55 protein-coding genes and 1 pseudogene (2 of these 56 cut by a window edge) are annotated in these 57,393 nt (G+C 63.5%); 38 read left to right on the forward strand and 18 right to left on the reverse strand.

The annotated features are described in order from the left end of the window. Positions 1-86, reverse strand: partial view of an enoyl-CoA hydratase gene (locus BVC93_RS32280; RefSeq protein WP_083741778.1) — the start only. It extends 688 nt beyond the left edge of the window; only the first 86 of its 774 coding nucleotides appear in the window; the start codon lies at positions 84-86; its stop codon lies beyond the left edge, outside the window. A 286-nt stretch (positions 87-372) separates the two neighbouring features. Here BVC93_RS32280 and BVC93_RS32285 point away from each other — a divergent pair, with 286 nt between their 5' ends. Next, a complete protein-coding gene (locus BVC93_RS32285) occupies positions 373-1,959 on the forward strand; it encodes a PucR family transcriptional regulator (RefSeq protein WP_039584188.1) in 1,587 nt (528 codons plus the stop codon). On the opposite strand, the gene BVC93_RS32290 is transcribed toward BVC93_RS32285, so the two are convergent. Continuing rightward, on the reverse strand, positions 1,956-2,750 hold the full coding sequence (locus tag BVC93_RS32290; RefSeq protein WP_039584200.1) for an enoyl-CoA hydratase: 795 nt from the start codon (positions 2,748-2,750) through the stop codon (positions 1,956-1,958). The two genes, BVC93_RS32285 and BVC93_RS32290, sit on opposite strands and share 4 nt — an antisense overlap. A 612-nt stretch (positions 2,751-3,362) precedes the next feature. Between BVC93_RS32290 and BVC93_RS32295 the strand changes: the two genes are divergently transcribed. The 3 genes and pseudogenes from BVC93_RS32295 to BVC93_RS32300 all read left to right on the forward strand — a co-directional run bounded on the left by BVC93_RS32295 (position 3,363) and on the right by BVC93_RS32300 (position 5,444). After that, entirely contained in the window at positions 3,363-4,196 is an 834-nt protein-coding gene (locus tag BVC93_RS32295; protein WP_083741828.1) for a mycofactocin-coupled SDR family oxidoreductase, read from the forward strand. 183 nt (positions 4,197-4,379) lie between these two features. Continuing rightward, positions 4,380-4,559, forward strand: a pseudogene (locus BVC93_RS34885) (LacI family DNA-binding transcriptional regulator); the annotation flags it as partial. Positions 4,560-4,619: 60 nt separating this feature from the next. Next, a complete protein-coding gene (locus BVC93_RS32300) occupies positions 4,620-5,444 on the forward strand; it encodes a substrate-binding domain-containing protein (protein WP_235366993.1) in 825 nt (274 codons plus the stop codon). Positions 5,445-5,515: 71 nt separating this feature from the next. On the opposite strand, the gene BVC93_RS32305 is transcribed toward BVC93_RS32300, so the two are convergent. The 3 genes from BVC93_RS32305 to BVC93_RS32315 are packed head-to-tail and all read right to left on the reverse strand — an operon-like array spanning position 5,516 to position 9,303. Beyond that, positions 5,516-6,526 (reverse strand): ABC transporter permease, encoded by a 1,011-nt coding sequence (locus tag BVC93_RS32305; RefSeq protein WP_083741780.1) that lies wholly within the window; start codon positions 6,524-6,526, stop codon positions 5,516-5,518. A gap of 9 nt (positions 6,527-6,535) precedes the next feature. Beyond that, entirely contained in the window at positions 6,536-8,104 is a 1,569-nt protein-coding gene (locus tag BVC93_RS32310) for a sugar ABC transporter ATP-binding protein (protein ID WP_083741781.1), read from the reverse strand. After that, positions 8,101-9,303, reverse strand: coding sequence for a sugar ABC transporter substrate-binding protein (locus tag BVC93_RS32315; RefSeq protein ID WP_192860461.1), 1,203 nt, complete (start codon positions 9,301-9,303; stop codon positions 8,101-8,103). The genes BVC93_RS32310 and BVC93_RS32315 overlap by 4 nt, the downstream gene beginning before the upstream one ends. Positions 9,304-9,613: 310 nt before the next feature. Here BVC93_RS32315 and BVC93_RS32320 point away from each other — a divergent pair, with 310 nt between their 5' ends. The 3 genes from BVC93_RS32320 to BVC93_RS32330 all read left to right on the forward strand — a co-directional run bounded on the left by BVC93_RS32320 (position 9,614) and on the right by BVC93_RS32330 (position 12,921). Continuing rightward, entirely contained in the window at positions 9,614-11,227 is a 1,614-nt protein-coding gene (locus tag BVC93_RS32320) for an aldehyde dehydrogenase family protein (RefSeq protein WP_157517375.1), read from the forward strand. Between the two features lie 150 nt (positions 11,228-11,377). Further along, positions 11,378-12,652 (forward strand): Glu/Leu/Phe/Val family dehydrogenase, encoded by a 1,275-nt coding sequence (locus tag BVC93_RS32325; protein WP_083741783.1) that lies wholly within the window; start codon positions 11,378-11,380, stop codon positions 12,650-12,652. 29 nt (positions 12,653-12,681) lie between these two features. Further along, positions 12,682-12,921, forward strand: a complete 240-nt coding sequence (locus BVC93_RS32330) for a hypothetical protein (RefSeq protein WP_039584183.1) — start codon at positions 12,682-12,684, stop codon at positions 12,919-12,921. An 88-nt stretch (positions 12,922-13,009) separates the two neighbouring features. Here the strand turns inward: BVC93_RS32330 and BVC93_RS32335 are convergent, their stop codons facing one another. Beyond that, entirely contained in the window at positions 13,010-14,008 is a 999-nt protein-coding gene (locus tag BVC93_RS32335; protein ID WP_039584182.1) for an oxidoreductase, read from the reverse strand. 155 nt (positions 14,009-14,163) lie between these two features. Here BVC93_RS32335 and BVC93_RS32340 point away from each other — a divergent pair, with 155 nt between their 5' ends. The 5 genes from BVC93_RS32340 (at position 14,164) to mmsB (ending at position 20,866) form a co-directional block, all read left to right on the forward strand. Then, a complete protein-coding gene (locus BVC93_RS32340) occupies positions 14,164-15,324 on the forward strand; it encodes an iron-containing alcohol dehydrogenase (RefSeq protein ID WP_039584181.1) in 1,161 nt (386 codons plus the stop codon). A 125-nt stretch (positions 15,325-15,449) separates the two neighbouring features. Beyond that, a complete protein-coding gene (locus BVC93_RS32345) occupies positions 15,450-16,970 on the forward strand; it encodes a CoA-acylating methylmalonate-semialdehyde dehydrogenase (protein WP_039584180.1) in 1,521 nt (506 codons plus the stop codon). Positions 16,971-17,113: 143 nt separating this feature from the next. Beyond that, on the forward strand, positions 17,114-17,248 hold the full coding sequence (locus BVC93_RS34525) for a hypothetical protein (RefSeq protein ID WP_257788998.1): 135 nt from the start codon (positions 17,114-17,116) through the stop codon (positions 17,246-17,248). A 1,003-nt stretch (positions 17,249-18,251) separates the two neighbouring features. Then, a complete protein-coding gene (locus BVC93_RS32355) occupies positions 18,252-19,298 on the forward strand; it encodes an enoyl-CoA hydratase/isomerase family protein (protein WP_236950564.1) in 1,047 nt (348 codons plus the stop codon). Positions 19,299-19,996: 698 nt separating this feature from the next. Then, the gene (gene mmsB / locus BVC93_RS32360) at positions 19,997-20,866 is read left to right on the forward strand and encodes a 3-hydroxyisobutyrate dehydrogenase (RefSeq protein WP_039584177.1); all 870 of its coding nucleotides are present in this window, start codon (positions 19,997-19,999) and stop codon (positions 20,864-20,866) included. A 108-nt stretch (positions 20,867-20,974) separates the two neighbouring features. Here mmsB and BVC93_RS33425 read toward each other — a convergent pair whose 3' ends face one another. Continuing rightward, the gene (locus BVC93_RS33425; RefSeq protein ID WP_152640913.1) at positions 20,975-21,196 is read right to left on the reverse strand and encodes a hypothetical protein; all 222 of its coding nucleotides are present in this window, start codon (positions 21,194-21,196) and stop codon (positions 20,975-20,977) included. A 25-nt stretch (positions 21,197-21,221) separates the two neighbouring features. Here BVC93_RS33425 and tatA point away from each other — a divergent pair, with 25 nt between their 5' ends. The 4 genes from tatA (at position 21,222) to BVC93_RS32385 (ending at position 24,124) form a co-directional block, all read left to right on the forward strand. Then, on the forward strand, positions 21,222-21,434 hold the full coding sequence (gene tatA / locus BVC93_RS32365; protein WP_052227191.1) for a Sec-independent protein translocase subunit TatA: 213 nt from the start codon (positions 21,222-21,224) through the stop codon (positions 21,432-21,434). Between the two features lie 377 nt (positions 21,435-21,811). Next, a complete protein-coding gene (locus BVC93_RS32375) occupies positions 21,812-22,480 on the forward strand; it encodes a hypothetical protein (protein ID WP_152640912.1) in 669 nt (222 codons plus the stop codon). Further along, a complete protein-coding gene (locus tag BVC93_RS32380) occupies positions 22,425-22,718 on the forward strand; it encodes a hypothetical protein (RefSeq protein ID WP_039584171.1) in 294 nt (97 codons plus the stop codon). Before BVC93_RS32375 ends, BVC93_RS32380 begins: the two co-directional genes overlap by 56 nt. Positions 22,719-23,419: 701 nt before the next feature. Beyond that, positions 23,420-24,124, forward strand: a complete 705-nt coding sequence (locus tag BVC93_RS32385) for a hypothetical protein (protein WP_083741787.1) — start codon at positions 23,420-23,422, stop codon at positions 24,122-24,124. Positions 24,125-24,202: 78 nt separating this feature from the next. On the opposite strand, the gene BVC93_RS32390 is transcribed toward BVC93_RS32385, so the two are convergent. Further along, the gene (locus BVC93_RS32390) at positions 24,203-24,505 is read right to left on the reverse strand and encodes a hypothetical protein (protein WP_236950565.1); all 303 of its coding nucleotides are present in this window, start codon (positions 24,503-24,505) and stop codon (positions 24,203-24,205) included. Between BVC93_RS32390 and BVC93_RS34385 the strand changes: the two genes are divergently transcribed. Continuing rightward, entirely contained in the window at positions 24,504-24,929 is a 426-nt protein-coding gene (locus BVC93_RS34385) for a hypothetical protein (protein ID WP_236950566.1), read from the forward strand. The two genes, BVC93_RS32390 and BVC93_RS34385, sit on opposite strands and share 2 nt — an antisense overlap. A gap of 31 nt (positions 24,930-24,960) precedes the next feature. Here BVC93_RS34385 and BVC93_RS32400 read toward each other — a convergent pair whose 3' ends face one another. Beyond that, the gene (locus BVC93_RS32400; protein WP_048424157.1) at positions 24,961-25,917 is read right to left on the reverse strand and encodes a DUF4226 domain-containing protein; all 957 of its coding nucleotides are present in this window, start codon (positions 25,915-25,917) and stop codon (positions 24,961-24,963) included. A 145-nt stretch (positions 25,918-26,062) separates the two neighbouring features. On the opposite strand from BVC93_RS32400, the gene vapB reads away from it, so the two are divergent. The 5 genes from vapB to BVC93_RS34395 all read left to right on the forward strand — a co-directional run bounded on the left by vapB (position 26,063) and on the right by BVC93_RS34395 (position 28,292). Next, on the forward strand, positions 26,063-26,290 hold the full coding sequence (gene vapB / locus BVC93_RS32405) for a type II toxin-antitoxin system VapB family antitoxin (RefSeq protein ID WP_013470249.1): 228 nt from the start codon (positions 26,063-26,065) through the stop codon (positions 26,288-26,290). Further along, the gene (locus BVC93_RS32410; RefSeq protein ID WP_041789295.1) at positions 26,281-26,691 is read left to right on the forward strand and encodes a PIN domain-containing protein; all 411 of its coding nucleotides are present in this window, start codon (positions 26,281-26,283) and stop codon (positions 26,689-26,691) included. Before vapB ends, BVC93_RS32410 begins: the two co-directional genes overlap by 10 nt. 46 nt (positions 26,692-26,737) lie before the next feature. After that, a complete protein-coding gene (locus BVC93_RS34450; RefSeq protein WP_250638137.1) occupies positions 26,738-27,280 on the forward strand; it encodes a serine/threonine-protein kinase in 543 nt (180 codons plus the stop codon). Next, a complete protein-coding gene (locus BVC93_RS34455) occupies positions 27,277-27,660 on the forward strand; it encodes a protein kinase domain-containing protein (RefSeq protein WP_250638138.1) in 384 nt (127 codons plus the stop codon). The genes BVC93_RS34450 and BVC93_RS34455 overlap by 4 nt, the downstream gene beginning before the upstream one ends. A gap of 107 nt (positions 27,661-27,767) precedes the next feature. After that, the gene (locus tag BVC93_RS34395; protein WP_236950567.1) at positions 27,768-28,292 is read left to right on the forward strand and encodes a hypothetical protein; all 525 of its coding nucleotides are present in this window, start codon (positions 27,768-27,770) and stop codon (positions 28,290-28,292) included. On the opposite strand, the gene ligD is transcribed toward BVC93_RS34395, so the two are convergent. The 4 genes from ligD to BVC93_RS32435 form a co-directional block, all read right to left on the reverse strand. Beyond that, entirely contained in the window at positions 28,293-29,279 is a 987-nt protein-coding gene (ligD, locus tag BVC93_RS32420; RefSeq protein WP_157517376.1) for a non-homologous end-joining DNA ligase, read from the reverse strand. Between the two features lie 78 nt (positions 29,280-29,357). Beyond that, the gene (locus tag BVC93_RS32425) at positions 29,358-31,235 is read right to left on the reverse strand and encodes a hypothetical protein (RefSeq protein WP_142360637.1); all 1,878 of its coding nucleotides are present in this window, start codon (positions 31,233-31,235) and stop codon (positions 29,358-29,360) included. An 84-nt stretch (positions 31,236-31,319) separates the two neighbouring features. Next, complete coding sequence (locus tag BVC93_RS32430; protein ID WP_083741790.1) at positions 31,320-32,276, reverse strand: hypothetical protein; 957 nt, start codon at positions 32,274-32,276, stop codon at positions 31,320-31,322. Between the two features lie 15 nt (positions 32,277-32,291). Continuing rightward, positions 32,292-32,738, reverse strand: a complete 447-nt coding sequence (locus BVC93_RS32435; protein WP_083741791.1) for a hypothetical protein — start codon at positions 32,736-32,738, stop codon at positions 32,292-32,294. Positions 32,739-33,096: 358 nt separating this feature from the next. Here BVC93_RS32435 and BVC93_RS32440 point away from each other — a divergent pair, with 358 nt between their 5' ends. The 4 genes from BVC93_RS32440 to BVC93_RS34400 all read left to right on the forward strand — a co-directional run bounded on the left by BVC93_RS32440 (position 33,097) and on the right by BVC93_RS34400 (position 36,866). After that, positions 33,097-33,747: a hypothetical protein gene (locus BVC93_RS32440; RefSeq protein ID WP_083741792.1), complete on the forward strand. Its 651-nt coding sequence runs from the start codon at positions 33,097-33,099 to the stop codon at positions 33,745-33,747. Positions 33,748-33,873: 126 nt separating this feature from the next. Next, positions 33,874-34,950: a tyrosine-type recombinase/integrase gene (locus BVC93_RS32445; protein ID WP_083741793.1), complete on the forward strand. Its 1,077-nt coding sequence runs from the start codon at positions 33,874-33,876 to the stop codon at positions 34,948-34,950. Continuing rightward, complete coding sequence (locus tag BVC93_RS32450; RefSeq protein ID WP_083741794.1) at positions 34,950-35,279, forward strand: helix-turn-helix domain-containing protein; 330 nt, start codon at positions 34,950-34,952, stop codon at positions 35,277-35,279. The genes BVC93_RS32445 and BVC93_RS32450 overlap by 1 nt, the downstream gene beginning before the upstream one ends. Positions 35,280-35,459: 180 nt before the next feature. Beyond that, a complete protein-coding gene (locus tag BVC93_RS34400) occupies positions 35,460-36,866 on the forward strand; it encodes a hypothetical protein (RefSeq protein WP_236950568.1) in 1,407 nt (468 codons plus the stop codon). Positions 36,867-37,136: 270 nt separating this feature from the next. On the opposite strand, the gene BVC93_RS32465 is transcribed toward BVC93_RS34400, so the two are convergent. The 3 genes from BVC93_RS32465 to BVC93_RS32475 are packed head-to-tail and all read right to left on the reverse strand — an operon-like array spanning position 37,137 to position 40,806. Beyond that, positions 37,137-39,047 carry an aldehyde ferredoxin oxidoreductase family protein gene (locus tag BVC93_RS32465; protein WP_192860462.1) on the reverse strand — a complete coding sequence of 637 codons (1,911 nt, stop codon included), beginning with the start codon at positions 39,045-39,047 and terminating at the stop codon, positions 37,137-37,139. Beyond that, positions 39,044-39,901 (reverse strand): amidohydrolase family protein, encoded by an 858-nt coding sequence (locus tag BVC93_RS32470; protein ID WP_192860463.1) that lies wholly within the window; start codon positions 39,899-39,901, stop codon positions 39,044-39,046. Before BVC93_RS32470 ends, BVC93_RS32465 begins: the two co-directional genes overlap by 4 nt. Further along, entirely contained in the window at positions 39,898-40,806 is a 909-nt protein-coding gene (locus tag BVC93_RS32475; RefSeq protein WP_083741797.1) for a fumarylacetoacetate hydrolase family protein, read from the reverse strand. The genes BVC93_RS32470 and BVC93_RS32475 overlap by 4 nt, the downstream gene beginning before the upstream one ends. A gap of 285 nt (positions 40,807-41,091) precedes the next feature. On the opposite strand from BVC93_RS32475, the gene BVC93_RS32480 reads away from it, so the two are divergent. From BVC93_RS32480 to BVC93_RS32535, 12 genes are all read left to right on the forward strand, one after another. After that, positions 41,092-42,396 (forward strand): L-fuconate dehydratase, encoded by a 1,305-nt coding sequence (locus BVC93_RS32480; protein WP_236950569.1) that lies wholly within the window; start codon positions 41,092-41,094, stop codon positions 42,394-42,396. Beyond that, the gene (locus BVC93_RS32485) at positions 42,393-43,934 is read left to right on the forward strand and encodes a sugar ABC transporter ATP-binding protein (RefSeq protein WP_083741798.1); all 1,542 of its coding nucleotides are present in this window, start codon (positions 42,393-42,395) and stop codon (positions 43,932-43,934) included. The genes BVC93_RS32480 and BVC93_RS32485 overlap by 4 nt, the downstream gene beginning before the upstream one ends. After that, positions 43,931-44,956 carry an ABC transporter permease gene (locus tag BVC93_RS32490; RefSeq protein WP_083741799.1) on the forward strand — a complete coding sequence of 342 codons (1,026 nt, stop codon included), beginning with the start codon at positions 43,931-43,933 and terminating at the stop codon, positions 44,954-44,956. The genes BVC93_RS32485 and BVC93_RS32490 overlap by 4 nt, the downstream gene beginning before the upstream one ends. Positions 44,957-45,038: 82 nt before the next feature. Further along, positions 45,039-46,025: an ABC transporter substrate-binding protein gene (locus tag BVC93_RS32495; RefSeq protein ID WP_192860464.1), complete on the forward strand. Its 987-nt coding sequence runs from the start codon at positions 45,039-45,041 to the stop codon at positions 46,023-46,025. 21 nt (positions 46,026-46,046) lie between these two features. Further along, positions 46,047-46,784: a FadR/GntR family transcriptional regulator gene (locus tag BVC93_RS32500; protein WP_157517377.1), complete on the forward strand. Its 738-nt coding sequence runs from the start codon at positions 46,047-46,049 to the stop codon at positions 46,782-46,784. Then, positions 46,781-47,602: a phytanoyl-CoA dioxygenase family protein gene (locus BVC93_RS32505; protein ID WP_083741802.1), complete on the forward strand. Its 822-nt coding sequence runs from the start codon at positions 46,781-46,783 to the stop codon at positions 47,600-47,602. The genes BVC93_RS32500 and BVC93_RS32505 overlap by 4 nt, the downstream gene beginning before the upstream one ends. 9 nt (positions 47,603-47,611) lie before the next feature. After that, entirely contained in the window at positions 47,612-48,619 is a 1,008-nt protein-coding gene (locus tag BVC93_RS32510) for an aldo/keto reductase (protein WP_083741803.1), read from the forward strand. Beyond that, positions 48,616-50,115, forward strand: a complete 1,500-nt coding sequence (locus tag BVC93_RS32515) for an aldehyde dehydrogenase family protein (RefSeq protein ID WP_083741804.1) — start codon at positions 48,616-48,618, stop codon at positions 50,113-50,115. The genes BVC93_RS32510 and BVC93_RS32515 overlap by 4 nt, the downstream gene beginning before the upstream one ends. Before the next feature lie 2 nt (positions 50,116-50,117). Next, positions 50,118-50,975: a fumarylacetoacetate hydrolase family protein gene (locus BVC93_RS32520; protein WP_083741805.1), complete on the forward strand. Its 858-nt coding sequence runs from the start codon at positions 50,118-50,120 to the stop codon at positions 50,973-50,975. Continuing rightward, positions 50,972-51,739, forward strand: a complete 768-nt coding sequence (locus BVC93_RS32525) for an SDR family NAD(P)-dependent oxidoreductase (protein WP_083741806.1) — start codon at positions 50,972-50,974, stop codon at positions 51,737-51,739. Before BVC93_RS32520 ends, BVC93_RS32525 begins: the two co-directional genes overlap by 4 nt. Positions 51,740-52,535: 796 nt before the next feature. Beyond that, complete coding sequence (locus tag BVC93_RS32530; protein WP_083741833.1) at positions 52,536-53,561, forward strand: tyrosine-type recombinase/integrase; 1,026 nt, start codon at positions 52,536-52,538, stop codon at positions 53,559-53,561. 98 nt (positions 53,562-53,659) lie between these two features. Continuing rightward, positions 53,660-55,777 carry a tyrosine-type recombinase/integrase gene (locus BVC93_RS32535; protein ID WP_236950570.1) on the forward strand — a complete coding sequence of 706 codons (2,118 nt, stop codon included), beginning with the start codon at positions 53,660-53,662 and terminating at the stop codon, positions 55,775-55,777. Positions 55,778-56,157: 380 nt separating this feature from the next. Here the strand turns inward: BVC93_RS32535 and BVC93_RS32540 are convergent, their stop codons facing one another. Continuing rightward, positions 56,158-56,673 (reverse strand): gamma carbonic anhydrase family protein, encoded by a 516-nt coding sequence (locus BVC93_RS32540; protein ID WP_083741807.1) that lies wholly within the window; start codon positions 56,671-56,673, stop codon positions 56,158-56,160. Between the two features lie 155 nt (positions 56,674-56,828). Continuing rightward, a protein-coding gene (locus BVC93_RS32545; RefSeq protein WP_083741808.1) for an FAD-binding oxidoreductase crosses the window boundary here: on the reverse strand, positions 56,829-57,393 show its final stretch. It continues 1,058 nt past the right edge of the window; the window shows 565 of its 1,623 coding nt (coding positions 1,059-1,623); its start codon lies beyond the right edge, outside the window; the stop codon is at positions 56,829-56,831.

The following is a 57,393-nucleotide window of genomic DNA, read 5'->3' on the forward strand; positions in this document are numbered from 1 at the left end:
TTGAGGGCGTTGAGCGCCTTGGGCCGGTTCAGCGTGATGGTGGCGACGCGCTCGTCACGCTCAACGAGGATGGTCTCGAAGGTCATGGTATTTCCTATTCAGAATTGGCTGTCCAATTGGGTGTTCAGGTGTCGTTACTTCGGGTGGTGGATGAGTCTTCAGTCGGCAGACCGGTAGCACCAGCGGCGATTTGTCGGAATCGATCAGCTATTCGGTCACAATGTCCGGAGCTACTGCCGAGAAGCTCGTCCCACATGGATGTCGTGGCCAGGACATGCCAGAGTCCGGCGCCGACCAACGATTGCCCTGTTCCGCAGGCTGTGAGTCGCATGGTCGATAATAGTGTCTACGCGTGAATGAGAGGAGATTGCGGTGCTGCCGACTGTTCGGGAAGTACTGGCAATGCCGCTTCTGACAGCCTCTGACCCCGAGGTCATCGCAGGCTCCGCGGGACTGGACCGTGAGGTCCGCTGGGTGCATCCGGCGGAAGTGGCCGACATCGCACACTTGTTGCGTGGCGGAGAGATCGTCATCATCACCGGGATCGTGCTGTCCGAGGATGTCGATGCGATGCGCACCTACGTCCTATCCCTGGCGGACGCCGGCGTAGTGGCACTTTTTGTCGAACTCGGCCGACGTTGGGCGCAGGTTCCGCATGCACTGACGCAAGCATGCCAGTCTTCGGATTTGGTTCTGGTCGCGCTGCACAAGGTCGTGCGGTTCGCTGCAGTCGTGGAAGAGGTGGCCGCCCGCGTTTTCGAGTCGCAGATGGAGGATTTGAGGGCCAGCGAACACATTCACGAGACATTCACCCGCCTGGACGTCGATGCGGCAGGCCCAGAGGAAATCTTGGCCGCAGTCACGCAAATCGCCGGGATGCCAATTGTTCTGGAATCGGCGCACCATCAAGTGATCGGGTACAACTCAGCTGGACGCGACGCAAAAGACATTCTCGCTGACTGGCCTCGCCGCTCTCGCGGAGTCGGATTGGCCGGGCGTACGGGCTACGACCGACCGTCTGGGTGGCTGACCACTGTGGTCGGTTCCCGCGGCGATGATTGGGGTCGCCTTGTGATGATCACCGACAGCGTGCCAAGCCGACGCGATCACGTGCTCGTCGAGCGTGCCGCGGCGGCGCTCTCGTTGCATCAGATGAGGTCGAGAGCTCGTGATAGCGTCGAGAGGAACACTCACACAGGCTTGATCGCGGAACTGCGGGCGGTGCGGATCACGCCAGAACTTATAGTTCGGTGTGAGGCTGCCAATTTCCCGGTGCGGGACCGAAGCTTTTTTGCTGTCGCAGTTCATCAGAAACTCGGCAGCGATGTCGGTAAGAGCTGGTCCCTGACCGATCTCGCCTCGACGTTGGCGAAGTCGGCGAGAACAATGCAGATGGCAATGCTGGTGGGTGTCGAGACTGACCATGTGATCGGTGTGATCAGCATTCCACAGACACTTTCTGTTAACTCTGTCTTGGCCACTCTGGCGCGTGAGGTCAGACAGTCACTGCATGTCACGATTTCGCGGGGAGAAGTGGTGCACCGTCTCGAGGACACCTTCCGCACCCTGATCGACGCCAAGAACATCCTGGCCGCCAGTGATCCTGATGACCCGCGGCCTTGGATAACGCTCGCCGATGTGCACTTACGGGGCTTGATCCACCTGTTGCGGGATGACGAACGCCTACGCCTTTTTGCTCGCCGGGAACTTGGCCCGCTGATTGCCTACGACGCTGCGAGAGGCACCAATCTGCTCAGGCTGCTCACGGGCTTTCTCGAGACACCTGGAAGCAAAGCCGCTGCCGCGAAGTCGCTTCTTCTGTCTCGCCCGGTGCTATATGAGCGGCTCGCCAAGATCGAGAGCATTCTCGATGTGGATCTTGAAGATCCCCACATCAGAACTTCTCTGCACGTCGCTGTGATGGTGACGTCGCTGTTCGGCAACGCAGAGTTGGACTAGTGCCCGGCCCAGGTGTGGTCCTTCTTCGTGAGAAAGCCGCGTACGCCGTTGGAGAAATCGGCGGATCCGTAAACGCGCGAGAGGACGTCTTCGTCGTCGATCGACTCTGCGGTCGACTGCAATCGGCGAATGAGTTCCTTTGTGGCCCACATGGTGAGGGGAGCGTGACGGAGTATGCGCTGCACTACGGCAGCTGCGGCGTGGGAGACATCCTCGTGCACTTCTGAGACGAATCCACATGATCTCATCTCGTCTGCGCTGAAATGACGCGCATTCAAGATCATGTCAGTTGTGCGGCTGCGTCCAAAATGTCGAAGTGCAAGGTCCAGCACTTCCGCCGACAACGTGTTGCCGAGAGTTCGGGCAATAGGGACACCGAACTGTGCGGCCGGGCTGGCGATTCGGATATCGCTCGTCATCGCGATCGCCAAACCGGCTCCGAGGCAATAGCCGTCAATGGCTGCCACCACCGGTACATCGACATTGATGAGCCGTCGGATGACGCCTGACACTCGTCGCTCAAAAGCTACCGGTCCGGCCGAGTCGGTGAATCCGCTGAATGTCGAAATGTCCGTACCTGATACGAATGATCTGCCACCAGCGCTGCGTAACAACAAGACTCGGACGTCATCTTCGTCAGCGCGGTCGCACGCACGCAGCAGGCCGTCGTACATGAGCGGGGTCATGGCGTTGTGGTGGGTAGGACGATTGAAAGTGACGGTGAGGACCGGGCCGTTGCTTTCGATGAGCAGGTCCTCGGCGTGCGGTTCGCTACCTGTCAGGCTGGGCATCTGTTCCATTCTTCCTGTGTCCATACGATGAGGCTCGGGCCGGGCTGGGTAGGCGCCGACCGGAAGTGCGGGACAGTCGATTGGCCGGCGTTGACCAACCAGCGCATTCAGGGCCCCGAGCGACCCGAGATCCCCGCAAACGCTTCAGCCGGAGCCGGTGACGGCGCAGACCGGCATCTGAACGTTATCGGCTGTGCTGCAGGTGATTCTACAGAGATACCAATACGACATGTGAAGGCGATGGGGGGATCGTCGATCTATCAGTACCGCGTTCGCTCCGTATCCGTGCCGGCTCTACGCCGGCTTGCCTGCGCAGCGCCGCTGGCGCCGCACGAGATGAATATGACGTCGCCCTCCGTGGAGCGAAAGGATGCCTGCGGGGTTAGGTTGACATCCAGAATCCGTCGACGTTGCAGTGCTGCGTATCGGCCCAGCGGGTTGAATAGTGTTGAATAATATGTGCAACGAATTCACCAGTTTTCAAGGGCCGGAGGGGTAGCGAAAATCACGGCCGGGTGACTACAGTTGAGTCGAACACATTCAGCTGGCGGCACAATCAATAGAGATTAACCGTAATTTTCTGTGCTGCAACCAATTTCCCGAGGAGTGGCCATGGCAGGAAGAGTCGAAGGCAAGGTTGCTTTCATCACCGGTGCGGCGCGCGGACAGGGCCGAGCGCACGCCGAGCGCCTCGCTGAAGAAGGCGCAAACATCATAGCTGTCGACATCTGCCAGGATGTGCCCACCATCGGCTACCCGATGGCGACGTCCGAAGAACTGGCCGAGACCGCGAAACTGGTTGAGAAGCAGGGCCAAAAGGCGGTCACCATCGAGGCGGATGTGCGTGATCTGGAGGCGCTCAAGCAGGCGGTGGCGACGGGTGTTTCCCAGCTTGGCCGGCTTGACACTGTTGTCTGCAACGCGGGAATTCTCGGGCTCGTCGACGGGTGGAACATTCCGCCCGAGGCTTGGAAGGACACCATCGACGTCTGCTTGACGGGTGTCTATCACACCTGTCTGGCCACGATTCCGCAGCTGCTCGAGCAGGGTGAAGGCGGGTCTATCATGATGACGGGCTCGTTGGCGGCCAGCAAGGGCCTGCGCAATCTCGGCCACTACGACGCGGCAAAACACGGCGTGGTCGGACTGATGCGCGCGATGGCAAATGAGCTCGCAGAGCACATGATCCGTGTCAACGTCATCAACCCGCACGCGGTTGACACCATGATGGTCCACAACCTCGACACATACAAGGGGTTTGCGCCCCACATCGAGACCCCAACCCGCGAAGACGCCTCGGTGGCATTCAGAACTCTGAATGCCATGCCGGTCGACTTCATCGCCCCTCGGGAGATCTCACAGGCGGTTCTGTGGCTCGCGTCGGATGAGTCTCGATTTGTCACAGGTCAGACACTGGGGGTTGACGTCGGCGCCGTCATCAAGTGAGCAAGCCGAGCTTGCGACAGCCTTGAGCCCCCCCGGTGAGGGCAAGCTGCCCCTGGCGCTAAGCGCCAGGGGCGCTTTGCATTCAACCGGGTGCCTGACGTTGGTGGGTACACGGCATATGCTTTCCCGGGAAAGTAGGATCCGCGGGAGCATGCCCCGTGGTTTACAGAACTGAGGTCACCGATGACCGATTCACATGCAGTCCGTCCCAGCCCTGGACCGGACCGTGCCGCTGTCACAGGTTGGGACGTAGCGCGTCTTGCGGGCGTGTCCCAGCCGACTGTGTCTCGAGCGTTGCGCGGCTACGCATTCGTGTCCAATGAGACACGCCAGCGCGTTCTCGATGCAGCCCGAGAGCTCGGTTACATTCCCAATGCACAGAACAAACCGCCTGTGTCCATGCGAGCTGAGCAGATTGCAATCGTGTCCACCGATTGGGATAGTCCTTTTTATCCGCATTTGGTGGCACCGATGCAAAGCGAATTTAACGCAGTGGGCTACAGCACCGTTTTGTTCACTGAGAAAGTGGATGACACTCTGCTGTTACGCCGTTTGGTGGACAAACAGATCGGCGGCGTGATCATCACCAGTAGCTCCCTGGAGTCGACCATTCCGCGCGAACTGACCCGGCAGGGGTTTCCCGTGGTCCTGGTGCATCGGTCGCTGGACGAAGTCGAAGCAGACTCCTGCACCATGGACAACTACTACGGCGGAAGATTGGCCGCGACCGCACTGCTCGAAGCCGGTCACCGACATGTCGGCCTAATCTGCGGTCCGAAGAACACCAATACGGGACGTGATCGGGAAGCAGGTTTCTTGGCGGCGTTTTCCGGCTGTGGGGTTCCGATTGCGAACGAAGCAATACGACATGGCTCGTACAGTTATGACACTGGATACGAAGAAGCCGGACGTCTCCTGAAGAATTTGCCGGAGACCACTGCCATCTTCTGTGGCAATGACGTCATCGCACTCGGAGCTCACAGTCGAGCCACCGCCATGGGGCTGCAGGTCCCCGACGACCTGAGTCTCATCGGGTTCGACGACTCTCCTGTCGCGAGTTGGGGAGGATTCGACCTGACCACCATCAACTGCGATGTCGCGGTGATGGCAGAGCGTGGTGTAGCCATGTTGTTGGAACGGATTGCCGACCCCAAGCGGCCGCACCAGCGCGTCATCGTCCAGCCTCGGCTGGTCAATCGGCGGACGGTGGCGCCCCCGCGGCCCATCGACCGCGCCCTGATCACGTGACAGTCGCCGCATGACAGAACGGCCACTGTCTCGTTGTCGTCGAGACAGTGGCCGTTCTGTGTGCCTGGACGCTACTTGACCAGATCCAGTTTTTTGCGGTCGAGCGTCACCGCCACCGCGATCACCACGACCAGACCCTGAACGACTGTCTGTAGGAATGGGTGAACAGCTCCGATGACCATGCCGTTGGACAGTGTGGTGATGATCAGGACGCCCGTGACGGTGCGCAGTGGACCGCCCACCCCGCCTGACAACGGTGTACCTCCCATAACAACGGCGGCAATGGCGAGCAGCAGGAACGCATCGCCGAGGTCTGGAGTAGACGAGCGAACTCGGAACACTTGGAGTAGCCCAGCGGCGCCGGCCAGGAAACCGGTCAAGAGGAACGCGTAGACCTTCGTTCGGTCGACGGGCACGCCCGACAGGCGACTGGTCAACTCGTTGCCGCCGATGGCGTACATGTAGCGGCCAAGCCGAGTGCGACTCGCGATCAAGGTGGTCAACACCAGGGCGACCACCGCCCACAGCGACACCTTGGGGATTCCGAAGATGCTGCCGGTGAACCACTGGCTCAGGTCGCTGACCGCAACCGGCACCGGGCGTCCATCGGTGACGAACTTGGCAATGCCGACGAAGGTGAACGACGTGCCCAATGTGACCAGGAACGACGGGAGCTTTGCATAAGAGACCAGGAGACCGTTGGCCAGGCCGCAGATCAACCCGATGAAGGGGCAGAGCAGAAAAACCCAGGCTCCGTACTGCTGCGCGAGGGTGGCGCAAACAGAGGCGCTGAGTGTGACGATGGCCCCGATGGACAGGTCGATGCTTCCCATCAAGATCGGGAAGGTCGCCGCGATCGCCAGCACCAGGAGCACCGAGGACTGGCTCAGGATGTTGAGGCCGTTGTTCTTGGTGAGGAAGGTCGAGTTCATCAACGTGAACACGACGACAAGAACGATCAGAGCGCCGAACGGTGCTGCCGTGTTCCAGTGCTCACGCAGAAATCCCATGGCATCAGGGCGTGGAGGGTTCTGCGACGACGGTTGGTGGGTGCGTTCAGCTTGCTGCGTGTTGTTTGACATTTCTCTCTCTCAGACCATCGCCGAAACAAGGTCGAACTCAGTCGGTTTCGATGACACGGGTGCGGCCTGACGGCGAGTGATCTCGCCGTCCTTCATGATCACGATCTCGTTGGACATGCCGATTAACTCCAGAAGGTCGTCGCTGATGAGAAGAATCGCGACATCGTTGGCGGCAAGCTCGCGGATGATGGCGTAGATGTCCTCCTTGGCGCCTGCGTCCACACCTCGGGTCGGGTTGTCAAGAATCAGCAGGTCGAGCGGCCTGGCCAGCCATCTGGCGAGAATGCACTTTTGCTGGTTTCCGCCCGAGAGTCGGGTGATCTGCTGGTTGATGCTGTCGGTCTTGATGCTCAGCTGACGCACGAAGCGGTGGGCGTCCTTGGTCTCCCTGGCGAGGTCCAGAAGCGAGCCGCCGCCGCCGGTTGTGATACGGGAGAACGAGATGTTCTTCGACACCGAGAAGTTGTCGATGATCCCTTCACGCTTGCGTTCCGGGGGGATGTATCCGATGCTGCGCTGTTGGCGTTGACGAAGATTCAGCCGTCCGATGTCGCTGCCCTTGAACGCCACCGAACCTTCGTCGAGGAGGAGATCACCGGCGACGGCTCGGCCGACCTCGGTCTTCCCGGAACCGAGAACGCCTCCCAGACCGATGATCTCGCCCTTGCGAATCGACAGATCGACCTTGTTGAAGGACCCCGTGACGCTGGCGCCCGTCAGCTGCAGAAGCGGCGAGTCGTCGTCGGTGCCGACGGCATCGACGATGATTCGCTGCCGATCCTCGTGGTAGAAATCGCGGTCTCGCTCGCGTCCCACCATCAGGAAGTGCAACTCGTCCTCGTTCGTGGCGTCTGCCGCCCGATCAGCTACCAGCACACCGTCTTTCATCACCAGAATCCGCTCGCTCCAGCTGATGAGTTCGGAAAGACGGTGACTGACGAACACGATCGACGCGTCGCTCCGCACCCGGTGCAGGATCTGTTCCAGAAAGTCGATCTCCTCTTGGGCCAATCCCGCCGTGGGCTCATCGAGCAGGAGCACCGGGTGAGGCTGTTGAAGGAGCTCGGCCAGGGCGAACGCCTTGAGGACCTCGAGCACCTGGCGAACCGCGAATGGATAGTCGCCCGCCAGTTTCCGTGCGTCGATCCACCCGTGGTCGAACCGGTCCAGCAGCTCACGCGCCATCCGCAGCATCCGCTTCTTGTCGAGAAGGCCTGCCTTGCGTAGGTGACGTTCGTGCGAGAGGTAGAGGTTCTCATACACCGTCAGGTTCGGAGCCAAGGCCAGTTCCTGGAAGATCCGAAACACGCCCTGCTTCGTGGCTTCGTGGTAGTTCGACGGCGAATATGCCTCGCCGTCGAGCAACACCGACCCGTGGTCAGCGGTCGTGACACCGCTGAGGATGTTCAGCAAGGTGGACTTACCTGCGCCGTTCTCACCGATCAACCCGACGAACTCCCCGCGGGCGACGGTGAACGAGATGTCACGTAGGACAGTCACCGGGCCGAATGACTTGCCTACGTGTTCGAGACTCAGCCGCGGAGTTGTTGCGGGGGAGATGTTCTCGGTGATCGTCATAGGACGTCAGCACCTCCGTTGTTCTTGCAGAGCTTGCGGATGTCCTTCCACGGATCGATCTTGAACGCGGTCTTGTACATCTCTTCGATCCGCTGGAACTCACCGGAGTCCGTCGCAGTGGCGTAGTCCGGTGGCAATTGGTAGCCGGCCGGCTTCGGGTAGTTGGCCCAGTACGCGTTGGGGTCGATGGGCCGCAACGAATTCTGGGGGTCCCAGTCGTCGGGATGCAGCACACGGGACCACTTCTCGTAATCGAACGGGAACCGTTCGGCTTTGTACATCAGGTCCTGGTACGCTGCGGCGGCTTCGGGCGTGTCGACCACGAACCCGCCGAAGTACATCATCCGCTCCGGCACCGTCAGCTGGAAGCCGTTCATCGCGTCGAAGACCTTGACCATGCAGTAGGCGCCGAGCCAACTGCCGTGCGGCGCAGCAGAAGCCAATGCCGTCCCACCGCGCTGCATGGCGTCCAGGAACTCGTTGATGACGTCGATTCCCACGACGGGAACCTGCATGTTCCGCGACTCCAGTGCATTGACAACAGCAATCGCAGAGTCGTCGTTCGAGCACATGATGCCAGCGACATCGGGGTGTGCCGTCAGTAGGCTTTCGATCACCGGCTGTGTCACCGAACGACTGAAACCGCCCTCTTCCCGGGCGACCATCTGAACATTCGGATAGGCGGCCAGTGCCTCGTCGACACCGACATTCCGGCGGTCAGAAGCGCTGTTTCCGCGCTGTCCCTCGATGTGGATGAATTTGCCCTTACCGCCCATCTCTTTGAACAAGATTTCGCATACGGCGCGGGCCAGAGCCTCGTCGTTTCCGGCCTGGTACGACACGAAATAGTCACCGATGTCCAACGGGGTGCTCCACGGTGCGTTCGACCACGCCGTGGATGTGGGAATCCCGGCCTGCTGGGTGATGCCGATGACCTCCGGCGTCGAAGCGGCAACGGCGGGTGCGTTCACCACACCGGCAATCTGACGGGTCACCGCTGCCTCGAAGATGCCACGCAGAGCATCAACGGATGAGTTGTCGACCTGGCGATCCCTCTCGAGGTTGTAGACCGCGCACATCTCGCGGGACGCCCGATCCCACCCCTGGAAGTAGTCGTTGTCCAGGGTGTAGAAGCTATCCAGAACAGTTCGCCGCTCGAACCGCGGGTCGTTCGGATCGGTGATCTCGACCGCCGGCACCTGTGACTCCGCGCCGGTGTTCGATGCAGTGCCGCAGGCAGCCAGGAGGGGAGCCGCGACAGGAAGTGTCAGACCTATCTGGACCATTCTCTTGAGCACTTCGCGTCGATTTGCATCACGCTCGAAATATGAGGGGTTCACATTCGCTCCGTCGTTGTGGGAGTTCTCGGGCACTCACGGAATGGTGAGTTTCCTGGTTGCCAGAATCTTGATGATCGTGAGTTTGGTCTCTGCCAGCCTCGCCAGGATTGACAAATAGTGAAACGCGCCACAACATCCTGTCAAGGCCGGCCGCGTACTGAGCCGCAACTTGCATAAGATTCGCATACGATGCAATGCAATTCATGAAAATATTCGAATTCGCTCGCAATGTGTCAATTCCGATTATTCGGTGGTTACAGTGACGTGGGTAACCCGCTTTGCGCAGAGACTAGGAGTCCAGAGCATGACCAGTCCGACATCCGCTGCCGATGCCTTCCTTGGACAGGACCCTGTTCCGTTCTATGTGGACGGACAGTGGACAACTGGTAAGCACGGCAACACGATTGAGGTGCTGAGGCCTTCGACCGGCAAGCTGCTGGCGACAATCTCCTCTGGCGATGCCGACGATATCGACAACGCCGTCCGAGCGGCGCGCCAGGCTTTTCCGAGCTGGGCCGCGCGTTCGACCCGCGATCGCGTCGTTTTGTTGCACCGTTGGGCCGATGCCATCGAAAAACACCAAGACACGTTGGCCACCATCGAATCTCGTGACATCGGCAAGCCGCTGGCGGAGGCTCTGGAGTTCGACGTGCTGTTCTCCGCGGAAGGCATCCGATACTTCGCAGACGTCGCCGACCACGTTGATCCACGAGAGTTGGTGGCAGTGCGCGGAATAGAGGCAGAGCAGCGCTTCCTACCCCGAGGCGTGTGCGGCTTCATCATTCCGTGGAATGCCCCGGGAAGCCTGATGGTCTGGGGGACTGCCCCGGCACTGGCAGGCGGAAACACCGTCGTCGTGAAGGCTCCGGAGCTGGCGCCGATGAGTTGCCTGTTCCTGTGCAAGCTGGCGGAGGAAGTCGGCATCCCAGCTGGGGTGATCAACGTCGTCCCTGGCTTCGGAGAGACTGCCGGTGCGGCCCTTGCCGGCCATCCTGACATCGACTACATCTCGTTCACAGGTTCGCCCCGCACGGGCATGCAGGTCGCCATTGCCGCAGCGGGCAACTTCGTGCCGAGCAAGATGGAGCTGGGCGGCAAGGGCGCGGCGATCGTGATGCCCGACGTCGACGTTGCAGCCACCGCAGAAAAGCTGTCCTTGGCAGTCGTGCGCAATGCTGGCCAGACCTGTTGCACAGCAACGCGATGGCTGGTCCAGGAGTCGATCTACGACGAGTTCGTCGACGCGGCCATTAACAAGCTCACCTCAGTGCACATGGGAGCCGACGACGATCCGAACACCGTCCTGGGCGCGCTGATCAGCAATGGTCAGCGCAAGCGTGTCGAGCACTATCTGCAGCGTGGCCAGGACACAGGTGCCACTGCCCTGCTCGACGGCGGCCCGACCGCGGTGCAGGGCCTGGAGGGTGGCTTCTTCGTCAGCCCTGTCTTGCTGACCGGTGACACCACCAACGTGTGCGCCCAGGAGGAGATCTTCGGCCCGGTTGCCTATGTGATGCCCTTCAAGAACGACGACGACGCCATCGCCATCGCCAACGACTCTCGGTACGGGCTGGCGAACAGCGTCTGGAGCCAGGATCTTCCGCACGCACGTGCGGTCGCCGCGCAACTTCACGCCGGCAATAGCTGGATCAACGCCCACAATGTGTTCGCTTACGGCCTACCGTACGGTGGGATCGGGATGAGCGGTTGGGGTGGTGGCGTCAACAGCGTGAAGACTTATCTGGACTACCTGCGGCCCTTGACCATTGCCCGTCCTCTGTGAGCTGGTAGCCCTCCGGCGCCTGTGACTTCCTGCGCTGGAGGGCGTCCTTCCACCCGTGGCGTCTGCCTCTAGCCCTCGAGTCGCCACAATCGTTCGAGATCGCGTACCGCTACGTCACCGACTCACCCAAGGCAACAGGAGACCATCTCAATGAGCACCCTGGCTCATATCGAAGCACCGCCGAGCCCCAATCCGTTGGAAGACGCTCGGGCTCAACTGGCCGAAGCGGTGGAAATCCTGGGCTACGACGCTGGTTTCGGGCAGAAGATGGCGGCACCCGGGCGCGAGGTCACAGTGAGTCTCCCTCTGAGGCGTGATGACGGCAGCATGGAAAATCTCATCGGGTATCGCGTTCAGCACGACGTCTCTCGCGGAGCGGTCAGTGGTGGTTTGCGCTTCAGCCCCCATGTGGACCTCGATGAACTTCGTGCGCTGGCTATGTGGATGACCTGGAGATGCGCCCTTGCCGATCTGCCTTGCGGAGGTGCCAGCGGGGGAATACGTATTGACCCGAGCCGGTACTCGCGGGCCGAGCTGGAGCGTGTGACTCGGCGCTATACCACGGAAGTCACCTCCTTGATGGGAGCGGAAGAGGATACCGTTCTTCCAGACCTGGGGACGGACGACCGGACCATCGCATGGATCACGGACACGCTATCGGACCAGGCTGGACGTTCCGACGTCAGCGTCGCGGCGGGAAGACTGCCGGGACTCGATGGGTCACGCGGACGCGAGATCGCCACTTCACGCGGAATCGTGCAACTTGCACTGGCCGCTCTGCATGAGGTCGACATCGTCGGGACGAAGGCCACTGCTGTTGTCGAGGGATACGGCAAGATTGGACGGAATGTCGTCAAGTTGTTGACGAATTCGGGCGTTCGGGTCGTCGGTGTCAGCGATGCGCACGGAGCTGTGGAATCTGAAAATGGTTTGGATGTGGCTGCTTTGGAGTCCCACTTCGACGAGTGCGGAACAGTCGCGGGGTTCTCAGGCGGAGACACATGCCGCCGTGAAGACATTCTCGAGCTCGACGTCGATCTACTGGTGCCCGCGGCCGTCGAAGGAACCATCAATGCGCAGAACGCACATCTGGTTCAGTCTTCGGTGGTGGTCGAAGCAGCTAACGGGCCTACGTCCATGTCGGCCGACCAGATTCTCTGCAAACGAGGAATTCTGGTGGTTCCGAGTATTCTCGCAAGCGCCGGCGGGGACATCGCCTCGCATTTGGAACGAGTTCCGGCGCAACAGGTCTGCAGCCGTGGCGCCGTCGATGGCGAGGCACGCCGGGAGGAGCGAATGCTCCTGGCCTGGCGGCGAGAACGGGATCAAGCACGCGAGCGCGGTGTTTCGTTACGTACCGCATCGATGGTGACGGCCGTGGGGCGTGTTGCCGAATCGGACCAGACTCGCGGGCTGCTTCCATAAAATGTTCAAGGGATGAGGAAGGCAACGGCATGGATCAAAGTGAGCGTGAGATCCTTGAGTTCGTGATCCTGTGGGCTCCTTTCGGGGGACCGGATGACGAAGAGGTCTTTGTCCGGTTTGGAATTTCGGTACCCCAGCTCTATGAGCGTTTCGATTCGACCGTCCGGCGCCTGTCAGCCGGCACCAGCGTCGCGCTCTCGCCGAAGTTGAAGATGTTGGCAACCCGCGCGATACATCTTCACCGTCAGGCATGGCCGACGGCAATCTAGGCCTTGTTCTGTCGGAATCAGATTGTGGCCCATATGAAATGCGCGCCGTCCACTTCCGCGGACGGCGCGCATTTCGCGTCGAAGTGGTTCAGCCTGCGAGTTTGACCAAAGTCCGGCCCTGGTTCTCCCCGGCGAGAATGCGGTCCAAAGCCGTCGGAAGCTCGTCGAGTGAGACCTCCGACGACCCCAACCGATCGAGCCCGACGGGCCGTAGATCGGTGGCCAGCCGGTTCCAGATTGCCGTGCGGGTAACCAGATTGCATTGCACCGAGTCCACACCCAGTAGGGCCACACCCCGCAGAATGAACGGGAACACCGTGGTCGGCAGTGCGACACCGCCGGTGTTACCCGAGGCGGCCACCGCGGCACCGTATCGCAACGCACTCAGTGTGTTGGCCAGCGTGTCGCCTCCGACGCAGTCGACCGCGCCGGCCCAGCGTTCCTTCTGCAGAGGCTTGGAGTTTCCGCTCGCTTCTTCACGGCCGATGATCTCGGCGGCGCCGAGCTCGGTCAGCCACTCTTTGGCCGACTCTTTGCCGGTCGCCGCGACAACTTCGTAGCCTCTGGCGGCGAGGATTCCGACGGCCACGCTTCCGACGCCACCGGTGGCGCCGGTCACCAACACCGGACCCGCTTCCGGTGCCAAACCATGGTCTTCGAGCTTGGCCACACTCAATGCAGCCGTGAAACCCGCAGTGCCGAGGGACATCACGTCGCGATCGGAGAGGCCGGCTGGCAGCGGGACAATCCATTCGGCAGGCACTCGTGCCATCTCACTGAATCCGCCGTGGTGCTTCACGCCGAGATCGTAACCGTGAACCAGTACTTGATCGCCGGCCCGGTAGTCGGGTGAAGCAGACTCCACCACGGTGCCGGCAAGGTCGATGCCGGGGATGATCTTGGGCAACCGGGCCACGTTCCCCTTGTGGATACTGGCGAGGCCGTCTTTGTAATTCACGCCCGACCAATCCACGCGGATGGTCACGTCGCCCTCACCGAGCTGATCGACGGCAAGTTCGGTGATCATTCGTTCGGCGCTGTCTTCGTGGTGGTTGACCACAAAAGCTCGGAAAGTGCTGCTCGGCATCTGTTTTGACCCTTTCTGTTGGTCTTCGGTGTGCTGGACTCCCAGTGTCCGCACACAGCGGCGCGAGGACAACCGACAGATCGTCGGTGCACTGGCGATTATGCAGACGATCTGCACCTTTTGATGAACGTGATGGAACATGGACGATTAATTCCATGAGCTACACCATCGCGGTACCACAGCTGATGCGTATCGGCGCCGGTACGTTGAGCTCGGCCGCAGATGTGGCCTCCAGGTTGGGTATTCGCCGGCCCATCGTGATATCGGACACGTTTCTGGCTCAGAGCGGCAGCGTCGACCGGTTGGTCGACATTCTTGCTCGAAGTGGCTTGAGTGTCGCGGCGTTCACCGAGACGGTCCCAGACCCGACGACGAAATCGCTTCAGCCTGCGCTAGATTGCCTGAATCGGCATGAGGCCGACGCAGTGATCGGTTTCGGTGGTGGTAGCCCGATCGACACTGCCAAGGCTCTGGCGGTGTTGGCCGTATCCGACGAACCGATGCGCAGCTTCAAGGCTCCGCGTGACTACGGCGGCCCGGCACTGCCCATCATGGCGATCCCGACCACCGCCGGAAGTGGTTCCGAAGCGACCAAGTTCACGGTCATCACCGACAGTGAAACCGATGAGAAGATGCTCTGCATCGGCAATTCATTCCTGCCGACGGCTGCGATCGTCGATTACGAACTGACACAGACGATGCCGAAGAGGCTCAGCGCTGACACCGGAATCGATGCGTTGACCCACGCGGTCGAGGCGTACGTGAGCATCAAGGCCAACCCGTTCGCGGACGCCTTGTGCCTGACGGCGATGCAGGGTGTGGCCAAGAACCTCCGCCGGGTCTACGCCGACGGGCAGGACAGTGAGGCCCGAGAGGGGATGATGCTGGCTGCCACCCAGGCCGGTATCGCCTTCTCGAACGCCAGCGTGGCTCTGATCCACGGGATGAGTCGGCCCATCGGTGCACATTTTCGTGTTGCACATGGTCTTTCGAATGCGATGTTGTTCCCTGAAGTGACCCGATTCTCGGTTGACGCGGCGGTGGGCCGGTATGCTGACTGCGGTCGGATCATGGGACTGGCGGGCTCGGGCGACAGCGACAACGTGGCCGCCGGCAAGTTCGTTGACGGTATCGCCGAGCTGTGCCTGGATCTGCACGTCCCGACCCCGGCACAGTACGGTATCGCGCGGGCGGAGTGGGATCGGTTGGTGCCCACCATGGCAGAACAGGCGCTGGCCTCCGGTTCGCCGTCGAACAATCCGTTGGTCCCAGATGTCGAACAGATAGTGGAACTCTATTCATCGGTCTATTCGTAGGCACTGATGCTCGAACATACGGGCAGAAGGCGAACAGGGTTCATCAGGATCGACGGAGCATCTGAGCATCTCGCTCAGTTCGAACAAGAGAATTCGGAACAGATGGTCAACGGAAAGGACAACACATGACCACGCAAATTCCCCATTTCATCGATGGCAAGCGCGCCACCCTGAAGTCGAGTCGCACCGCGGATGTGATGAACCCCAGCACCGGTGAGGTGCAGGCGCAGGTGCTGCTCGCAACGGCGGAGGATGTCAACACCGCTGTCGCTTCTGCTGTTGCTGCCCAGAAGGATTGGGTGGCCTGGAACCCTCAGCGCCGAGCTCGTGTGATGATGAAGTTCATCGAGTTGGTCAACGCCAACGCCAACGAGCTCGCCGAGATCCTGTCTCTCGAGCACGGTAAGACCATCGCCGATTCGTTGGGTGACATCCAGCGTGGCGTCGAGGTGATCGAATTCTCCATCGGTATCCCGCACTTGATGAAGGGCGAGTACACCGAGGGTGCAGGGCCGGGCATCGACGTGTACTCGTTGCGGCAGCCGCTCGGCGTGGTCGCGGGTATCTCGCCGTTCAACTTCCCGGCCATGATCCCCCTGCAGCAGGTGGGCCCGGCACTGGCCACCGGGAACGCGGTGATCCTGAAGCCGTCCGAACGTGATCCCTCGGTCCCGGTGCGTCTGGCCGAACTCTTCATCGAAGCCGGTCTTCCGGCCGGCCTGTTCCAGGTTGTGCAGGGCGACAAGGAAGCCGTTGACGCCATCCTGGCGCATCCGGACATCCAGGCCATCGGCTTCGTCGGCAGCAGCGACATCGCGCAGTACATCTATACAGAGTCGGCCAAGAGCGGGAAGCGCTCGCAGTGCTTCGGTGGCGCCAAGAACCACATGATCGTGCTGCCCGACGCTGACCTGGAGCAGGCTGTCGACGCGCTGATCGGTGCCGGTTACGGATCCGCGGGCGAGCGCTGCATGGCCATCAGCGTTGCGGTCGCGGTCGGGGACGAGACCGCTGATCGACTGCGCGCCAGGCTCGTCGAGCGCGTGAACCAGCTCAGGGTCGGTCACAGCCTCGATCCGAAGGCCGACTACGGACCGCTGGTCAGCAAGGCCGCGCTGGACCGCGTACATGACTACATCGCCAAGGGTGCCGAAGCCGGTGCCGATCTGGTGGTCGATGGTCGCGAACGTTCCACCGACGATCTGACCTTCGACGGTAGCGAGCTCGAGGGCGGCTACTTCATCGGCCCCACCCTGTTCGATCGCGTGACCGCGGACATGCCGATCTACACCGACGAGATCTTCGGTCCCGTCCTGTGCATCGTGCGTGCGAAGGACTACGAAGAGGCTCTGCGTCTGCCCACCGAGCACGAGTACGGCAACGGCGTTGCTGTGTTCACCCGCGACGGTGACGCGGCCCGTGACTTCGTGGCACGGGTTCAGGTGGGCATGGTGGGGGTCAACGTGCCGATCCCGGTGCCGGTGGCCTACCACACCTTCGGTGGTTGGAAGCGCTCGGTGTTCGGCGATCTGAACGCCAACGGCCCAGCCGTGATCCAGTTCTACACCAAGGTCAAGACCGTGACCTCGCGGTGGCCCTCGGGCATCAAGGACGGCGCCGAGTTCGTCATCCCGACGATGAACTAGACAGCTCTGCAGCAGATCACCGCCGCGGGCTCCGGCCGGCGGCGGTGATCTGTGTGTTCAGGTCTTCCGCGAGCGCTCGATGGTGCGCACCGCGGCCTGCGGCCTGTCACGCCGCACAGTCGAGAGCGAGACTTCTCCAGATCATGAGCAAACGCCTTATGACCGCGATGTTCCTGGCGATCATGACGATCAGCGTCGCCTCTGCCGCAGTCCTCCTCGGGCTCATCGGAGCGGTCGTCTGGCTCGCCACGTGGCGTCCTGCGGTGCGCCGGCTGTGACGAACGATCCTGCGGCTCGGGATCAGAGTGCGGAGATCATGGCCGCGGCTCGGCCGCAGATCAGCGGAAACCACAGGTTGGCCGGGTCCGGCGGCGGGTGGCCTTCGGCGGGACGATCCTGGGCCTGACCATGATTCAGGGCGGACAGTATCTGCCCGGGTCGATCACCATGCTGATCGGTGTCACAGTCCTGATCGGCTCTGTGCTGCGGCAGGTTTCGACGGTGCGGCGTGCACCGCATCTGGCTGTACGGGTACTCCGGATCTGGCCGTTTGCGGGTCGGCGAGGTTGCCCCGGGTGCACGGCGGTATAGGCGAGGACATCAGCCGTGACGCCCGAAGACTCCGGCCTGCAGGCGAGCGCAAGGACCGAACTGAAGACGATAGTCAGTCCGGCTGGGTACTGAAACGCGCCGGACGCCAGCGCCGCTTACGCCACCTGCCGGCAGTTCGGCGGAGCGGTCGGGACGGCCACGATCGGTGGGTGCACGCCACGTGTGCGGCATCGCCGGAACTTCTGGTCAGGAAACGATGAAGAAATGTACGGCTAATCAGCGGGTTTAATCGTTTTTGAGCCTCGGACAAGTCGGATTGACCTCTGCGATGGCCACGACGGCTCCGGCACGGCGAAGCGCGCTTGTTCGTGAAGCGCTCCGGACAAACTGTCGGGGAGACCGGATGTTTCCGACGTTTCGTGGCCCGGAAGGCCGCCGACGTGCAGATACGCTGAACCGGTGAGCCCACCGACTAGCGGCTGCCGATCCCGTGGTCGACGGACAGCCAGAGCCGACGATTGACCCAGGCTTCCTCCGGTCCGTAGCTCGGCCGCATTCGCCACTTCGATACCGCCCGGGTCGAGGGTGCGCGGTAGCCGAGCGAATTCCGCAGTGAAACATCGAATATCCACCGTGCATGAGCGAAAATCGCGGCGCTTTCGTCTGTGCGGTGTAGGTCAGGAATCTGGAGACACGATGAACGGGGAGCCTGTCGTAGCGGGGCACGAGATGTCCGGACAATCTGATGGAATCGTCTTCACCCGCAACGGGTCGGTGGGACGCATCACGCTGGACCGGCCGAAATCGTTGAACGCATTGACGCTGGATATTGTTCATGCCCTCCATGCATGTCTCGACGAGTGGCAGAGGGCCGCCGGTACGGTACTGGTCTTCGACAGCTCCAGTGACAAGGCCTTCTGCGCCGGTGGGGACGTCCGCAGGATCCGACAGAATGCATTGGCAGGACGTCATGCCGACAACGTCGAATTCTTCACCGCAGAATATGAGCTCAATCTTCGACTCGCGGAACTCGATACGCCGCTGGTCTCGGTGATCGATGGAATCTGCTTCGGCGGTGGTCTGGGATTGTCGGTGCACGGTGCGTTCCGGGTGCTGACCGAACGCGCAACACTGGCGATGCCGGAAACCGGCATCGGCTTTCTCCCGGACGTCGGAGCCAGCTACTTCCTGTCGAGGTTACCCGGCGCCGTGGGAACCTATCTCGGACTCACCGGCTACCGACTCGATGCCGCCGACGCGCTGTACGTCGGGCTCGGAACGCATCGGGTCGCTGATGCCGGCATGGTCATTTCTGCCCTCGAGCGGCGGACAGGTTCGGTCGATCATGCTCTCCGGGCCTTGTCGCCGGGAACCGCCCCCGCGCCGCCCGGTCGTCTCGCATCTCATCGGGACGACATCGACTGGTGTTTCGGAGCGAACACCGTGACAGAGATACGCACCCGTCTGGGCGCGCTGTCGACGCAGTGGGCAGAAGACTCTCTGGCAGCTCTGGACGCGGCCTCCCCGCAGAGCCTCGAAGTCACGATGAGCACCCTGGCCATGGGAAAGCAGATGGGGCTACGGAACTGTCTTTCTATGGAACTCGACATTGCGACGCGCATTGTGCGCACGCGCGACTTCTGCGAGGGAGTGCGGGCTCGGTTGGTCGATAAGGACGGCCGTCCCGTCTGGGTTTCTCTGCCGAACGACGATTTCGCCGACGTGAAGCAAGGGCTTTGGGCCGGTCCACCGGTCGACAGGCCCCGTGTGCGGTAGGTCGGCGTCGTCGCACATCTCCGGACAGGTTCGCGATCGCGCGGCAAACCCGAGGACTGTGCGGAGAGCATGCCGCGCCCGCAGTTTCGTTGCTCGATGTGTGCATCCTGCGGCGCGCCGCGAGACGGCACACGCCGGGACTGACCGCGTACAGGAGGTGATCGCAAGTCGCTTTCGGGTTCGGTCGCATTTCCCATTCCGCCCGCCGCACGTCCATCGCCGCTGAATGTAATTCGACGTTTTTGTTTGCGGTTCGCTGTTGATGCTCTGTGCACTCTTCTTGATCTCGCCCGCAGCACCCGCAAATTCTTGTATGGTGAAGTGGCGTGGAGTTCGGATCGAGCGACTTCATCCAGCCGCCCCCGGTGAGACGCACTGGCGTGAGTCATTCACCGCTGGAGCAGATATGGACGCCGTGAAGGCGCTGGCTCCTCGTGATCCATTTGCGGGTGACCGAGCCATGAAGTGCAGGCCACGAATTGAATATTCTGCATAGTTTGAGCGTTATGCGAATTCTGGGGATGTCTAAGATCGTCGTTCAAAAGCGGATAAAGTGCAGTCGTTCACAATTAACGTAGATCGGGCGACATGCCACATTCCGGCTGGCCTCGCCAGCGTGGCCGAGAGGCCGACGAGGCGCAGTTCGATCACTGGCTTCGCAGATGAACCCTGATCAGAAGTGATGAAAGGCGTTGTAAATGACGACAATTGCATTCCTCGGGCTCGGCAACATGGGTGGACCGATGGCGGCCAACTTGCTGGCCGCAGGGTTCGCGGTTCGCGGCTTCGACCTGGTTCCGGCGTTGAGAGCCGCGGCAGAATGCAAGGGCGCGACTGTCTTTGAAAAGGGTACCGACGCTGTTGCCGACGCAGACGTGGTGATCACATCGTTGCCCAACGGTGCCGTGGTCAAGGCCTGCTACGCGGAGATTCTCCCCGCGGCGAAGCCGGGCGCACTGTTCATCGACACTTCGACGATCTCGGTCGCGGACGCGCGCGAAATCCACGACAGTGCGTCGAAAGCTGGTTTTCAACAGATCGATGCTCCGGTGTCGGGTGGCGTCAACGGCGCCACTGCGGGAACGTTGGCGTTCATGGCCGGAGGGGAGACCGACGCCGTTGAACGAGCTCGATCGGTGCTGGATCCGATGGCGGGCAAGATCATCCACACGGGCGAGTCAGGCACCGGACAGGCTGCCAAGCTGTGCAACAATATGATGCTGGCCGTGCAACAGATCGCGGTCGGCGAGGCATTCGTCCTCGCTGAGAAACTGGGACTCTCAGCTCAGTCCTTGTATGACGTGGTGACGGGAGCGACCAGCAATTGTTGGTCCGTGAGTATTAACTGCCCGGTGCCGGGGCCGGTGCCAACCTCGCCCGCCAACAACGACTTCAAACCGGGATTCGCGACTGCACTGATGCACAAGGATCTGGGCTTGGCGATGGACGCCGTGTCCTTGGCCGGCACCAAGGCGCCACTGGGTACTTTGGCGGCCGAAATCTACGCACGATTCAATGCGCAGCACTCCGACAAGGACTTCAGTGCAGTGATCGACGTGATGCGCTGAGTAACCGACTGTCCGATATGGGCGGAACGGTGAAAGGCGAGGCGACAACTGGCGCGCTGTCGGTGTAGTGAATGATGTCGAACCCACTGAATTGCCGCGGTTACGGCGCTATTTGATGGGATCGTCATCTGTGCGGTTCTGAACCTCAGCGAGTAGCTGATGGTCGCTCCGGTACGCCACGATCCCGGCGAGGGTGGTGTCGCAGCGGATCTGGCGAGCCGGTTCACGGTCGGCGACGACGGTATCGGTCTCAAGCTCAACGTGTTGATTCATGTTGTTAATATTCAAAATTCGTGATTCTGCATTCGTGTGGTGGGCCGGGGTGGTCACACGAGCTCGTCTGAAGGAGATCAAAATGGGCGCACTGAGTCCATGGCACTGGGCAATTCTGGCTGTCGTCGTGATCCTGCTGTTCGGCGCGAAGCGCTTGCCGGACTCGGCCCGTGCGTTGGGGAAGTCGTTGCGCATCTTCCGGAGCGAGGTCAAGGAGATGCAGAGTGATGCCAGTCCGCTACCAGATCCGCGGCTGTCAGCGACGACGGCCCCACCGCCTGCAAGCACGTACTAGTGTCTCGAGTCGGACACCCGGGCCGGCGAAACCGGACTTCTTTGGAACGGTCACAACGTGCTGCTGTCCGGGGCAAACGGTCCGGAGTGATCAAAGTTGCGCTCGACATCTGGCTCCGAACCGTCGCACGAGGGTGTACCAGAATCTTCTCGTAACAGCCGCGATGCGTGCTCGCATCAACTCAGTCACGTATGTGAATGGGATTTCATGGCTCAGTCATCTTTTGCAAGGCTCTGTGTGAGCTCAGCGCGGTGCGCGAAAGGCGTAGCCCTGCGTGCAGGTGGTGGACCCGGTGTTTCGAGTGCACGGCGATCTCGTCGCCGGCGGCGACGGTGTACGCGCCGGCCTGGCTTGGCGCGGGCAGGCTGGCGATCGGGATGAGCGCCACCGTGAGGGCGTTCAGTGTTGCTGCTCGGGTGGGCCGCATCGCGGGTCCCTCTCTTTCTGGTGGGGGCGGTGACCGATGGCGTACGGCGCTGTTCGCCAGCGACGGCATCGAAGGCGTGGCGGCCGTGCTCACCGGCGCCAGTCACTTCGCAATTCTCAACCCGGCCACTGCGGTCCGGTCAGCGCTACTGCGACTGCCCGGTGCTCGTGGCGACGAGCTGGCCGCGATCGCCACCGTGCCGTCCTACGATCAGCTTGGCCTGGCCGTGCCCGCCGAACTCGGTCTGCACTCGCTGGGCGACCTCGCGGAGGCGAAACCGCCGTTGCGGGTGTCCCTGCGCGGGAGCCGTCCCACCCACAGCGTGCACCTGGTGCTCGATGACGTGCTGGCGTCAGTCGGGATCTCCCTCGACGACATCCGGTCTTGGGGCGGTCAGGTGAGTTATGACGACGGGCTGCCGCACAAGTCTGTGCGTACGCAGCTCCTACGCAACGGCGCCATCGACGCAATCTTCGATGAAGGCGTTTACAACTGGGTCGAACCGGCCAACAACGCCGGGCTGCGCTTCCTGAGCCTGTCCGAGGACGACATGTCACGGTTGGATGCGGCAGGCTACCGGTCCGGCACTCTGCGGAAGGACCCGCTACCCGACGCTTGACGCCGATGTCGACACGGTCGACTTCAGCGGATTTCTGGTTTTCACCCGCGCCGACGCCGATCACGCCGTGGTGGCGAAGTTCTGCGAGGCGCTGGTCGCCGCACGGGAGCGCACCGGTTGGCAGGGCGGACCGACCCTGCCGCTGGAAGACATGGTCACCGACACCATCGACGCACCGATACCCATTCCGTTCCACCCGGCCGCGGAGGCCACCTGGCGCAGACACGGGCTTCTCTAACTGCAGCATTCAACCCTTACGGTTATCACGACGTATTCGCTTCATCGGCCGCCCGCGTCCTTGTCCGCGCATCGACGTCTCTAAGCGGGTGTTCAGCGCCGTCGACGGCGGGGCCACCCCGACCAACTTGCGGACACGAGCGGGACTGCTGAGAACCTGACCGCTGCCGGCGGTTGGCGATGGTGATGAACGGCGCCGCGAGTGCAACCCAACCGGCTTCGCCCGTGAGAACGCCCTTGTTACTAGGTGAGGGACTAGCGGCGGTTATCAACGCCTCAAAACTATCGGCACGCAACACATTCGGCCTTAACCTGACATAATCTCGTTTATCGGCGAAATGCGTTGTGACACAACAATATTCACGGCTGCGTTCTTAAGCAGCTGCCAGAGTTGCCAACAGGGTGCGTGAGCCGGACAAGCAGTGTCGGGGGTTGGCCCGGTAGCGTCACGGCGGTGATCACCTCGGTCGATAGCGTGCGTCAAGAGCGCGCCGGCCGCGGAATGGGCCTGCGGCCACCGACAGTGCATCCGCCCGGCACGAATGATGCCCGGCAGCGATCGAGTGAAATTTCAGGCGTTCTCTACTGGGGTGCCAGTCACGTCCCCCGTCGACCGCACTACATCTACTGCGGGCCAGTAGCGTTATTTCGTCACCGTGACGAATTGAGGATGCCGACCACTGCCACGGACTGTGCAACCAGATGAGCGCACCAGCTGCTATTGACCTCGACGAGTACCTACGCCGGCCGCACGTGGCGCGGCGGGGCGCCGCGGAGCTGAGCCTGCCGGTGCTGCACTTCGAAAGCCTCGACGCCGCCACGGTCAGTTGGTGTCGCGATTGGCGCGCAGAGATACGAATGACCGATCTGGCCGCCGAGGTGGCTGCCTCCCCCGCGGTGACGGTTGGCGCGGTGGACTTCGTGCTGGTGCAGCTCGGACAGAGCCGCCAGCCGGTCGCTGACCGTCTCGCCCAGTTGGGCACTCGGGAGGCCCGTTTCGGAGAGCTGTTCAACGGCGGAGAACTTGAGGCGGCGCTCGACGAGCACATCGAATTCTTCGACGGCATGCCAATATTCACCGTTCTGCCGGTGGTGGCCGCGACCGTCGACGACCTCATGCCAGTCTCGCGACTACGCGCCTGGGCGGTGGCCGAGGTCATCCATACGATGCTGCCGACGAATTCAGGCATGGCGGTCGCTTCTGCCCTCGACGGCGCCGGCCGGCCTGGTCGTCAATTGGTGTCGGCCGACCGGCTCGACCGCGACTGGCTCGACGTCGGCCTCGCGGGAATCCCCGGTCATCCGGCCCTCGTCGGGCGGGCGACGATGTTCACCTATCTCGACGATGCGCGCGCCGCCCTAGCAGGCGTCGCCGATGAGGTGTTCACTGTTCGAGCTGGTGGTTAACCTGGGTCTCAGTTCTGCTGCGCTGCTAGACATTTCAGTGTTCCGGCCAGCACGCTAGCTAGAAGTGCCGTGTCATCTTCACTCGCGCCGCGCGACCACCCAGGGGATCGCTCGAAGGGCGCCAAACACGAAGATGGACCAGAGGCACAGGACTCCGACCCATAGCGCCATCTCGTCGTCGCGCAGCCACGCCGCACGGTGAAGGGCGCCTTCGACGAGGGCGCCGATACCAACGAACGCGAACAGGATGGCGCTGAGCCCAACGACCGCGCCCAGTCCCAGTGTGCTGCGGGATGGCCATCGACGCTTCACGTACGTCTCAACAGCCAACGCCGCGAAGAGAAGCGATCCGGCCCACGCGATAACCCAGAAACCAAGCATGGCGCTGATGCTAGGGCGCGTTTGCGACACCGTGGTCAATCTCTTGGTCAGCACGCCCGAGCGCGTCACCACACGACCCACCGTCCTGCGTAGCGCGGTAGCGGGTGCGCAGCGAAAATTGTTGCTCAGCAACCTATTGAGGTGCCCTTACGATCTTCCGGTGGGGGTTTCAGTGAGCAGTCTTGCCTTGCTCGATGCGCGCGCCGATGATGTCGGATCGCGTATTCACTGGGAGATGCATGTACGCGCCGGTGGTGATCCGGAGTCTGTCGGACTGACCGCCGGTGCCGGTCATGTTTTCATCTACGGGCCCGTCCGCCTCGACGACCGCGCCGTCGCGCATATCAACGCCCTTCTGGACGCGCTACTGCGCCGCGAACGCTGCATCGTCGAGGACCACCAGGGCCGACCGCGATTGATCTGACACTACGAACCCGAACCCCGTGGCTTCCTCGCTAGGGCCTGGACGGATCGGGAACCCACCACCCGGGCATGTACTCCACGTAACCCCACGGGGCAAGCTGATCTGGCGCTATTTCAACCACGTCGCGGATATCAATGGGCTGCTGCGGCTTGGGCCACGGCGGCTGCGCACCGTAATAGGAATCAGGGTGTGGGACACCAATTCCCGGCGCGACCTGCTGGTAGCCCGGCGGGAAGAGCGCACCGGAGTCGGGGTCGATCACCCGAACGTCACTCAGATCGAGGGGATACTTCGCCGGCGGAGGGGGCGGCACATACCCCAGGCCGCCCTCAGGATCTGGATACCAGAGGTTGGGACCCACCTGCTTGTAGTTCGGCGGCGCGAGCTCGCCGTCACCCACGTAGGTCAACTTGGTGACATCGAGCCAGTACCGCGGATCTTCACCGTGCGGTGGGTCCTCCCCCGGCTTGTCGGTAGGAAGGTCGGCCGGAGCCTGGGGCAACTCACCGGAGCCGTAGCTGAGCGCTCTCACCTCGCCGGCGGCCTGGCCGGACTGCTGCTGAGTAGAGGCCACCACAGACTGGGCGCGGGCGACCTGCGTCCGCAGGGCCTTGAGCACCATCATCTCTGCCGCAGGCGTGCGAGCCGATCCAGCCACCTCGGCGATCGAGCGTGTCTGGGCGACAATCGTGTCCATTTGGCGCGCCCCGCCCTCGGTGATCTGCGCTGCGCTGGCCAATCGAGCTTCCAAGGTGGAGTCGGTACGGCCGGCGGTGACCAGCTCCCGGTTCTGCTGCTGTACCACCGACGCATGCCGATCGACGAGCTGACCAGACAGGCCCGACATCTGCTGGCCCGCGCCGCTGACAGATTCCGCAGCCGTCTGAAGAGGAGCTCCCGACGTCGCCACAGGCCCGGGCGTACCGAACAGCGAGCGGGCGCGTTCGACCACCGCCAGCGCCTGGGCCGCCTCAAGCTGAATGGTCACGCCACCAATTATCGGGCATGCAGAGCCCTGGTGACAGCAGGAGTCAGCGCGGCCGGGGCAGATCTCAGTTCGACATGAGTGTCGCGGCAGGGGCCAGCTAAACACCCTGTAAACTGATAACGATGATATCAGGAGGTCATGCGCGATGGGCGATGTGCTGATCCGCGGACTGTCCGACGCGGCGATCGCGCGTATCGACGCCGACGCAGCCGCCCGCGGTGTCTCGCGCCAAGAGTATCTGCGAACCAGATTCGAGACCGAAGGTTCAGTGAGCGCCCCCACGCGGACCATGACTGTCGACGATCTACGCCGCGCCGCCGCGGCGGCCACCGACCTCGACGATCCCGACATCATGGACGCCGCGTGGCGGTGACCAACTGGCTCATCGACAAGTCGGCCTACACGCAACTGGTGGCCTCCCCAGACGCCCAGGCCTGGGTCGAGCGCATCGAACGCGGCCTCGTGCGCATGAGCACCGTCACCCGCCTACAGATCGGCTACTCGTTCCGGAACGGATCGCAGGCCCGCAGCGAATCAGGCGCACCGCCGCTGGCATTGATGCCGCTCGAGTACCTGACCCCAGCCGCCGAGGACCGCGCCGTGGGCGTGCAGCTCCAGCTGGCCGACCGTGGGCTGCACCGCGCCCCGGCGATCCCGGATCTGCTTGTGGCCGCGGTCGCTGAGATGGCCGGCCTAACCGTGCTTGCCCTCGACACGGACTTCGACCTGATCGCGCAAGTCACCGGACAAGCCGTCGAACGGCTCCGCCTATGAGCACACACGTGCGCAGCCGTCACCGTTCGGCAGGGAAGGCGTCGCCATGACCGCACCAGAGGGCCAGCCCACACCGCCCACCAACATCGCCGGATACCGCGTCGAGCGGGTCCTGGCCGTCACGGCGATGGCGACGGTCTACCTGGTGCACAGTCCCACCCTGCCGCGCCGGGAAGTGCTCAAAGTGCTTCAACCCGAGCACGCCAACGGCGACCACGTTCGCGCCCAGTTCCTCCACGAAGCCGACATCACCGCCGGGCTCGAACATCCCAACATCGTGCGCGTGTTCAGCCGCGGCGAGACGGACACCGGCCAACTGTGGATCGCCATGGAGTACGTCGAGGGAACCAACGCCGAGACTGCGCTGCACGACGGACAGATGACACCCGAGCGGGCAGTCCACATCATTACCGAGGTCGCCAGAGCCCTGGACTACGCGCACTCCCACGGGGTCGTGCACCAAGACATCAAACCCTCGAACTTCCTGATCGCCGCCCAGAAACTGCCGGGCGGTCTCGACCGCGTCGTGCTCACCGACTTCGGTGCCGCCCTGTCCCCCACAGCCGCGGAACTGGCGACGGGCCCATGAGTGCCACCCTGGCCTACAGCGCGCCCGAAGTCATCACCGGGACAGCAGCTTTGGACGGACGCGCCGACGTCTACGCCCTCGCATGCACGCTCTTTCGGCTGCTGACTGGAGAACACCCCTACCCGACAGACGCCGGGGTCGGCGCCACAGTGAAAGCTCATCTGGACACCACCCCGCCCCGATTGTCCGACAGGCTCAGCTGGGCCTCACCACAACTAGACAGCGTGATCGCCAAGGCGCTGGCCAAGAATCCCGCTGACCGCTACCCCACCGCCGGCGACTTCGCGGCCGCGGCCAGCGCGGCATTCACCCTCCCCCGCCCTCGGCGCCAGGAGCGCTGCCCGCCGATCGCGACGAGCCGCCACCCCACACTGAGCTAGGCAGGGCCGAGTCCCACGGCGCAGCAGCGGATTTCATCAGCCTGCTCCCCCACACCCGTGCCGTCTCACAACGGCGCCAGCTGATCGCGGCGCTGGCAGTCGCCGGCGTGCTCATCGTCGCCCTGTCGGTGTGGCTTATCGGACGCGGCTCCGACCCGCCCGACACCGCCCCCACGGCGGCGCCACCGACGACCACCGCGGCCCCGCCCGCAGCGCTGCAAGATCTCCGGCGGCTGCTCCCGTCCGGCTATCCCGCCGAAGCATGCACCCCAGCACCATCCCCTGATGGCGCGACGGTGATCACCTGCGGACCAAACACCGACCCTGGTGGACCCCGCAGCGCCACCTACACCCTGGCCGCCGGACCCGAAGCGCTGCGCACCACGTTCGACCAGCTCGTCGAATCCACGACAGTGGTGGTCTGCCCCGGAAACATTCAGTCCCCCGGCCCGTGGCGACGCAACGACACCCCCGCCGTCACCCGCGGAACCGTGCTGTGCGGGCTGAACAATGGGCGCCCGCGCGTGGTGTGGACCAACGACGCGCAACGGCTCATCGCCGACGTGCAATCCGGTGGCCCCACCGACCCTCGGCTGGACCAGCTCTACGCCTGGTGGGGCACCCACTCGTAATCAGCCGGGCGCCGCGCCGGCATCGCGCGGCAAACATACCCCCGACACGGGCGCAGTACGGAGTCCCTTCCACGACGCGTGGCGCAGACCTTTGCCCGCGTGATACTCGCGGTAGGCAACTTCACCGACATACCGCGGCTTGAACCACTGGACCCCCGACATCGACGCCCCCTCCGCCACCGGCGGCGCGGCAACCTCGGTCCCGGCCAACAGTGTGGCCAGACGGCGACGTTCGGCACCGCTAAAACCCGTGCCCACCTGACCCAACAGCACGAGGCGTCCCGCCTCGTCGTGGGCGGCCAGGATCAGGGCCCCAACCTCACCGCGACGGCCGGCGAACGCCCCCACGACCACCGCCTCGGTTGTCGCGCGCACTGGGCATTTGATCCAGTCCCGGGATCGGCCCGACCGGTATGGCGAATCCAGTCGCTTACACACAATGCCCTCGTGGTGCTGATCAGCGCAGATAGCGAGCATGTCCGCAGGAGCGACATCGGTCCAGTGCCTTGGCACCGTCAGTGCTGGCGAACGCTTCACCACCATCAGTGTGTCCATCAGCTCGCGGCGCTCCCGGTAAGGCCAGTGCGTGATGTCTTCGCCGTCGATGTTGACCACATCGAAGGCGAGATATCGCGTGGGCACCTCACGCACGAGCTGCCCGCTGGGCCGACGCTGCTGAGGCCACCGCCGCTGGAGCCGTCTAAACGACGGGCGCCCGTGCTCGTCGACGGCGACGATCTCACCGTCGAGGATCATTCGACGGCCACCGACTGCAGCTGCGACCGCGGACAACTCGGGGAAGGTTTCGGTGATGTCCGCCCCATTGCGGGACGTCACCCGCACCCGGGGATCTACAGTCAACATTCCCCGCTGGCCATCAAACTTCACTTCTACAGCAAACTGACCGCCGTGCGGGGCCTGGCCCAGCGTCGCCAACATGGGCGCAGGGGCCACGAGGCGGTCGGGGAACAACGAAGCGCGGGTCACGCTTCGACGGTACTCACCGGTGGCAGCGCGTCACTGTTACTGCCGCTTCCCGCAGCAGACTGGCCTATTGATCGGGCATTACTGTTGCTCGTCAAACGCCTCCGCCCGAGTGCCGAGGTACTTTCCCTTCACCGGCCGGCTGTTTCGGTCGGGCGCAGGCAGGCCTCTTAAGTATCGGCGGTAAGCGGTGTCATTGGTGAGCGGTCGGCCGACGATCTCGCCATCGTCGACCTCGTAACCCACTGACAGCAAGCGCCTTTCGACAGCACCGAGCGTCAACTCTTGGTTGCCGATCTTCACGATCAACGGTTCGATGATCTGGACCTCATAGTGGTCGTCAAGACTGACCTCACGCTCCTCTAGGTTTGGTCCTACTGTCGGCGAGGATGCATCGTCCTTGAACCGGATTGATGCCCAGTCCCCGAATACGGTCTGACCACCGATCAGTGCCGCGGCCTCGGCTACGTCGCGAGCATCAGCGGCGCTAACAGTCGTCAAATCCGGGATAAGGACTGGCGTAGACGTCGAAGTCTGAATGACAGACAGTGCCCGCAGATAGACCATGACATCGTCAGGGAAGGCGGCCTCATGAGAAGGGATCTCACGGTAGTCGACGAACGGGCCGACTCGCTGAGCGACCTCCAAAACGTTGCCAGTGGCGATGCTCTGGAGGAACTCGATACAGGGTAGGACTGCATCGATCTCCTCACCGACGATTCGCGCCCTGGTGAAACCCCATGTGCCGGAACGTGTTTCGAGATCCGTACGAGTGTCAAACGTCAGATAACCCGACTCATCAGTGCCCGACTCCCACACGCCGGTCTGCTCGGGGCCGGTCCTAGCAGTGATCGAGAAGGGCAGTGTGGGGCTGTATGTTCCGTCGGACCTGCGGACGCGGAAACGTGCAGCATAGTCTTCGCCCTGGCTCTGAAGGAGTACCTCGGTGAGCCCCCCGGACAGCGGAGCCCCCAGACCCCCGGGCAGATCAATGTCGACCTCGGCCGGCACACTCAACGGCGTTCCGTACTTACGCCAACTGTCGTAAGCGTCTTCATCGAAGGCCGCATCCTCGGCTGCGAACCGCAGCCGAAATGGGATCGGTCGTTCACGCTGCGACTCGGAGAAACGTTGGTACACACGGAAAGTAAGTGTTCGGCCGTCGGGTTGGATCTCTTGCGTGGCTGCAATCATGCCGTCACGGCGCGTAATCTCACCGGGTTCGAGGTCAATGCTGAACTCGTATCTAAAGTGTGGGTCAGTGTCGAGCACCTTGAATATCCGGTCGAGATGCGAAGAAATTTCGGCTGGTGTGACGAGCGCCACGTCATCAGCGGTTCCCGTACTCAATGCTTCTCCCGCCGATACGTCGCGCCGCAGGATCGCTGACATCTCAGCCACCGCCGAGCGGAGACGCGCGGCGCCACCGTGCAGGTAATAGTCAATGACGTAGGGGTATTCACCGGCCAGCGTCTCGCAAAATGCGCGCCCTTCCCACTTGATGACTCGCTCAGGGGCGTTACGCCACGCGGTAATGCGTTGCTTTTCGTCCTCGTTCAGCGCGAGCTCGGCATCCTCGAACATCTCGTTAATGACGTTATCGGGCATGGAATGAAACCAGTCGAGCTGATTGTCGACGGTATTGTCGACTGGCGCGATCAGGTACCAATCCCCCAGCGGCACGGGCGGTTCTCTGCGGACCAGACCTACCAGCACCCGCCGGAACGACTTCTCTATCTCCTTCTTTTGCGAGGCAGTGAGCGTCTTCGCGTAGCGCTTGATCTGATAGACGTCGTACTTGCCAGCTTCGCGTTTGCTCGGGTCTAGCACGTCGATGCCGAAGTCACCACGCGATGGGCGGACCCGGGTCGAAGACCTACGCTCGCTATAAAGCAAGTTGGCCACGACCGTCTCAGCCTCATCGCCACCAAGTTCCGACCATTCAACCCTGCCAGGCATACTCACTCCTCGGTTCCCACACCCCACACAACGCGATCAGCTACGAAAGGTTGTTGTTGTTCCGCCCCCGGGGTTCGGCTGTCCTCAGCGGCGCCACACGTGAACGCGGTCGGTCTTGAGTGGGGCGCCTTCTGGACCCTTGACGTACGGGGCGATCCACTTCGGGCGCCGATCGGCATGATTGGGCCCACACGCCTGCTGACGCCAATGACCTCCCACCCACCACCGGTGTCGGTACTGACGGTCACCCAATGAACCATCGCGTTCCCCAGGCGGGCTCATGGGTCGCCGCAACTCAATGATGCTCACCCGGTTCGGGTCCGCAGCCGCACGAGACGATTCCTCAGTCTGCGTCGACGGTGCACTGCCGAGGACGCGAGTGGAGGCGACGGTGGGTTGGCCCATCAGGAGCCAGGCCGCCCCGACGACACTCACCAACGGCGACGCCTCAGCCGATCGGGCCACCTCAGCGGTGCGCGGCACCAACGGCTGCAGCAGCAGCGTCGGGTTGGTCACCCACAGTGGCGAAGACACCCCGTAGGGGGCCAGCAGTTCAGGGTTCTTAGCCAACCGTGACAACGGCTGAATTTGCAGCACCCCGTCGGGGCGAGACCACCACCACACCCCGTCCCACGAAACCTCGGTGGGATCGTTGGGGCTTAACGCATTCCATGGCACACTTCCGGCCGGCTTTGCCCAACACAACAGCCCGGTCGGAGCCGGCGCGGCGACAGCGGGCGTCCACTCCGGAAGGGAGTCGGCGGCATCGAGCGCGACGTCAACCATGTCGCGCGAAACCCAGTACAGCTCAGCACGTTTGATGACATCGGCCTCGCCGCTCATCTGGCTCAACGACTCGGCCAGCTTCGCCTGCAACCGCTTCAACCTCCGAAGGCTCTCCCCCGCAGCTCCCAAGGCCTCGGACGGTTCTGCAAGGGCGCTGGATTGGTGGTCGACAAGGCTGTCCAGAGCGTTGCACCACTGCCGGCGAATATCGGGCAGGCCCGGTGCCGCCCACGGGGTCGCTTTGCGGCGGCTCATTGCATGCCCGCCGGCTTAGCCGAGACCATCGGCGAACTCCATGACCGCCGCCGCCTGTTCTTGGAGAAGCTCGACGAATTTCGGTGACGACTGGGTTTTCATATTCGCGTCGAGCTCACCGGCCAGGGCGCGCAGTCGGGTGCCGGCGCCGCGCAACTCGGCCAGTTGGACATCGCGGCTCACCGGCGACGGCGTCACGTAGGTCAGCACCGCCCGTAGCTCAGGAAACCTGATGGCTTTGCCGCCTTGCTGCTCGTCGAACAGCCGGGCAAGCGTGCCTTCAGTCTGGGCCCAACTGCGCATTTCCGATTCGAGCCGGGCCGCAATGACGTGCAGGGCCGCCGGGATCCCAAAGGCGATCGTCGAGTCGGCGCCGCTGCCGTACGTGCGGACGGTCTCGGCGAGGTCGCGAACTTCGGTTATCACCTTGCTCAGGTGAGTCGCATCAACTTGCACAGGCATAACAGCGATCCTAAGTGAGCGCGGCGCCTCTGATCTGCAGAGATTTCCCCCACTCACACCAGCTGCACTCCAGTCGGGGAGATGGCACTGCCGTGCCGGCGGCTGGCCCGTACCCGACACACGCCCCGGGCCTTGCCTGTGGTTCTGCCTTTCTGGCCCTCCGATTGTGGCCGGCGGTCCGCTCCGCGCAAGGCCACGGCTGCGCTGCGCTCCGGCCCACAGGCTCGGGGCAGCTCCCCCACAAACGTTCGCTGCGCTCACCCGGGACCTGCCCCGCCCGGACCTTTGCACTCCACGGCCCTCTACCGGCCCAAATCTTTAGCGCCAGAAGGCAAAAGAACGGGCGGGAGTACCCACGATGAGCACCCAGACACACCATGGCCAGGCCAGTCTCTTCGGCGCCGACACCAGCACACGCCGGCACCCCCGGCATGTGCTGTCCTACGGTCTCGGATTGGACAGCACGGCGGTCCTACTGCGCTGGCTCACCGACCCGTCCAGCCGCGACTTCGACCTGTCCGACCTGGTGGTCATCACCGCCATGACCGGAGACGAGTTCAGTGCCACCGGGGCCGACGTCGAGCGGTACGTGCTCCCCGAGCTGCGCCGCCACCGGGTCCGGTTCGTCCAGGTCGGCCGCCACCAGCTGCTCACCACCGCCGCCGGCGAGGGCATCACCACCTTCAGCGACACCACCGAACCGGACCGACTCTTCGTCGAGGGGGCCTACGCGCTGTCGACGGAGATGCTCACCGCCGGCACCCTGCCGCAGCGCGGCGGTGCCCGCAAATGCAGCGCCCGAGCCAAGGGCGCGGTCCTCGACCCGGTGATCGCCCGACTGACCGGCGGGCAGCCTTACCAGCATTACGTTGGCTTCGAGCTCGACGAGACGGGCCGCGCCGAGCGCGACGCCGCCTACAACACAGCAGCCCGAACCGGCCGCTACCCCCTTGACTTAGTTGCCTCAGGTTCCCCTGATGTCGTCGCGATCGTTGCCAGCCGCAATTAACTCCTGATCAGCGCCAAATGTCGACGCGGACCGTTCTCTCCGCGATAGTGACTGAAATTCGGGAATTGTGAATATTTGTGCACTATCCTGATCCTTCTACTGGATTGGTGAAGTGAGGGATGCAGGGTGGCGCTAGCTGCTGTACGAGATCTGCGCGGGCTTCGGCGCGAGGCGACGGCCGAGGAGTTGGCAGAGTTCGAGACCGATGTGATGGCCGGCTTCGTGTTGGCTCGCGCGGCGGCGGGCATGGCCGACACCAGCATCGGCAATGATCTCGTTGACCTCGAGCAGATCCGCGACTGGTTCGGAGCGCCGCTATGGGAATTGCAGCCCCGCCACGCGGACGAGTATCTGGGCAAGGTTCTGCGGAACTCGGCGCCAGCCACTCGGCACGGGAAAGCGGGCACCCTGTCGCTGTTCTTCGACTACCTAGAGTTGCGGCACAAGGCCGAGATCTACAACCTCACCGGCATCGTGGTCGAATGCCCGGTCGACGAAATGAATCGGCCGGCTAGTGGTCCCGCCACCTCGATCCGGATACCCCCGTCGGAAGCTGAGATCAACACGCTCTTCGCGGGATGGCGTAGCGACTTGGTGCAGTGTCGCAAGTTCGCACCTATGGCTAGGAGTTACGCCGCAGCACAACTGATGATGCGGATAGGGCTGCGTATCAACGAGTGTTGTTACCTGGATCTCGACGACATCAGGTGGGAACTCGGTCGCTTCGGAAAATTGCACGTCCGCCGCGGAAAGGGCTCGCGAGGGCGCGGGCCCAAACAGCGCGTCGTTCCTTTAATCAACGGCGCCGACCGGACTCTGCGATGGTACGTCGAGGATGTCTGGGGGCATTTCGGAGACGGATGGGACCAACCTGGAACGCCCTTGTTCCCCTCGGAACGCCACCACCCTGATGGATCCCACATCCGCGTTTCCCGGGAGCCGCTCCGGGCAGCGCTGAGCCAGGCAGTCGAACGGCATCTACCGCAGTGGAAGGGGCGACTCACTCCCCATGTGCTCCGCCATTACTGCGCCTCTGAGGTCTATCGCTCAGGGATGGACCTGGTTGCGATCCAAGAACTTCTCGGCCATCAGTGGGTCGCCACCACGATGCGCTATGTGCACGTCCATCGAGAGCACATTGAAGACGCCTGGCTCAAGGGGCAACAACGCGCCGCGAGTCGACTGGAAGGACTCTTACCATGATGAAGTGGAACTTGCGTCTCGCCGCCGCCAACCGCGGAATCTGGAAAGCCAGTGAGCTCCAACGACTTCTGCGTGACCACGGGCTGGCCATCAGCGCAGGCAAGATGTCGGGACTATGGTCAGGGCAGCCGCACAGCATCAAGCTCGACGACCTCGATATCATCTGCTCGGTGCTTGACTGCGGGCCTGAAGAACTGCTCTTGCGTGACTCTTCGATCACAGCGCCCGGCAATGCGCCGGCAAGTGATGTGGCCACGGCGGTAGGCGACGAGCGCCGGCCGGTTGTGCGGCCACGCCCACCGAGTGGCCGCACGCTGCCTCCCGAGTAACGCCTCGATTGCGTGACAACGTTGAAAACCGGTAGTTGTGTCGACTGCCACGCCTGGGGACCGCTGCGGTGGTTTCCGCGCTGCGCTGCCTGCTACAGCTTCAACCGCAAACATCACGACTACCGGGGCCAGTGCGCTGCGTGTGGGCGACTACGGCACCGGCTCAAGGGTTACTGCCGAATGTGCTGGAGCGAGGCAAGCCGCCGAAACAGGGAACGGCCGGGGCATGGACGATCACTTCTTCCCGTCCTGGAAACCATCGACAGCCACCAGCTGTTCTTCGCGGACATGTTGCAAGCCTTGCGGATTCACTACCACTGCTCCCGTGATTCGGAGCCCGAAGTGCGCCGAACAGTCGCACCGCCGACGTCGTTCCGGCCAGCCGAGGGCGCTGGCCAATACAGCCTTTTCGAAACCTGTCGCGACCTCAGCAAGTTCGAGCGGCCGCCACACTCGCAGTGGGCGGCAGACGCCGTGCGAGAACCCCACATCACACTCGCCATGCGCACGGCCGACCGTATCGCCGAATCCCACGGCTGGTCGCAGCGACTGACCTACGATGTCCGGCGCGGCCTCATGATGGCGTTAGCGTGTCGTCCGCCCGACGAGCGCGTCCGCTACTCGGAGCTAGAGCCGCTTGCCGCGCTCAAGGGCATCAGCGTCACCCGCGTAGCCGCCGTCCTTGATGATGCCGGTCTGCTCCTCGATGACCGACCCGATGTCGCAGAACTGAACTGGCATCGCCGACTCACCGACATCTCGGATGGAATCAAAGACGACGTGCTCGACTGGCTGCGACACCTGCGACGTGGTTCCCGCCGTTCGAAACCACGCCAGCCTGGAACCGCCAACGAGTACTGCCGGGTAGCTGCCCCTATCCTGCGCGATTGGTCAAAGCGCTATGGCAATCTACGGGAGGTCACCAACGACGACATTTGCGTAGTCGTCGACGGCCTTCCCGCGAACCGTCGCAGCCATACCTTGGTGGTCTTGCGCTCGCTGTTTCGATACCTCAAGCGTGAGAAACGGATCTTCGCCAATCCGACCATCCGCTTGCGCCCCGGCCGCGTGGCCCCGGCCGCACTGCTGCCGGTTGACGCTGACGATTACCGAGAAGCCGTCGTGGCCGCCACCACTCCCCAGCATCGCATCGCGCTGGTTCTCGCTGCCGTCCACGCAGCCCGGCCAGCGGACATCCGGAACCTGCGACTTGATGACATTGACTTGGGCGCACGACGAATGACGATCAAGGGACACACCCGCCGTATTGATGAGCTGACGCACCGAATACTCATTCAATACCTCGACTATCGAAGAAGAACTTGGCCGTACACCGCGAACCGCCACCTACTGGTGACCTCCGTAACAGCCAACGACGCCCGACCGGTGAGCGACTACACGGTCACTCAACTCTTCGGTGGGCTGAAGGCCACGCTCGGAAAGCTGAGCGTCGATCGCCGACTCGAAGAAGCCATCACACACGGACCGGATCCACTCCACCTTGCCGCCGTCTTCGGACTATCTCACGGAACGGCCATCCGGTACTCAGAGGCCGCCCGGGTCCTGCTGAACGACGGCCGGGCCTGAACTGCAAGCTGTGTGCCCCAGTTGCGAGTTAGTTAGCTGCTGTGGATCTCTTGGCCATGAACGCGAGAACCCGACAGATGGAGGACGGGTTGCGGAGAATGTCTGACGACGGCGCCGTCGTCGCACGTACGGTTTCCGGCGGCAACTTCTGGCTGATTCCCCAAGCCGTTGTGGCCAGCGGCAGCGCCCCGCGGATACAGTGTTGTCGACTGGCGGCGACGTTTGTGCTCGCGCCTCGAAATCGTTGCAGCGGTGGGTAAGTCATGCCGCCTATACGCCTGCAAGATGCGTACCGAGACCCACTTCGATCAGAGCGGTCGGTGTAGGTATGCCGTTGCTGTCCCAGCCAACCAACCTATAGTAGAGGGCTACTGCGTCATCGAAGGCTTCTCGGTTGATCGCGATACCGCGGTGGCGGCCGTCGTCGATCGGGTCGGTGAAGAACCGGTCGGGAAGGGTGTCTTGCTCGGCGGTGATTCCTTCGCGTAGGTTGAATAGCCGCATCAGGTGCCATCGACGTCGCCCCCAGACGAACAGTTCGCGGTCGCTGGTGCGCCACCCAGTGACCAGGTGAATCAGTCGCGCCAGATCCGGTAGATCTAGTTCGCGCACGGGTGGGCCGGCGAAGAGCGATACTCCGAGTGCATCCATGCCGCTCCACATGTCGAGCAGCATCGTTGTTCGGGCGACACGGGCGTCGTCGAGAGTTTCCATGGGCTCCCAGTCCAGGGTGCCGAGTGTGCGCATCATTTCCAACCCGTGCCGCCAACCGCCGACTGGATCGAAATCGATGTCGTGTTCGACGATTTCGTAGCGGGGACCGACCGGGCTCACGGCGTAGGCCAGCGCTTGTCCGGCGGATGCTCGTGGCTCGAACGAGACCATCTCCAAGCCTTTGATGTGCATGGCGAAGTGGCGGGCCTCGACTGGGAGGTGGGCTACCGCTGCACGGACACCTTCGCCCAACCACGACACGGCCGCGACGCCGGTGGCGATGTCTGCCATCAGTGCTGTCAACGCCTGTGAGTCGCCGAACACCGGATCGTGACCGGCCAGATCGACACCGTCCAAGAGATGGTGCTGACGTGCCTCACAGAGCATGCTGACGGTGAAGGACAGGGATACCGGGTCGACGCCCCAGAGGTGGCACGATGCGTTGAGGTCCATCACCAGGTCGGGGTCGGTGAGGCCGAGGTTGAGCGCGAATGCGGCGACGGCCTCCTGGTGCAATCCGCCGGCGCGGTTGTCGATGGCGTTACGGAATGTCTTGATGCAGTCACCGGGGCATCCGGGGCAGCCACCTTCGGATACTTCGATCCGCTCGGTGAGCGCCTGTGCGGTGAGGTTGCCCAAGTCGACTATTCGGCTGGTGCTGTAGTTGGGGCCCTGGCCGTATCCAGCCAGTGAGCTTCCTTCGGTGGGCCAGGCGCCGAAGCCGGGTACCTGCTGTTGTGAGCGGGTCAGGTCATTGTCGGCGATCCGGCTTGCATAGGCGGAGGTCAGGACGGCCAGGCCTGCTTCGTCGGCGGGTGGCGGTGCTGTATCGGGCGATAGCACAACACCTTTGAGGTTCTTTGCGCCCATCACCGCTCCTAGGCCCATGCGGGCCGCGGCGAAGGTACGGTCGGTCTCGATGCTCGCGTAGCGCACCCCGCGTTCCCCGGCCGGCCCGATCACCGCGCAGTGGACATCAGACCCGTGCCGGAACTCCAAGGTGTCTGTGGCGGATCCGGTGTCGGTGCCCCAGATGTCCTTGGCCGGAAGGATGTGCGCCCCGCCGGCGTCGATGAGCAGGTAGCAGGGATGGGCTGCTCGCCCGGTGATGATGACGGCATCCCAGCCGGTCGCTTTGAGTGCGTGACCGTAGGGCCCTTCGACGCGGCACTCCCCAATGCCGCCGGTCATGGGGGATTTGGCGACGACGATGACACGCGCCAGTCCGATAGCCGGGTGGCCGGTGACGGCGGTGGACATGAAGCACAGGGGTGCCGGCGCCGACAGCGGGTCGTAACCGGGCTTGGTCTCGGCCAGAAGGAGTCGCGTGGCCTCCAGTCCGCCGCCGACATAAGTTCGGCAGTGCGCCGGTGTGAGGGTCTCGGTGCGGGTTTCGCCGGTGGTGAGGTCGATGCGTAACCGGCGGCCGGTGTGCCCGTCGCCGCAGCCGTCGTGTCCGGGGGTCACGGCTGCAGTCCGTAGACCGCGATGGCGGTGCGGCCGAAGAGACAGTGCCGTTCCTCTTCGGAGATGTTGTCGAGGCAGTCCCGTGCGGCCTCCATGACAGCGTGGTAGTCCGCGGCCAGCAGACACGCCGGCCAATCGGAACCGACCATCAGGCGGCGGGCACCGAACAGTTCGAGGAGCACCTTGACGTACGGCCGTAGCGTGTCCGGTGTCCAGGAAGTCCAGTCGGCCTCGGTCACCAACCCAGACAACTTGACGTAGATGTTGGGCAGCGACGCGAGATCCGCCATGACGGTTCGCCACTGGGCGAACGTTTCGTCGGTGTCCCCTGCTATGTCGGGCTTTCCTGCATGGTCGAGCACGATCCGGCACCGTGACTGGTTGCGGGCCAGCGCCGCAGCACCTGACAGGTGTTGCGGGCGGGCCACGATTTCCAGCACCCGGCCACGGTTGGCCAGTGCGGCGGCGGCCTCCTGTGCCTCGGGCTGTTCGAGGTGGTCGGCCGGTTCGGATTGGGCCTGAATCCGCAGGCCCATGAGCCACCGGTCCGCAAGTGGATGGGCGAATGCCCGTTCGATCTGGGTAGTGACGTTTCCGGTTGCGGTGTCCACCCAGCCCACCACGCCGAGAACCTCGGGGTACTCGGCGGCGACGGTCAACATGACGGCGAGTTCGTCGTGACGGCCGCTGCCGCATTCGACGAGCACTGTGCCGTCGACCTTTTCGCATTGCAGCAGCGGATGCAGGTCGGCCATGGAGTAGGGCCGACGCAGAACTTCGTGGCCAGGTTCGGCCAGCCACCCAACGCGGCCCGGAGCGCTCCACAGGTGATGGTGCGCGTCAATCACATTCACGACACCGCCACGTCGAACCTTGACGGCATGACTGACAGTGCCTGGCGGTACTCGTCCAGGCCGACAGCAACGGTATTGGACAGCACACCAACTGATTCCAGTTCAATCGAGACGACATCACCGGCTTCCAGGGTGAACGGCAGCTCCGGTACCAGGCAGGTGCCGGTCGAGACGATGGCACCCTCGGGGAAGTCGTCGGAGCTGAACAGACTCGCGGCCAGGTCAGCAGGCTGGCGCTTCAGCTGGCCGGTTGACGCCTCGCCCGTCCAGCGGACGGTGTCGTCGTGGCTGATGGTCAACGTGATTGCCAGGCGGTCCAGGGACTCGATCTCCCAGATCGGCCGGATCGACGGGCCCACCGAGCAGGACCCCGCGTAGGTCTTGGCCTGCGGAATGTAGAGCGGGTTTTCCGCTTCGATGCTGCGTGAGCTCAAGTCATTGCACACGGTGACGCCGATGATGTCGCCGAAAGCGTTCACCACCACCGCCGCCTCGGGTTCGGGGACATTGATCGGGGAGTCTGCACGCACCGCGATCGGCTCCCCATGTCCGCGAGCCTTCCACGACGTCGACTTGAAGAAGAGTTCGGGCCGCGCCGCGTCGTACACCCGAGCGTAGATGTCGGCGTCGTGTTCGCTTTCTTCCATCCGCGCCAGCCGAGAGTTCTCATAGGTCACCCCGGCCGCCCAGATCTCGGTGCGCCCATCGACCGGCGGAAGTAACCGGACGTCCGAGAGCGGAAGACGTGGCCCGTCGAGTTCGGCGCACCGGCTGCGGAGCGCATCCAGGCGCAACCCGAGTAGTCCGCTCAAGGTGACGTCCTCGGGGAACGCGGTGACGGCGTCGCCGGCCAGCAGCCCGATTCGCGGGGGGTTGGTGTGATCGGTGAAGCGAACGATGTTCATGAGTCTCCGCTCTGTAGGTCAAGACATTGGATGTATGAAGGTGATGCCAGCGCACGGAATATTGGGGTGGAGCCACGGTCATACGGCCTGTCCGGCGCTAAATCAGCACGTCCAAGGCCGAATCTACCACCAGTTTCACTTAGATGAAACAACTCACCGAAAGAGCTTGACAGTGAGGCAGCTCACCGTGCAAGCTAGACAGACATCCAATGTCTGTGATGAAACATCCCGCAGCCGCCCAGCTCACGCGGCCGACTTCCGGCCACCTTGTCAAGGAGAGAGAACTTGCCCCGGATCACTGCGCTTGAGGCCTTGGACCTCCGCTTCCCCACGTCGCTGTCGCTGGACGGATCCGACGCCATGAACCCCGATCCCGACTACTCCGCGGCCTACGCGATCATCCGCACCGATGCTGGGGACGGTCTCGAAGGTCACGGCTTCACCTTCACCATCGGCCGCGGCAACCAACTCTGCGTCTCGGCGATCGAGGCCTACGCCCCGTACGTGGTGGGTCGCGACCTCGACGAGGTGCTCTCCGACATGGGGGCGTTCTGGCGCAGCTTGGCCGGCGAGAGCCAGTTGCGGTGGCTGGGACCGGAGAAGGGTGTCGTGCACCTGGCCTTGGCTGCGGTGGTCAACGCGGTATGGGACCTCTACGCCAAAAAAGAGGGCAAGCCGCTGTGGAAGTTGCTGGCCGACATGACCCCCGAACAGATTGTCGCCCTGGTCGACTTCCGACACATCGGCGATGAGCTGAGCCCCGAGGCTGCGCTGGACATGTTGCGCCGGCTCGAACCCACCAAACAGCAACGCATCGAGTCCATCACGGCCAACGGGCTACCCGCCTACACCACCTCCGCCGGATGGCTGGGCTACGACGACGACAAGATGCGCCGCTTGGCCCGGGAAGCGATCGACGCAGGCTTCACCCACATGAAGATCAAGGTCGGGCGTGACCTGGATGACGACCTTCGCCGCACCGCGCTCCTGCGCGAGGAGATCGGCCCCGACCGCTACCTGATGGTCGATGCCAACCAGGTGTGGAACGTCGACGAGGCGATCAAGTGGATCCAGGCGTTGGCCCCCTACAACCCGTGGTGGATCGAAGAACCGACCAGCCCGGATGACGTCCTCGGTCACGCCGAGATCGCCCGCCAGGTGGCGCCCATTCGCGTCGCGACCGGTGAACACATCCAGAACCGGGTGATGTTCAAGCAGTTCCTGCAGGCCAAGGGAATGGGTGTGTGCCAGATCGACGCCTGCCGCGTCGGCGGGGTCAACGAGAACATCGCGATCATGCTGCTGGCCGCGCAGCACAACATCCCGGTCTGCCCCCACGCAGGCGGAGTGGGGCTGTGCGAATACGTCCAGCACCTGTCGATCTTCAACTACATCGCGGTGGCCGGGAATCTCGACGACGTGGTGGTGGAGTTCGTTGATCATCTGCACGAGCACTTCGTCGACCCGTGCATCGTCGACAACGGTCACTACGTCGTTCCGAGCCTGCCCGGCTACTCGGCGGAGATCCTGGCGGACAGCCGAGAGAAACACCGCTACCCCGACGGCCAGATCTGGGTGAGCCGGTCGTGAGCGCGTTCCTGCAGATGCGGGGAATCTCGTTGGCATTCCCCGGAACGCAGGCGCTGTCCGACGTCGACCTCACCGTCGAACGGGGCGAGATCCGCGCGCTGCTCGGCGAGAACGGCGCCGGAAAGTCCACCTTGATGAAAGTGCTGGCCGGGGTCGAGCGCCCCGACGCCGGCAGCGTCACCCTCGACGGTACGGCGATCGACCCCCGCAGCCCGAAGGAAGCGCACGCCGCCGGGGTCGCGATGGTGTTCCAAGAGATGAGCCTGGCCGACAATCTCAGTGTCGCCGAGAACATCTCGCTGGGAAGTCTGCCCAACCGCCTCGGGGCAGTGCGCTGGCGGTCGGTCCGCAAGACCGCCGCCGCGGCGCTGGCTCAACTGCACGTCGACATTCCACTAGGCACCAAAGCCGGTGAGCTGACCATCGCTCAACAGCAGATGGTCGAGATCGCCAAAGCCGTCACCGGCGAGCTGAAAGTCCTGATTCTTGATGAGCCGACCAGCGCGCTGACCGAGACCGAGACCGAGGAACTGTTCGCGCTGATGCGCCGCCTGTCGGACCGCGGCGTGTCCGTCCTCTACATCTCCCACAACCTCGAGGAGATCATCGCCGTCTGCGACTCGGTGACGGTCATGCGCGACGGCACAGCGGTGGCCACCCATCAGGTCGCCGACACCACCGTCGACATGCTCATCACCGAAATGGTGGGCCGCGAACTCACCGACATGATGCCCAAGCAGAGCAGCGAGGTCGGCGACGTGCTGCTCGACGTACGCGACCTGGTGGTCGACGGCAAAACCGAGCCGGTCAGCTTCACCGTGCGAGCCGGCGAAGTGGTAGGATTCGCCGGTCTGCTCGGAGCGGGACGGTCTTCACTGATGCGCTGCCTGGTCGGCGACATCCCCCGCACCTCGGGGCAGGTGCTCGTCAACGGACAACCTTTACAGCCCCGCCAACCCAAAGACGCCGTACGCCGCGGACTGGGGTACCTATCCGACGACCGGCGCGCCAGCGGGATCGTCGGCAAGCTCGGTATCCGCGAGAACATCGGGCTGGGATGTCTGTCCCTCAACAGCCAATTCGGCGTGATGAAATCCATCCAGGAACGCCGTCTGGCCGAGGACACCGTGGCCCAGATGCGCATCCGCTGCAGCAGCATCGAAAAGAGCGTCGCCGAACTCTCCGGCGGTAACCAACAGAAAGTGGTGCTGGGCCGGTGGATGGCTGCCGGGGTGGACGTACTGATCCTCGACGAACCCACCCGTGGTATCGACGTTGGCGCCAAAACCGAGGTCTACCAACTCATCAACACCCTCACCGCCGCGGGCAAGGCAGTGATTCTCGTGTCGTCCTACCTGCCCGAGGTCCTCGGGATGAGTGACCGCGTGATCGTCATGCGCGGAGGTCAGATCACCGGGGAACATCCGCGCGACGGCATCACCTCCGAAGCAGTGATGTACGACGCCACCGGACAGAAGCGTTCCGAGCAGCTGCCGCCGCTGACCACCGCCGACCTCGTAATGAAGGAGCACCAGTGAGTACCATCGAGGCGCAGCGTCAAACTGCCTCCGACGCAACCAAATCCACGTCGGCCCTGCGGCGCGTGCTCGGGCCGCTGGCCAACCAGCTGGCGCCGTTCACCATCGTGATCGTGATGTGCATCGGTCTGTTCATCCTGACCCCACACTTCCTGACCACCTCCAACATCAAGGGCAACCTGGTTCAGATGTCGAGCCTGGCCATCTTGGCAGTCGGGGCCACCATGGTCATCGTGGCCGCGGGGATCGACCTGTCGGTCAGCTCGATTGTCGCTCTGTCCGGAGTGGTCTCAGCCAAAGCGATCGTCGCCTTCGGTGTCGGCATCCCACTGGGCCTGCTGATCGGCATCGCCGTTGGCGGTGTTGTCGGACTGATCAACGGACTGCTGGTCAGCAAGCTCGGCCTGCCCGCCTTCATCACCACACTCGGGACCCTCAGCGTCTGCGCAGGCGCCGCACTGCTGATCACCAACGGTCAAGCGGTGTACGGGCTTCCAGCCGGGTTCGGATGGCTGGGCACCGGGGAGGTACTGGGAATCCCGGTGCCGGTCATCGTGATGGTGATCGTCGCGATCGCGGGCCACATGCTGCTCGCCCACACCACGCTGGGACGCGCCGCCTACGCCATCGGCGGCAACGCGCGCACCGCCCGACTGTCCGGCATCAACGTCGGCATGGTGCTGGTCACCCTGTTCGTCATCTCCGGACTGCTGGCCGGGCTGGCGGGTGTCCTGGAGGCGTCTCGTGTGGTCAGCGGTCAGCCCGCGGCCGGAGCCAACTACAACCTCCTGGCCATCGCCGCGGCCGTCATCGGCGGTGCCAGCCTCTTCGGCGGCGAAGGAAAGATCCTCGGCGCCATCATCGGCGCGACCATCCTGCAGCTCATCAGCAACGGCTCCAACCTGCTCGACATCTCCACCTTCTGGCAGAGCGTCATCGTCGGTGTCGTCGTGATCCTCGCCGTCCTCTATGACCAGTTCCGCCAGAGCCGAGCCCGCAAGGCCGGCACCCACCACCCCTAGCTGTAGGCACACCCCTGCAAGCCGTACGTCCCTTCTCCCGCAGTTCCCTCTCCCTGCAACGACGCACAAGAAAGAGACCAAAATGCAGATCCGTTTCAGCGCCTTGACCAGGAGGCGCATCCTCGCCTCCGCCGCGGCTGTGGTGATGGCCGCCAGCATGACCGCCTGCAACCGTGGTGAGGGAGGTGAAGCGGCCCAGCGGCAGTTCGCGGTCGTGCCGGGGTCCACCGGGTACTTCTACTGGGGCACCCTGCACGCCGGCGCGCAGAAAGCCGCCGACGAACTCGGCGCCGAACTGATCTGGCGTGGCACCGCCACCCAGAGCGACATCACCGGACAAATGAACATCCTGCAGGACTTCGTCAACCGCAAGGTCTCAGGGATCGCGTTCGCGGCCAACGACACTCAGGCTCTGCAGACCATCGTCGACCAGGCCGAGTCCAATGACATCCCGATCGTCAGCGCCGATGCCGGCATCGAGCCGCAGTCCATTCCGCTGATCGCCACCAACAACGAAGCCGCCGCCGGACTGGCCGCCGACTACATCGGCGAACAGCTCAACGGCCAGGGCAAGGTGGCCCTGTTGCCCTTCCTCGCCACGTCCGCCACCTCCCAGGCCCGGCTCAAGGGCTTCGAAGACCAGATCGCCGCCAAATATCCCGGCATCCAGGTGGTGGCCACCCAATACACCGACGGCGACGTCAACAAGGCGCTGGGCATCATGAACGACATCCTCACCGCCAATCCCGACCTCGACGCGGTATTCGGGCTCAACGAGCCCGGTGTGGTGGGCGCAGTCCAGGCCATCGAGGCACGCAACGCCGACGTGGTGGTGGTGGGCTTCGACAACGCGCCCGACGAGGTGTCCGCGTTGCAGGCCGGAACGGTGTCGGCGCTCGTCGTACAGGACCCCTTCAAGATCGGCTACGAAAGCGTGATGGCACTGAACAAGATGGCCGACGGTGAGACGGTTGACGAGATGATCGACACGGGCGCGACACTGGTGACGCAAGAGAACATCGACGACCCGGACATCCAGAAGCTGGTCAATCCGCCGGTCGTCAACTAACACATGACGCGGAGTGCACCCATGGGTCTGACCGACACCGCTATCGAGCGGCTGCGCGCGCTGATCGTCAACGGCGATCTGTCGCCGGGGGCGCGGCTCCCACCCGAGCAGCAACTGGCAGCGCAGCTGGGGATCTCCCGTGGGTCGACCCGCGAAGCGGTCAAGGCACTCACCCACGCCAGGATGTTGTCGGTCAAACGTGGCGACGGTACTTACGTCACCAGCCTCGAACCCGACGAGTTGCTCCACGGCATCACCCTGGCCGCCGAGCTGGCCCGCAACGAGACCGTGCTGGATGTCCTGGAGGTTCGCAGGCTGCTCGAACCGGGCGCCACCCGGTTGGCCGCAGAACGCATCAGTGACGGCGAGCTCGACGAGATCGCCACCCTGCTGACGGTGATGGACGACACCCACGACCCGCAGGACTTCATCAAGCTCGACGTGGAATTCCACAACCGGATCGTCGAAGGTGCGGGCAATGCTTGGTTGACCGCAGTTCTGCGAGGCCTGTCCGAACCAACAATCCGCGCCCGGCGGGAACGGCTGACCTTCGACCTGCAGGTCGAGGAACTCACCCGCGCACAGCACCGCGACATCTACACCGCACTGCGGGAACGAGACAGCGCACTGGCCGAGGCCGCCGCGCTTGCCCACATCTGCAGCGTGCAGCGCGGGCTGCGCACCATCCTCCTCGACAACGACAACACCCACCACAACAACAACCACCGACCGACGCTCGCACCGAGAAAGGACACATGACAATGGATTCCAAGCAGGCACTCATCGAATTGGGAGTCGATCCCACGCTGGACGACGACCTGCGCGAACAGTTGGACACCAACGGGTTCTTCATCGTTGCCAACGCGCTGACCCCGCAGCAGTGCGCAGCCATGCGGGAGGAGTTCGACCGGATCACCGAGCAGGAAGCAGGATCGGGGCTGGTGATGGATCCCGAGCCTGGTGCCACCCGGCTGTCAAATATCTTCAACAAATCCGAGGTCTTCGATCCCTCGCTGGTGCTGCAGCCCGTGCTGGCGGCGGCGCTGTACCTCTTCGACGATTTCAAACTGCATGGCGCGAACATCCGGGACCCGCACTCCGGGGGCGGCAATCAACCGCTGCACAGCGACGTCCCCAAAGCCCATGAGGAGGACTGGCGTCTGGTCAACGCGCTGATCTGCCTCGATGAACTGCGCCTGGACAACGGCCCCACCCGCATCGTGCCCGGCTCACACAAGTGGCCGCACAACAACACCCCGAAGCTGAACCTCGATGTCGCAGCCGGGGAGCAACAGCGCGGTGAGTACGGCGACCAGACCAAGTTCCCCGAGGATCCGCTGGCTCCCTACCCCGGCGAGATCCACCTGACCTGCCCGGCAGGCGGGATGGCCGTTACCAACGCCAGCCTCTGGCACGGCGGCACCGACAACATCTCCGGTGACCGGCGGCGCATGCTGCACCTCACCTACACCCGCCGTGACCTTATCCAGCAATTCGTGCAGCAGGACTACCTGACACCCGGTCTCTACGAACGACTTTCGCCGGCTCAGCGGTACCTGTTCGACGTCCACGCCTAGGAGAACTCCATGCCATTCCGCCCTGCGCTCGCACCGCTGTCGGGCAGCGGCGCCGTAGACCCCATTCCGCTGGGTCTGGGCGCCGCCCCGCTGGGGAACCTGTTCTCCACGGTCAGTGACCAGCAAGCCGAGGAAACCATCACTGCTGCCTGGGATCTGGGCATCAGGACGTTCGACACCGCCCCGCTCTACGGTTACGGCGAGTCCGAGCGCCGGCTCGGTGAGGCGCTGGGGCGGTACCCGCGCGACGAGTTCGTGGTGTCAACAAAGGTGGGGCGCCTCATCCGGCACGGCGCCCCACCCTCACCGGAACAGCTGTTCGGCGGAGAGCACTTCTACAAAGTCGACGGTGATGTCAATCCGGTATTCGACTACAGCCACGACGGCGTGCTGCGGTCGGTGGAGGAAAGCCTGCAGCGGTTGGGGTTGGATCGCATCGACCTGCTCTACATCCATGACCCCGACGAGCACTTCGCCGACGCCCTGGGGGGCGCTTTCCCGGCCCTGCGTCAGCTGCGTGACGAGAAAGTGGTGCGTGGCATCGGCGTCGGGATGAACCAGACGGCGATGCTGGCAGCGTTCGCCAAAGAGGCGGACTTCGACTACTTCCTGGTGGCCGGCCGCTATACGCTGCTGGACCAACAAGCCGCCGACGAGCTCTTCCCCCTGTGCGAGGAGCGTGGAATCGGGGTTGTCAGCGGCGGCGTGTTCAACTCCGGGATCCTGGCCGCACCCATCGACGACGCCACCTACGACTATGTTCCGGCGGCGCCGGAGATGCTCACCCGTGCCCGCAGGATCCAGGAAATCTGCCTGAGCTTCGGCGTCGAGTTGGCCTCTGCAGCCATGCAATTCCCCCACCGCCACGCCGCAACAGCAGCAGTACTTCTCGGCGCCCGCAGCGCCGAAGAGATTCGCACCAACGCCCAGCTGTACCGCAGCCCCATCCCCAGCGCACTGTGGGACGCGTTGGCCGACGAAGGCCTGATCCGCGAACAGGAAGAGGTTCGATCGTGACCGTCGTGCAGACCGTCAACCCGGCCACCGACGAGAGCACCACCACCACCGCCTCGGAAGCCACCACCGAGCAGGTTGCCGCCGCGTGTGCCGCTGCCGCCTCAGCAGCAAGGGAGTACGCCGACGGCGGCCGGGAAATGCGCGCGGCCCTGTTGCGGGCTGCCGCGGACGCGCTGGAAGCCCGGCGCGCCGAGATCATCGACATCGGCATCCGCGAAACGGCGCTGACCGAACAGCGCCTGGGTGGCGAGTTGAACCGAACGGTCTACCAGGCGCGGTTCTTCGCCGACGTCGTGGAGGAGGGCTCATTCCTCGAAGCCGTCGTTGACCATGCCACCGACACGCCGATGGGGCCCGCCCCCGACCTGCGTCGCATGCTCGTCCCCATCGGGCCGGTGGCCGTGTTCGGGGCCAGCAACTTCCCGCTGGCGTTCTCGGTACCGGGGGGCGACACCATGGCCGCACTCGCGGCGGGGTGCCCGGTCGTCATCAAGGCCCATGAATCACACCCGCTGATGTCACTGACCACCCACGCGGCACTGCAAGAGGCGGCCGAAGCCGTCGGCGCGCCACAAGGAGTGACGGGACTCGTCTTCGGTCGGCAAGCCGGGCTCGACCTGGTGTCAGACCCGGCGATCACGGCTGTCACGTTCACCGGCTCGCTCGGCGGCGGACGGGCCCTGATGGACGCCATCGCCGCGAGGCCACAACCGATTCCGTTTTACGGAGAGCTGGCCAGCCTCAACCCGGTGATCATCACCACCGGGGCTGCCGCCGCATGTGGCGCCGACCTGGCTCAGCAACTCATCGCTTCGGTCACCGGATCAGGCGGGCAGCTCTGCACCAAACCCGGGTTGGTGCTGGTCCCGGCCGACACCGCGGGCGACACGCTGGTGTCCGAGGCGGTGCGACTGCTCGCCGGCGCCAGCGCGCAGACCCTGCTGAACCGCAACATCTATCAGGCCTACAGCACCGCCGAACCCGGGGCGGGAATGCGGGTGATCGGTGAGGGCGGCGCCCCCGACACCATCGGCCTGTCGGTGTCCCCACGACTGCTCGAAGTTTCCGCCTGTGACCTGGTGGCCACAGACATCGAGGAATGTTTCGGCCCGACCACCATCGTTGTGCGCTATCAACAGGGAGAGGATCTCGACCTACTCAACGCCCTGCCAGGTTCGCTGACCGGAACCATCCACGCCGAACCCGCCGAGCGAGACACGATCTCACAGCTCACCCAAGTCCTGGCACCCCGTGCGGGACGGCTGTTGTACGCCGGTTTCCCCACCGGCGTGCACGTCGGATGGGCGCAGAACCACGGAGGCCCTTGGCCCTCGACCAACACCCAGCACACCTCGGTCGGAGCCACCGCCATCCGGCGTTTCCTGCGGCCGATGACCTGGCAATCTGCACCGGAATGGGTGCTACCCACTGAATTACGGGACGACTTCCATGCGGTTCCCCGCCGCGTTGACGGTGTCCTTCAGGTGGCCCGGTAGCGATGCGATTGATGCGACTGGGCGAAGCCGGCGCCGAAAGGCCCGCCGTCGAGCATGACGGCACCATCTACGACCTCTCACCGCTGACCACCGACATCGACGGCTCCTTCCTGGCGTCGAACGGCGTCGCCGCAGCCCGGGAAGCGCTGGTACAGCGGCGTCTCCAGCCGGTCGCAGCCCCGCATGAGAAACGCGTCGGTGCGCCGGTGGCCCGGCCGTCGGCAGTGGTGTGCATCGGACAGAACTATGCCGCACACGCCGCTGAGACCGGCTCGCCGCCCCCTTCGGCGCCAATCGTGTTCTTCAAACACCCCAATACCGTTGTCGGACCGCACGACACGGTGCTCATCCCACCAGGAGCGACCCGCGTGGATTGGGAGGTCGAACTGGCGGTCGTGATCGGGAAGCGGGCCCGATACCTCGACTCTGCCGCCGAGTCGGCCGACTACATCGCCGGCTATACGGTGTCCAACGACGTATCCGAGCGTGACTACCAGATCGTCGACTCCGGGGGACAGTGGTCCAAAGGGAAATGCTGCGAAACCTTCAACCCGCTCGGGCCCTACCTGGTACCCGCGGACGAGGTGCCCGATCCGCAGTCGTTACGGTTGTGGTCGTCGGTCAACGGGCAGGCGCGGCAGGATTCCTGCACCTCGGACATGATCTTCTCCGTCGCCGAAACTGTATGGCACCTCTCGCAATACCTGGTTCTCGAACCCGGTGACATCATCAACACCGGCACCCCACAGGGCGTGGCCCTCTCAGGTCGGTTCCCGTACCTCAGCGACGGCGACGTGATGCGCATCGGCATCGAACGCCTCGGCGAGCAGGCGCAACAACTGGCAGCAGCCGGCAGATGACCGCCGGCGAGTTCGACGGCTTGGTGGCCGCGGTGACCGGCGGCGCGTCCGGCATCGGAGCGGCCGTCGCCCAACGGTTGAACGGCCTGGGCGCAACAGTGGCCGTACTCGACCGTGATGACACCGCAGAGCCAGGGATAACGGCCATCCGCTGCGATGTCGGCGATGACACGTCAGTCCGTGCGGCAATCAAGCAGGTCGTGCGTCGATGGGGCGGTCTCGACATCGTGGTGAACAATGCTGGTGTCGGTGCTCAAGGTACGGTGACCGACAACGACGACAGCGAATGGCTACGGGTCTACGACGTCAACGTACTCGGCATCGTCCGAGTCAGCCGCGCCGCGCTGCCGCACCTCCGGCAGTCAAAACACCCTGCGATCGTGAATATCTCGTCGATCGCCGGAACTGCAGGGCTACCGAGAAGGGCGCTCTACAGCGCGACCAAAGGCGCGGTCCTGGCGCTCACCAGAGCAATGGCGGCCGACCATGTACGCGAGGGAATCCGTGTCAACTGCGTGAGTCCAGGAACCGTGGACACCCCCTGGATCCAGCGTCTGATCGAGTCCGCCGCCGACCCAGAATCCGAGTTGTCAGCTTTAGCAGCACGCCAACCGCTCGGCCGACTGGTTACCGCGGCCGAAGTCGCGGCCGCGGTGGCCTACCTCGCCGGCCCGTCCGCCGCCTCAACGACCGGCAGCATCGTGGAAGTGGACGGTGGCATCTCTGGTCTTCGCATGCCGACAAAGCTCGCCGGGGCGTCCTGACAACATAGACCAGCAGAGCCAGAACGTGCGGTCGCAACCGATGCGGGCTCCGCCGCCGGTTGCAAATTCGCACAGCGCGGTCGTCGAAACGCCCCGCCGTCTCATGGTTGCGGGTCAGCGTGTGCACCGAGAATGGCGGCCAGCATCCTCGCTCGTGCTCCCCGCCCCACAACAATAACGGCAGCACCCACAGCGCTGATGCAGTCCGACCCCCCTGCGCGGCGGCCGGTCCACACTTACGAAACATGTTGTTAGGCAGCAACTCGCGTTGTCACGATGCCTCGCCACGGGTTAGCATGGAATACGGCGCGTAGCTTCTCAAGTTGGGAGGCAACACGCGATCGTGATCAGGGCGTGCAGGTGATCTTTCCCCCAATTCTGCTGCCTGGCGAACATCTAACGGCGGGCGGCCCGAGCTGGGTCGGCATTGCCGGAGGCGACCGTCATATCTAGGCGTGGTATCGAGCTTAGGTAGAGGATCTGAGCCGTCTCGATTCTCTCGAAGTGAGACTGGCACCGTATGGTGACCGCGAGGTCGGACTGCCCCTGCCGCTCATTGCCGGCTCGGCTGTATCTGGCGCTGGCAACCTCCGCGAACTGATGCGATGGGTCCTGTTAAGACCCTGGGTTTCGCAGCAGACCGCCTTCAGAAAGCTTGAACTCCCGGCGGTCGATCCAATGGGGATGGACGAGAGCTGACTGCGACACCTTTGTCTACAACCTCACGGGCCGCCGATGGCTCAAAAGTGCCTGCAGCTATTGCCTTATGTGGAATATAGGGGTCTATCGTGAAGAAATGAAGGAGGTTGCGTGGGAGCGCTTCGCTGACGTTGGCGCGCATGAGCAGGGTCGGCGATGGTTACAGTTCACGGCCAATATCGGGCGCGCCCCCAACACGATCGACGCCTACGGTCGGGCGCTGCAGGATTACTTCACCTACTGTGTGGCGGCAGGTGCTGATCCCGTTACTGCGCGAGGCGACGTCGTGGCGGCCTGGATCGGGGACATGCGCACACGCGCCCGCGACGACGGCGGGGCGTGTGGATTGTCAGACGCGACGGTGCAACAGCGGGTCGTCGCGGTCCGCGGATTCTACGACTTCCTCGTCGAAGATCAACTCCGCGAGCGTAACCCGGTTCGGCGGGGACAGGCGGGCCGCCGCGGGAAACAACCGCGACGAGGCTTGGTCGGCGTGGCCCATAAGGCTCCGTGGATTCCCGACGAGCACGCGTGGGGGCGCATCCTGGAGGCTGCTACCTCCGACACGCTGCGCAACCGCTTGATGCTCTGCCTGGCCTACGACGGGGCCCTGCGTCGCGAAGAATTAGTGTCGCTGCGCATCGGTGACTTTGAGCCGGCGTGGTCTCTGATTCACGTGCGAGCGGAGACGACCAAGTCCCAACGCGCCAGGACTGTGGCGTTCGGGGCGACCTCAGCGCAGCTGCTGGTGGTCTACCTGCGCCAGCGCACTGATACGTTCGGCAAGGTCGACGGTGCCCTGTTCCTGAGCACGTCCCGCCGTAATCTCGGGGCTGGAGTCGGTGCCTCGGCATGGTCGAAAGCTGTCACTGCTATCGCCGGGCGGGCCCAGGTGCCCGAGTTGTCTACTCACACATTGCGGCACCTCAGGTTGACGGACTTGGCGCGGGCCGGATGGGACATCGACGAGATCGCGCAGTACGCCGGGCACCGAGACCTCTCCACCACCCTGACCTACCTCCACCTGTCCGGCCGCGAGCTGGCCGCGAAGTTCCACGCCGCCTCCGCCTCCCTGCACGTCGACCAAGAGCGGCGACTGGCCGCTCTAGTTTCGATGTGGTGATCATGCTGACCGATGACGAAATCCCCGTATTAGCTAGGCTTTTCGACCACAGAAGCCCGCATTTCAGCGCCCCCACCACCCGCGCGTTGCACCGCCTCGTGAACCCCGTGACCCCGCTGCTGACGGGGTGGCGGCCCGACATTGCCGGGCGGGCACGCAGCCACCTCCTGCGACGCGTGCACATCGAGCAACGCCCTTACTGGGAATGGGACGCACAGATATGGCGTGACCTGGCGACCGTGGACTCGAGCACCAAGCTCGGCGCCCCAATAACCGCCATCGCCAACGTCGTCGCCGGACACCGCACTTTGCACCACGACGTCAGGGTGTCCGTACGAACCACCGCCGGGCTGGCCTACGGCAAACCCGCTGTAGAGGCCGCAATCGCCCACGTCCAGGACACCCTGCGCAGGTGGGAGGTCTCCGAACACACTCGCGGCAGCCAAGTCGCCGCGGCCACGTGCGACCTCCTACTGTGCAGCGGCACCGCCACCCTCACCGATCTCACCGAGGACACCGTGGCCGCACTGGCCGACTTCTACGGCAACGGGGCCCGCCGTAGGGGGCTGATCAAACTGTCCCGCGTGTTGGCGCACGACGGCATCCTGCGGGCACCGGTAGCTCGCAATGCCCGTCAGCGCGGGCCACGCCAACAAACGCTGGACTCCGCTCCGCACGAGTGGGTTCAGTGGGCTCTGCGATGGCGCAACGCGACCACTATCGAACCCGGTTCGATCCGCGGAAGATTCGCCATCATCCTCATTGCCGGGCGCTGGGCTGCCGAAAAGCACCCCGAGGCCCTCGAACCGCATCTGTGGACCCGTGACATCGCCGCCGAGTACGTCGCTGACACCCTCAACGCCACCCACGGTCAATGGGCCGGCTGCAACCGCGACACCCGCAGAACCGGACAGTCTTTAAGCGCGGTGGGAAAAGTCCAACGCATCGACGGCGTACGTGCATTCTTCCTCGATCTCATTGAATGGGAGTGGATTACTCCCCGCTTTGACCCCCGCAAGGCGCTCGCGGGGCCGCTGTCGGTGCGTGCACAACTCGGTCCGAATCCGCGCATCATCGACGATGCATCTTGGGCCAAACTGATGGCTGCCGGATTAACCGTCGAGGCCACGGATCTCAAGGTATATGGCAGCACTGCTGCCCGTGCCGCGAGCTCAGAACATCGCACCTACTACCCGATCGAGATGGTCCGCGCGTTGATCGGCGTCTGGCTGTTCGCGGGCCTACGCATCGACGAGATCCGCCGCTTGGAGCTGAACTGCGTCCGCCGTGACGAGGGACGCGACGACAAGACCGGCGCACCATTTCCGATTTGCCTCCTGCACGTCCCGGCAAATAAGACCAGCAGAGCATTCAGCAAGCCGGTTGACCCTCTCGTCGGTGAACTCATCGACGCATGGCGCGCCATCCGCCCACCTCAGCCTGACCTCATCGACCGCAAGACCCGACAACGGCAGCAGTTCCTGTTCTGCGTGCGCGGCGAACTCATCGGATCGTCCTATCTCAACGCCCACTTGATCCCCGTGCTGTGCCGCAAAGCCGGTATCCCCGAACATGACTCACGCGGTGCCCTGACCAGCCATCGTGCCCGCGCCACCATCGCCACCCAATTGCTGAACGCACCAGAACCGCTCTCGCTGGTCGACCTTAGAGAATGGCTGGGCCACAAGCACGACTCCAGCACCCGGCACTACGCCACCATCTTGCAACGACGCCTCACCGCCGCCTACAAGAAAGCTGACTACTTCGCCCGCAACGTCCGCACCATCCAGGTCCTCATCGACCGGGAGACAATCATGACCGGCGCTGCCGCCGACGGACAACCGTGGAAGTACTACGACCTCGGCGACGGGTACTGCACCTACGACTTCTTCGCGAAATGTCCTCACCGCCTTGCCTGCGCTCGCTGCCCGTTTTACCTCCCCAAACAGTCTAGCGCGGGCCAGCTACTGTCCGTCAGACACGGTGTTGAACGCATGCTGGAGCAGCTTGCCCTCACCGACGACGAACGTTCCGCGCTGCAGGGCGACCGCGACAGCCTGACCCAACTCGCGCAGCGGCTGTCGAAGATCCCCACTCCAGCCGGCCCCACTCCGGAAGAACTGGGCACAGTGGCAAGCGCTTTCATAGCACTGGACGAGCTGCGGAAGTCGTTGCCCAGGGGTCATGATGACGAAATCCGCTCGCAGGAAAGCTAGATGGCGAAGGTTGCCGAGACAGCGTGATCGCCACGGAGCTGGCTAAGTCTAAGACGCCCGCTGACCGCAACCGCACCGCCGGTGACTTCGCCGCCGCGGCCACCGCAGCACCCACCCTCCCCCATGCCACGTGACAGCATCGCCGCCCCGACCGGGCCGAGCCGCCACCCTCACGCCGGGGCAGTCAAAGCCGAGTCCCACTTCGCTACAGCGGATTTCATCAACCTGCCCCATACCCGCGCCGTCTCGCAACGGCGCGCCAGCTGCTCGCATAATTCGCAGTCGCCGCCGTGCTCATCGGTGGGCCTTACCCTCGGGGCCGGGTTGGATTGGTCGCATCGGATCGGAGTCAAGCTGACCCCCCCCAACGATCACAGGCTCTAGACGATTCGGGCTCTGGAGTGCACTTCTTGAGCGATCAGGTACCGAGCTGCGTTGTCTTTAATGTGTTGTCGCTCATCATCTGTAATCTGCCGCCGAACTTTGCCTGGGACGCCGGTAACCAGGGAGCCCGGTGGAATGTCCGCACCACCTGGTACTAGAGCGTTCGCGGCGATCAAAGTTCCCGCCCCGACTACCGCCCCGTTAAGGACAGTGGCTCCCATGCCGATGAGGACATCGTCGCCAATGGTGCAGGAATGGAGTATGGCATTGTGGCCCACGGACACTCCGCTACCGACCACTAGTGGCGCCCCTGCGTCGACGTGCAGGACGCAGCCATCCTGAATGTTGCTGCGGTCGCCGATAACGATCGAATCGAAGTCGCCTCGTACAACTGCGTTGTACCAAATTCCCGCTTGCTTTCCTACGCGGACTTGTCCGATTACGGCGGCACTGGTGGCGATCCACGCGGTGGCGTGGACATCGGGAAGGTGATCGTCTAAAGCGATGTTCATCGTCGCCCTTCTGGTAGTCGTAGGTCCGAAGCCTCGCCTACTTCTTCGGTGGGCGCTTTTCGGCACCGCGTGCCGAAGTGCTGACAGGCGTTGGCAGTACGACGGTCCCGCCCAATCAGGGTGACTGGTTGGGCGAGACCGTCGCGGCGCTGGCGTTATCGTGGGTCGACGAGTACGCCTGGATTCATGATGCCGCTTGGGTCGACTGTCTTTTTCACCGATTGCAGCGCCGAGGCGAACAGGTCGGGGCGCTGTTGGTCGTACCAGGGTCGGTGGAAGCGGCCGACAGCGTGATGGTGGGTGATGGTTCCGCCTGCTGCTAGCACTGCCTCTGACGCCGCGGCTTTAATTGCCGCCCATTGTTCGACCTCGGCGCCGTGCTTGGCGGGAGCCAGTACGGTGTAGTACGGGGCGGGGCCGTCGGGATACACGTGAGTGAACCGGCAGGCCACCACGCCGTCACCGCACTCACGTTTAGCAGCCCGAGTGGTAGCTTCCACTACTCGGGCGTGCAGTTCGGGAAATGCGCTCCATGTGCATGCGGTCTCGAACGTTTCTCGCATGACGCCCATGCGGGTGTAGCCCTCTTTGTAGTACGGTCCCCGGACGAAGAAGTCGCGCCACCTGCCGGCCGCCCCGGAATGACCGGCGTCGGGCGACGAAACGCCCTGTAGCGCTTCAGCGGTGACCCGGCCACCGTGCTGGGCGCAGATCTCCGCG

The sequence above is a fragment of the Mycobacterium sp. MS1601 genome, assembly GCF_001984215.1.
Taxonomy (GTDB): Bacteria; Actinomycetota; Actinomycetes; order Mycobacteriales; family Mycobacteriaceae; genus Mycobacterium.

Excerpts from the sequence above, each read along its gene's own strand:
- BVC93_RS32290 (WP_039584200.1), bottom strand. The coding sequence starts at position 2,750 with ATGCCCAGCCTGACAGGTAGCGAACCGCACGCCGAGGACCTGCTCATC.
- BVC93_RS32295 (WP_083741828.1), top strand. The coding sequence starts at position 3,363 with ATGGCAGGAAGAGTCGAAGGCAAGGTTGCTTTCATCACCGGTGCGGCG.
- BVC93_RS32305 (WP_083741780.1), bottom strand. The coding sequence starts at position 6,526 with ATGTCAAACAACACGCAGCAAGCTGAACGCACCCACCAACCGTCGTCG.
- BVC93_RS32310 (WP_083741781.1), bottom strand. The coding sequence starts at position 8,104 with ATGACGATCACCGAGAACATCTCCCCCGCAACAACTCCGCGGCTGAGT.
- BVC93_RS32325 (WP_083741783.1), top strand. The coding sequence starts at position 11,378 with ATGAGCACCCTGGCTCATATCGAAGCACCGCCGAGCCCCAATCCGTTG.
- BVC93_RS32330 (WP_039584183.1), top strand. The coding sequence starts at position 12,682 with ATGGATCAAAGTGAGCGTGAGATCCTTGAGTTCGTGATCCTGTGGGCT.
- BVC93_RS32335 (WP_039584182.1), bottom strand. The coding sequence starts at position 14,008 with ATGCCGAGCAGCACTTTCCGAGCTTTTGTGGTCAACCACCACGAAGAC.
- BVC93_RS32340 (WP_039584181.1), top strand. The coding sequence starts at position 14,164 with ATGAGCTACACCATCGCGGTACCACAGCTGATGCGTATCGGCGCCGGT.
- BVC93_RS32345 (WP_039584180.1), top strand. The coding sequence starts at position 15,450 with ATGACCACGCAAATTCCCCATTTCATCGATGGCAAGCGCGCCACCCTG.
- BVC93_RS34525 (WP_257788998.1), top strand. The coding sequence starts at position 17,114 with ATGAGCAAACGCCTTATGACCGCGATGTTCCTGGCGATCATGACGATC.
- BVC93_RS32355 (WP_236950564.1), top strand. The coding sequence starts at position 18,252 with ATGTCCGGACAATCTGATGGAATCGTCTTCACCCGCAACGGGTCGGTG.
- mmsB (WP_039584177.1), top strand. The coding sequence starts at position 19,997 with ATGACGACAATTGCATTCCTCGGGCTCGGCAACATGGGTGGACCGATG.
- tatA (WP_052227191.1), top strand. The coding sequence starts at position 21,222 with ATGGGCGCACTGAGTCCATGGCACTGGGCAATTCTGGCTGTCGTCGTG.
- BVC93_RS32375 (WP_152640912.1), top strand. The coding sequence starts at position 21,812 with ATGAGCGCCACCGTGAGGGCGTTCAGTGTTGCTGCTCGGGTGGGCCGC.
- BVC93_RS32380 (WP_039584171.1), top strand. The coding sequence starts at position 22,425 with ATGCGGCAGGCTACCGGTCCGGCACTCTGCGGAAGGACCCGCTACCCG.
- BVC93_RS32385 (WP_083741787.1), top strand. The coding sequence starts at position 23,420 with ATGAGCGCACCAGCTGCTATTGACCTCGACGAGTACCTACGCCGGCCG.
- BVC93_RS34385 (WP_236950566.1), top strand. The coding sequence starts at position 24,504 with ATGGCGCTGATGCTAGGGCGCGTTTGCGACACCGTGGTCAATCTCTTG.
- BVC93_RS32390 (WP_236950565.1), bottom strand. The coding sequence starts at position 24,505 with ATGCTTGGTTTCTGGGTTATCGCGTGGGCCGGATCGCTTCTCTTCGCG.
- vapB (WP_013470249.1), top strand. The coding sequence starts at position 26,063 with ATGGGCGATGTGCTGATCCGCGGACTGTCCGACGCGGCGATCGCGCGT.
- BVC93_RS34450 (WP_250638137.1), top strand. The coding sequence starts at position 26,738 with ATGACCGCACCAGAGGGCCAGCCCACACCGCCCACCAACATCGCCGGA.
- BVC93_RS34455 (WP_250638138.1), top strand. The coding sequence starts at position 27,277 with ATGAGTGCCACCCTGGCCTACAGCGCGCCCGAAGTCATCACCGGGACA.
- BVC93_RS32425 (WP_142360637.1), bottom strand. The coding sequence starts at position 31,235 with ATGCCTGGCAGGGTTGAATGGTCGGAACTTGGTGGCGATGAGGCTGAG.
- BVC93_RS32430 (WP_083741790.1), bottom strand. The coding sequence starts at position 32,276 with ATGAGCCGCCGCAAAGCGACCCCGTGGGCGGCACCGGGCCTGCCCGAT.
- BVC93_RS32435 (WP_083741791.1), bottom strand. The coding sequence starts at position 32,738 with ATGCCTGTGCAAGTTGATGCGACTCACCTGAGCAAGGTGATAACCGAA.
- BVC93_RS32440 (WP_083741792.1), top strand. The coding sequence starts at position 33,097 with ATGAGCACCCAGACACACCATGGCCAGGCCAGTCTCTTCGGCGCCGAC.
- BVC93_RS32450 (WP_083741794.1), top strand. The coding sequence starts at position 34,950 with ATGAAGTGGAACTTGCGTCTCGCCGCCGCCAACCGCGGAATCTGGAAA.
- BVC93_RS34400 (WP_236950568.1), top strand. The coding sequence starts at position 35,460 with ATGTGCTGGAGCGAGGCAAGCCGCCGAAACAGGGAACGGCCGGGGCAT.
- BVC93_RS32475 (WP_083741797.1), bottom strand. The coding sequence starts at position 40,806 with ATGAACATCGTTCGCTTCACCGATCACACCAACCCCCCGCGAATCGGG.
- BVC93_RS32495 (WP_192860464.1), top strand. The coding sequence starts at position 45,039 with ATGCAGATCCGTTTCAGCGCCTTGACCAGGAGGCGCATCCTCGCCTCC.
- BVC93_RS32500 (WP_157517377.1), top strand. The coding sequence starts at position 46,047 with ATGGGTCTGACCGACACCGCTATCGAGCGGCTGCGCGCGCTGATCGTC.
- BVC93_RS32505 (WP_083741802.1), top strand. The coding sequence starts at position 46,781 with ATGACAATGGATTCCAAGCAGGCACTCATCGAATTGGGAGTCGATCCC.
- BVC93_RS32510 (WP_083741803.1), top strand. The coding sequence starts at position 47,612 with ATGCCATTCCGCCCTGCGCTCGCACCGCTGTCGGGCAGCGGCGCCGTA.
- BVC93_RS32520 (WP_083741805.1), top strand. The coding sequence starts at position 50,118 with ATGCGATTGATGCGACTGGGCGAAGCCGGCGCCGAAAGGCCCGCCGTC.
- BVC93_RS32525 (WP_083741806.1), top strand. The coding sequence starts at position 50,972 with ATGACCGCCGGCGAGTTCGACGGCTTGGTGGCCGCGGTGACCGGCGGC.
- BVC93_RS32530 (WP_083741833.1), top strand. The coding sequence starts at position 52,536 with ATGAAGGAGGTTGCGTGGGAGCGCTTCGCTGACGTTGGCGCGCATGAG.
- BVC93_RS32540 (WP_083741807.1), bottom strand. The coding sequence starts at position 56,673 with ATGAACATCGCTTTAGACGATCACCTTCCCGATGTCCACGCCACCGCG.